The sequence below is a fragment of the Caulobacter sp. P1_D6 genome (genome assembly GCF_056406095.1).
This window is the reverse complement of the sequence record NZ_JBFUAW010000033.1, coordinates 1-56,152: the sequence shown is the minus strand read 5'-3', so window position 1 is coordinate 56,152 and position 56,152 is coordinate 1. Positions and strand designations below refer to the sequence as shown.

Genomic DNA, 56,152 nt, shown 5'->3' with positions numbered 1-56,152 from the left:
CTTGGCGTGCTCGGCGCGAGCGCGATCGGGCCGATGGCCGCCTTCGCCCAATCCAAGCTGGGGATCTCCGATCCCATCGCCGATCTGCTCCAGCGACAGTCGGAGCTGCCCGAGGGCATGGCCGACGACGCGCTTCCGGCCGTCGCCGCCGCCCCGATAGCAACGCCGGTCGCGGCGACCCGTTCCGCCTCGCACGCTCCCCGCTGGCTGAAGCTGCACAACATCCACACCCAGGAAAAACTGGAAGCGGTCTATTTCGACAAGGGCGAGTACGTGCCCGACGCCGTCCAGGCCCTGGACAAGGTGCTGCGCGACTACCGCACGGGCGACGTCTATTCGATGCATCCGGAGCTGTTCGACACCCTTTCGACCCTGTCCCAGAAGACCGGCTCCAAGTCGCACTTCCAGGTGATCTCCGGCTACCGCTCGCCCAAGACCAACGCCATGTTGCACGAACGCAGCGGTCAGGTCGCCAAACGCAGCCTGCACATGGACGGCAAGGCTATGGATGTCTATCTGGAGGATGTCGCTCTGGATCGATTGAGGGCCGCGGCCCTGGATCTCAAGCGCGGCGGCGTGGGTTATTACCCCGTCAGCAATTTCGTCCACCTCGACGTCGGACCCGTCCGGCGTTGGGTCGGCTCCTAAGAGGGCCGCAGATCAGAGGAAAGCCCGGATGGCCAAGGCCGAACGCAAGAGCAACCCGTTCGGATGGATCCTCCTGGGGGCTCTGGTTGGAGCCATCGCCACCGCCGGCGTGCTGCTGATGGCGTCCTCCATGAACTTCGACGGCGGCTACGAAGAAGGTCCGGCCGAGATCCGCACCGCCGCCGACGACGCGGCCGCCGTGGCGGCCAGGCCCACGCCCGTGGCCACCGCGCCCAAGCCCGAAACGCCGCCGCCGGTCGCCACCGTCCGGGCTCCCGCCGCCGCCCAGCCGGCCGTCGACGCCCAGATGGCCGATGACGCCGCCGCCGCCGGCATGACCTCGCGGGCGCCGTCCGAACAGCCGACGAACTGAGGACACCAAAATACTCCGCTCATCCCGACGAAAGTCGGGACCCAAGCGGGGTATCAGGAAGCGCCTTGACTGATCGATCCTCAACGGACGCATCCCCAAGCTCAGCTTGGGTCCCGACTTTCGTCGGGATGAGCGGATGTTGGGGGCGAATGAAAAACGGCCCCGGATCGCTCCGGGGCCGTTTCCATGTGCTCTGGCCGAAAGCCTTACGACTTCGGCGCGGCCATCGGCGTCAGCTTGCCGGCGGCGGCCTTCATGGACTCGTGCTGGGCCGGGGGCAGGGGGATCAGGCCGCGGCCCTGCAGGTAGCCGCCCCGGCCGGTGGCCGCGTCGGACACGAACTCGGCGACGAATTCCTTCAGGCCCGGGGTCACCCCGACTTGGTCCTTCTTGACGTAGATGTAGAGCGAGCGCGACAGCGGGTACTGGCCGCTGGCGATCGACTGGGCGTTGGGCTTCACGCCGTTGACGCTGGCGCCCTTGATGCGGTTGCCGTTCTCTTCGAGGAAGCTGTAGCCGAACACGCCCAGGGCGCCCGGGGTCTTCTCGATGGTGCCGATAATGGCGTTGTCGTTCTCGCCGGCGTCGACCCAGCCGCCGTCGGTGCGCAGCGGATCGACCTTGGCCTTGAAGGCCTTCTCGTCGCTTTCCGACAGCGACTTGGCGGTCGGGAACTTCTTGGCGCCGCCCTCGATGGCCAGCTCGACGAAGGCGTCGCGGGTGCCCGAGGTGGGCGGCGGGCCGTAGACCAGGATGCGGTTGGCCGGCAGGCCGGCGCCGACGTCCTTCCAGGTCTTGTACGGGTTGGCCACGAACTGGCCGCCGCGCAGCACGGTCTGGCCCAGGCCCAGGAACAGGTGCTCGACCTTGAAATTGTAGTCGGGCGCGGACTTGTCCATGGCCACGACGATGCCGTCGAAGCCGATCTTCAGCTCGACGATGTTGTTGACGCCCTTGGCCTTGCAGGCCTCGAACTCGGACTTCTTCATCGGGCGCGAGGCGTTGGCGATGTCGGGGAACTTCTCGCCCATGCCGCCGCAGAACATCTTGATGCCGCCGCCGGTGCCCAGGCTCTCGACCTTGGGGGCCTTCTTGCCGGTCTTCTTGGCGAAGTTCTCGGCGGTGCGGGTGGAGAAGGGGAACACGGTCGACGAACCGGCGGCCCAGACATAGTCGCGGGCGGCGTGGGCGCTGGACGCGCCGGCCAGCAGGCCGAGCGCGGCGGTGGCTCCGAGCAGGGTCTTCATGAGGAACATTCCTACTTTCGAGGGGGCGAGAAGGAGGGAACGAACAAACTGTACGTCCTATGCCGCCGTCATTTGTCACAGTTTGGCGACAGATTTGCGACAGCGTCCGTTCACGGACGATCCCTTGACCCCTGAAACCCTAGCCGCGCGGGCGGACGACCTCGCCGTCTTCCTTGGTGAAGCTTTCCGGAACCACCTCCAGCAGGTCGAATACCCGCTCCGAGGGCCGGCACAGCCGCACGCCCTTGGGGCTGACCACGATCGGGCGCTCGACCAGGATCGGCTCGGCGACCATGGCGTCCAGGATCGCGTCGTCCGAGGCATCGGGCGCGGTCAGGCCCAGCGCCTGCGCCGGCGTGCCCTTCACCCGCAGCCATTCGTGCGGCCGCGCGCCGCCCTGGGCCATCAGCTCGGCCAGTTGCTGCCGGTACCAGGGGGTTTTCAGATACTCGACCACCGAGGGCTCGTATCCGGCCGCCCGGATCATGGCCAGGACGTTGCGCGAGGTGCCGCACTTGGGATTGTGGAAGATGGTGATGGGAAAGTCGGTCATGGCGCGGGTGAACCAGTCGCCGCGGGGGATGTAAAGGGCGGGCGCGTCAGACGGTCGCGCCCGATCCGGGGGCAAGTCAACCAAGCCGCAACGCATGATCGGGCATCAGGGCGGCGAGAGGCGTTTGTTCCATGTCCGCTTTTCCAATGTCCGCGCCGCCACGCTTCGCGGCCTCGCTTCCGTCCGTCATCGGCTGCGGCCTGATCACCGCCGCCTGGAGCAGCGCCCGGACCGCGTCCTGGCTCCACGACCAGGATCGCGGCGACGTCGTCTGGATCGACACCAACCGCCGCTGATCCGCGAGCGTCCGGCCGATACGCTGGGTCAAGCCGCAACGCTTTTGGCGGCTCCTTGTGCGCGGTGGATCAAGTTTCTTGACCTTCGCCGTGCGAAACGGCCCCTCGACTGAGCAAGAAGCGAGCGGCGACGACATTTCGTTCAAAATGTCAGATGTCGATCCCACCGACCGGCGGCGGCTGGGTGATGCTGGTTCTCAAGAGGCGTCGTCCTGGGGATAATCACCGCGGGTGATGGGCGCGACGGCCTCGAACGAGGACGTCATGTCGAACCAACGGCTTTTGATGGCGGGATCTTCCGTCGCTGTTCTGCTCGCTCTGTCCGTCGCCGCGTCGCCTGGTCACGCCTTCGCCGCCGATGCGCCGGCAGCCGATCCGGCCGACGCTTCGACCGCCGTCGACGAGATCGTGGTCAAGGCGCGCGACAAGGCGGGTCTGATCGAGACCCGGCCAAACAACACGGTGTTCGGCATCGACAAGCCGCTGCTGGAGACGCCGCGCTCGGCCAGCTTCGTCAGCGACACCACCCTGCAGCGCTACGGCATCGAGACGATCGACGGCCTGACCGCCGTCTCGCCCGGCACCTACACCGCCAGCTTCTACGGCGTGCCCGGCGCGCTGAACATTCGCGGCACCCTGGCCGAGAATTATTTCCGGGGCTTCAAGCGCATCGAGAACCGCGGCACCTATTCCACCCCGATCGGCGCGGCCGACCAGATCCAGATCGTGCGCGGTCCGCCGACCCCGATCTACGGCTCGGGCAAGGTGGGCGGCATGCTCAACTTCATTCCGAAGTCGGGCAAGAACGAGGGCGGCTATCTCAGCGAGCCGACCGGCGAGGTCACCGCCACCTACGGCTCCTACAACCGCAAGAACGCCACCGCCCAGCTCGGCCTGCCGGTGAACATCGGTCCGGTGACCGGCGGCGTCTATGCCTACGGCGAGGTCGAGGACAGCCACAGCTTCTACAAGGGCATCTATCCGCGTCGCCAGACCGGCGAGATCTCGGCCGACTTCGACCTGGGCAACGGCTGGACCACCGCGATCGGCGGCATGAAGTACCACTCGGACGGCGACGTACAGACGCCCGGCTGGAACCGCCTGACCCAGAGCCTGATCGACAACGGGACCTACACCACCGGCCGCGACACCACCCTGATCGACAGCGACGGCAACGGCCGCATGACGCTGAACGAGATCAGCGGCAACAACGCCAACCCGTACTACTACGACCCGGCGTTCAACCCGCTCTACATCCCGTACTACGGCTTCTACAACACCAACGCCGCCCACATCCTGGACGCCGGCGTCGGCACGACCAAGCTGTCGCCGCGCACGGTCTATATCAGCCCGGCCGACTTCTCGGAGACCGACACCAACACCTTCTATTTCGACCTGGCCAAGGCCCTGTCGTCCGACAGCAACATCAAGGCGCAGTTCTTCTACGACGACCAGGAGAACAAACGATTCGTCTCGTACGGCTATCCGGCCTGGTTCGACAGCTCGGTCTGGGAAGGACGCGTCACCTACGACTTCGCCAACACGTTCGCCGACGGCGCGGTCACGGCCAAGTCGTTCATCGGCGCCTCGTACCGCGACTTCTCGGGCCGCCGGCGCGAGAGCTACAACAGCGGCGTGATCGCCCTGGACCGCCGCGACATCAGCTTCGGCGCCACGCCCACCGACATCATCGACAGCCCGTTCTCGACCGAGACGGGCGCTGGGGTGCTCGGGCTCGCTTGGGAAAACGACAACAAGTCCGACTGGCGGCAGAAGGGCGTGTTCTTCATGACCGACGTCATGATCGCCGAGAAGCTGAACCTGATGCTGGGCGGCCGCTGGGACGACTACGACGTCAAGTCGCACGACACCGGCGTGCTCAGCTACCAGGTCGCGGGCGAGCAGAAGGCGGGCAAGGACAAGTTCACCTACACCGCCAGCGCCACCTACAAGGTTCCGGGCGGGCTGATGCCCTACATCACCTACGCCAAGGCCTCGGCGCTTGAAATGAGCCAGGCCGGCGACGTGGCCGCCAGTCTGGTGGCCGACGCCAGCGACGCCTGGCTGTCGGACAGCGACCTGGCCGAGGCCGGGGTGAAGTTCCAGTGGCTGAAGGGCACGCTGGTCGGCTCGCTGGCCGGCTACCGCCAGAACCGCACCCAGCTGACCGGCATCACCGGCACCCCGACGGGCACCCGCGCCAAGGGCGTGGAGCTGGAAGTCCGCTGGCTGGCCAGCGAGAACTTCAGCTTCACCTTCTCGGGCAACAGCCAGCACACCACGGTCAAGGGCCCGGACACCTCGTTCCAGTACATCCCGGCCTACACCGCCGGCGTCCCGGGTTCGCAGGCGTTCGGCGGCACCTATGTGGTCTGGGCGTTCAACAGCCTGCCGGGCCGCGCGGGCGACTACGACTACACCTTGATCCCGAAATCGGTGGTCAGCCTGTACGGCGCCTACACCAGCGACGACTACACCTGGGGCAAGGTCGGCGGCACGGTGGGCGTCACCCACGTGACCAAGACCGCGGGCACCGTGCAGAACGCGGTGACCTACCCGGCCTACTACGTCGCCAACGCCTCGGCCTACTACGAGTATGGGCCGTACACGGTGACCGCCAACATCGATAACCTGTTCGACAAGCTCTACTTCACGCCCGACGCCGACAGCTACGCCAACCTCGGCGCGCTGCCCAGCAAGGGTCGCGAGTGGCGCGTGACCCTGTCGCGCAAGTTCTAGTTCCCACCGTCCCGTGCCCCGGGAACGGAGCGCGGGACTTCGCTTAAACATGGAGGCCCCCATGTCGTCGACGATCCCGTGGAGATCCTGGCTGCTGCTCGGCGCGCTGAGCCTGCTGCTGTTCCTGATTACCGCTTCGACCTTCTCGTCGCTGGGGATCGTCCTGCCGGCGATGATCAAGGAGCTGGGCTGGGGCTTCGGTCCCGCGTTCCTGGGCTTCACCCTGCTGGGCGCGTTCTGCGGCGGCTCGTCGTGGCTGCCGGCCATCCTGATCCGCAGGCTGGGCGTGCGGCTGACGATCGTCGCCGGCTCGGCGGTGATGGTGGCGGGCTTTTCCTGCCTGACCGTCGCCCGGGGCCTGCCGGTCTATCTGGTGGGCACGGCCCTGCTGGGCGTGGGCTACCAGATGATGGCCCTGATCCCCGGCACCCACGTGCTGTCGATGCTGTTCAAGAAGCGGGCCCTGCCGTTCGGGATCTATTTCACGATCGGCTCGCTGGGCGGGGTCGCCGGACCCTGGATCGCCCTGGCCGGCATGCAGATGGCGGGCGGCGCCTGGCGGCCCTACTGGGCGGCCCAGGCCGTCGCTTCGGTCGTGGTCGGCGCCCTGTGCGCGGCCCTGGTCGGTGGTCGCGCCTGGCTGGCCGCCGCGGCCGTCGAGACCGACAAGGCCGTGGCCGAAGAGGCCCAGACCGCGCCGGTCAACGCCAAGGTCTACCGCACCACCACCGACTGGACCGTGAAGGAGGCCGTGGCCACCCCGCAGTTCTGGGTGATCCTGGCGGCCTATTTCGCCCACCTGCTGGGCGGCGTCACCGCGGTCAGCCTGGCCCCGACCCACTTCAGCGAACTGGGCGTGGTCTCGGCCGTGGCGGTCAGCGTCATCAGCTTCGAAAGCCTGATGCAGGTGGTGGCCCGGATGGGCGGCGGGCTGGTGGGCGACCGGATCGACCCGCGCTGGCTGCTGGCCGGCGCCCAGGGGATGATGGCCGTCGGCCTGCTGGCCCTGACCCACGCCACGACCTGGCCGTTGATGATGCTGTTTTCCATCGGCGTCGGCGTCGGGTTCGGCATGACGGTGCTGGCGATCAGCATCCTTCTGCTCAACTACTATGGCCGCAAGAACAACCTGGAGATCTTCTCGCTGGTCTGCCTGGTGGGCGCGGTCTCGGCGCTCGGCCCGGTGATCGGCGGCGTGATGCGCGACCGCCTCGGCGGCTTCGCCCCGACTTTCCAGGTGTTCGCGGTGGTGATCGGCGTAATCTTCATCGCGGCGCTGTTCATGCGGCCGCCGCGCAAGGCCATCCACGTCGAGCCGGTCGCCGAACCGGTCCCCAGTATGCTTCAAGACGCCGCGTAGAGGAGGAGCCGCCATGTTCCACAGCCCATCCAAGCACAAGGACTTCGGGGTGTTCCTGCCCGTCGCCAACGGCGGCTGGATCATCTCCAAGACCACCCCCGTCCTCGACGGCCTCTACCAGCAGAACAAGGCCGCGGCGGTCACCGCCGATCAGGTCGGCATGGACTTCGTGATGTCCATGGGCAAGTTCCGCGGCTTCGGCGGCGAGACCGACCACTGGGGCACCGCCCTGGAGTCCGTCACGATGATGGCCGGCATCGCCGAGGCCACCAAGAACGTCCGCATCTGGGCCACCATCCATCCGCTGCTGCAGAACCCGGCCGTGGCCGCCAAGCTAATTTCCACTTTGGACCACATCAGCGGCGGCCGGGCGGGGCTGAACATCGTGGCCGGCGCCTACAAGGGCGAGTTCGACCAGATGGGCGCCTGGGACGACAGCCTGTCCCACGACGACCGCTACGCCCTGACCGAGGAATGGACGACGATCGTCAAGCGCCTGTGGGCCGAGGACAGCGTCGATTTCGACGGCAAGTTCTTCACGATGAAGGACTGCCAGTCCAAGCCCAAGCCGCTGGCCAAGCCGCGTCCCGAGATCGTCTGCGCCGGCATGTCCGACCGCGGCTTCCAGTTCTCGGTGCGCGAGGCCGACGTCTGCTTCATCGGTGGGCGCACGCCCGACGAGCGTCGCGACGCCTCGCTGCGGGCCAAGAAGGTGGCCGAGAGCATGGGCAAGTCGATCAAGACCTACGCCATGTGCACGGTCGTCCACGGCGGCACCGACGCCAAGGCCGCGGCCATGGTCGAGCACTACAAGGACGGCGCCGACATGGGCGCGATCCTGGCCATGCTGGCCAGCTGGGGCGTGCCGGCCGAGAAGCTGGACACCGTCGCCAAGCAGCAGGGCGCGTTCATGACCCACACCGTCGTCGGCTCGCCGTCCACCTGCGCCGAGCAGATCGAGGAGTTCGTCACCTACTGCGAGCTGGACGGGCTGATGCTGATCTTCCCCGACTACGTCGAGGGCCTGACCATGTTCGGCGCCGACATCCTGCCGGGCCTGCGGGCGGTCTATTCGTGAGCCTGGTCGACTGGATCAAGCCGGAGCGGACGGCGGTGCTGGTGATCGACATGCAGGTCGACTTCGCCTCGCCGGACGGGGCGCTGGGCGCGTTCATCGACATGAGCGTGGTCGAGCCCGCCCTGGCCGCCGCTGAAAAGCTGGTCGCCGACGCCCGCGCGGCCGGCGTGCCGGTGGTGTTCGTCGGCCTGGCGACCACGCCCGAGACCGACTCCGCCGCCTGGAACGAGCGCATGCGCCGGCGCGGCGGCGACCCCGACGTCGACGCGGCCCTGTGCCGGGCCGGGCAGGTGGGTTCGGAGTTCTACGGTCCCAAGCCGCTGTCGGGCGAGTTGGTGGTGCCCAAGACCCGTTACAGCGGGTTCGTCGGCACCGATCTCGACATCCAGCTGACCAGGATGGGCGTCGACACCCTGGTGGTGGCCGGACTGACGACCGAGTGCTGCGTCGACAGCACCGTCCGCGACGCCTTCGACCTGGACTACCACGTGTTCGTCGCCGCCGACGCCTGCGCCGCCTACGAGGCGGACGTCCATGCCGCGTCGCTGAAGGTGATGGAGCTGAACAGCGCGATCCTGACCGATACGGCCGCGATCGCCGACGCCTGGAAAGGGGCTGCTTGAGTATGGCCGACGGATTTCCCCCGATGGGAGCCTCGGCTCCCTACACGGTCACCGACGAGGATCGCGCCGCGATCGCCGCCGCCATCAGCCAGGACGAGATCGTCGAGCTGGCCCTGACCCTGGGCAACATTCCCGCGCCGTCGGGCAAGGAGCTGGAGGTCGCCAACTACGTCTACGACTGGATGGCGCGCGAGGGCTTCTCGCCGCGCAAGGTCGGGGCGACGCCCGAGCGTCCGAACATCATCGGCACCCACGGCGGCAAGGGTGTCGGCAAGAACCTGCTGTTCACCGCCCACCTCGACACCGAGGCGCCGACCTGGAACCCTGACCTGGACGCCTACAAGTACGGCCCCGAGACCATGGCCAATCCCGAATGGGAGAAGTGCTGGCTGGAGGACGGCAAGCTGTACGGCTACCCGATCGCCAACGATCGGGGCCCGATGAGCTGCTTCATGATCGCCGCCAAGGCGCTGAAGAAGGCCGGCTACGAGTTGGCCGGCAAGATGTACCTGACCGCCTGTCCCGGCGAGATCGGCCCGGAGCCGATCGAGGAGCACCGCGGGGTCGCCTACATGGGCAAGGACATCGGAGCCCACTACCTGTTCCACCACGGCGGGGTCGCGCCCGACTACGCCATCGCCGCCGAGGGCTGCGACTTCGGCCTGACCTGGGTGGGCTGCGGCTATGCGGTGTTCCGCTTCCAGGTGTGGGGGGAGGGGGTGTTCACCCCGCTGCTGGAGCATCCGGAGACGGCGTCCAAGCACCCCAATCCGATCTACAAGATCGGCAAGCTGACCGACGCCATCCACGCCTGGAGCGGTGAATACGAGAAGGCCAATCGCTACGAGAGCGTCGGCGGCGTGGCCCAGCCCAAGTCGCAGATCGGCTCGATCCGCGGTGGCATCCCGTTCGCCTTCGGCGCGGGCACCGAGCTGGTGAACCTCTATCTCGAGGTGGGACTGACCCCGAAGCAGAAGGTGGCCGAGGTCCAGCATTCGCTGGAGGCCATGGTCCGCGAGAACGGCCTGGGCCGGATCGACATCGAGCCGGTGGTGGTGCGCCACGGCTTCGAGGCCGACGCCCGCGAGGTGGCCCCGCTGGTCGCCGCCGTCGACGACGCCACCAAGCTGAGCCTGGGTCATCCCGTGGCCTTGGCCAACCCGGTCTATTCCAGCATGTGGCGCGACCAGAACGTGTTCAACATGCACCGCATCCCGGCCATCACCACCGGCTTCCGCCGCTGGCGGCCGACCCCGCAGGACCTGGTCGACAGCGCCCTGGTCTACGCCCTGACCGCCCTGGCGGTCTGCGGCCGGGCCAGCCCTGACGAGAGCGCCAAGCGCCCGGCCTCGGCGGTCTATCCCGACAACCCGTTCGGGAACGAGTGAGATGGCGGCAGCTGTAAGGGAGCTCGCGCCCGAGCCGCACGACTTCCGCAAGGCCATGGGCAGCTTCGCGGCGGGGGTGACCGTGGTCACCGTCTGCCACGACGGCCGGCTGGTCGGCACCACGGTCAGCGCCTTCAGCTCGGTGTCGATGGACCCGCCGCTGGTCATGGTCTGCCTCAAGCGCGACAGCCGCACCCTGGCGGCGCTGGGTCAGGCCAAGAGCTTCTGCGTCAACATCCTGGCCGGCGACCAGGGCGACCTGGCCTATCGCTTCGCCAAGAGCGGGGCCGACGACCGCTTCGCCCTGACCGCGGTGGAGTCCGGCGTCTGCGGCCATCCGCTGCTGGCCGGCGCCGTCGCCTCGGTGGAATGCGACCTGCACGCCGCCCATGACGGCGGCGATCACGAAATCCTGGTCGGCCGCGTCCTGCGCGTCGTGGTCGACGAAACCAAGAGCCCGCTCGTCTACGTGCGCGGCGGCTTTCTCAACGCTTAGGGGGAGCGGTTTCACATGACCTACGACGTCCTCGACGTGAAGCCGATGACCCGCCGGATCGGCGCGGAGATCTTCGGCGTCGACCTGGGCAAGCCTTTGACGAACCGTCAGTTCGAGGAGGTGCACCAGGCCCTGACCCAGTACCAGGTGATCTTCTTCCGCGACCAGGAGATGACCCACGACGCCCACAAGGAGTTCGGCCGCAAGTTCGGGAACCTGGCCATCCACTCGGGCGTGCCGGGCCTGCCCGAGCACCCGGAGATCGTGGCCATCCACGCCGACGCCGACTCCAAGTTCGTGGCCGGCGAGAACTGGCACTCGGACCTGACCTGCGATCCCGAGCCGCCCCTGGGCAGCATCCTCTACATGAAGGTCCTGCCCGACGACGGCGGCGACACCTGCTTCGCCAGCATGTACGCGGCCTACGAGACCCTGTCGGACAGGATGAAGGCCTATCTGGAAGGGCTGTCGGCCGAGCACGACGCCAATCCGGTCTACAAGGCGATCTTCCCGGACATCGACCGCAAATACAATTGCTCGGTCCACCCGATCGTCCGCACCCATCCGGTCAGCGGCAGGAAGAGCCTGTTCGTCAATCCGTCCTACACCACGCGGATCATGGGCGTGTCGAAGGCCGAGAGCACGGCGATCCTGGGCTTCCTCTATCAGCACGCCCAGAACCCGGACTTCCAGGTGCGCTTCCGCTGGAAGAAGAACTCGGTGGCCTTCTGGGACAACCGCTGCACCTGGCACCAGGCGATCTGGGACTATTTCCCGGACACCCGCACGGGCTACCGGGTGACGGTGGCGGGCGACAAGCCGGTTTGAACACCACTCAAATTGTCATCCCGGACAAGCCCGGCGAAGCCGGGCGTCGATCCGGGACCGCCGGAAGCGCCGAGCTCACGCGTCGGTCCCGGATCTTCGCGCTGCGCGCTCGTCCGGGATGACAGCATACGGAGGGGGAGATGAAGCTAGGCGACCATCGCATCCTCCTGCTCGGCGCGGCCGGCGGCATCGGCTCGGCGATCCGCCAGGGCTTGGCCGGCTGCTACGGCCTGATGCGACTGGCCGACATCGCGTCGATGGCGCCGGCGGGGCCGGGCGAGGAGATCGCCCACGCCGACCTGCTCGACACCCCATCCCTGGTCGCCGCCATGGCCGGGATCGACACTGTCGTCCAAATGGCCGGCGTGCCGGTCGAGCCGGAGGCCAACGCATGGGAGCAGGTGCTGCCGGCCAACATCGTCGGGGTCCACAACCTGTTCGAAGCGGCCCGGCTGGCGGGGGTGAGGCGCGTGCTGTTCGCCTCGTCGCACCACGCGGCAGGCTTCCATCGCCGCGACACGCCGACGGCGGAGACGATGGTCCCGCGCCCCGACAGCTACTACGGCGTCAGCAAGGTGTTCGGCGAGGCCATGGGCCGGATGTACGCCGACAAGTTCGGCCTGCAGGTGCTGTCCTTGCGGATCGGCGCCTATCGCGACCGGCCGTCGGACGTTCGGCAGCTGGCGGTCTGGATCAGCCCGCGCGACATGGTCGAGCTGGTGCGCTGCGGGATCGAGGCCCCCGATTTCGGCTATGCGACCGTGTACGGAGTCTCGGCCAACACGCGGAGTTTCTGGGATAATTCGGACGTGGCGTTCCTGGGCTACGCGCCGAAGGATAACGCCGAGGATTGGGCCGGGGAGGTGCTGGCGGGGCCGCCGGAGGATCCGGTCGCGGCGCCGTTCCAGGGCGGCTGGTATTGCGCCAAGGGGTTCGTGGGGGCGCTAGCGCCCTAAGGCCCTCCCCCTGTGGGGGAGGCGGCCGAAGGCCGGTGGGGGGATAGGGCGGAGGACGCCCGATCACTCCCCCCTCCGTCGGCTACGCCGACACCTCCCCCACAGGGGGAGGGCCTAACAAGTCGATGAAACCCTACTCCCGCGTGAAGCTCGCCGGAACTTCCGGGTTCTGACCGGCCTTGCCCCACAGCACTATCTCGTTCCCCCACGGATCGCGGAAGGCGTGGTTGTAGCCGTTGAACTCGGCCCAGTAGTGGTCGCGCCACAGCAGCTCGGCGCCCAGCTTCGCCGCCGTGCCCAGGATGCGGTCGGCGCTGTCGTCGTCGCTGATCAGCACCCAGATGCGCGGCTTGCGGCCTTGTGTCGACAAGCCGCGCGGTTCGACGCCGGCTGGCTCGGGGTGGGGGCGGGCGTTGGCGGCCTTGAAGATCCCCAGGTGCAGGTTGCCGATCTCGCTGTCGGTCCCGTCGCTCTTCTTGAAGAAGCCGCCGGGCACCATGCGGTGGTACTCGCCCCTGGGCCGGGCGTCGTTCTCCCAGCCGAACACCTCGGCGTAGAAGTTGCCGGCGGCGTCCGGGTCTTCCGAGGCCAGGTCGACGAAGATCAGGGTGTTGGTCATGAGGAGTCCTTGGCGGCGTCTGTTGGGGCGCCCTCGTCCTTCGACAGGCTCAGGATTCCTTCGACAGGCTCAGGATGAGGGCGAATGCGAAGGCTGTTTCAGTTGAAATCCTCATCCTGAGCTTGTCGAAGGACGAGGATTTCACGGCTCATTTGAAGCCGATCGACAGGGTGATGTCTTTCCAGACGTCGATGTCGGCCGCCAGGCCGGCCGCGGCGTAGCCGGCGTATTTCAGCGCGTCCTCGCCCAGCAGCAGGTGCAGGGGCGGGGCGTCGGCGTCGGCCATGGTCAGGATGGCCTGGGCGGCCTTGACCGGGTCGCCCGGCTCGTGGCCGGCGTGGTCGGCCATGATCCGTTCGGCGTCGCGGGCCAGGCCGTCATAGTCGGCGATCTTGGAGGCGACGATGGCCTTGGAGCCGGTGGAGAAGCTGGTGCGCAGGCCGCCCGGGGCGACGTTGGTCACCTTGATCCCCAGTTCGGCGACCTCGGCGGCCAGGGTCTGGGTCAGGCCCTCCAGCGCCCACTTGCTGGCGCAGTAGACGCCGGTGCCGGCCCAGACCGCCAGGCCCGAGACCGAGGTGACGTTGATGATCCGCCCGGCGCGGCGGGCGCGCATGGCCGGCAGCACGGCCTTCAGCATGGCCAGCGGGCCGATGACATTGGTCTCGAACTGGGCGCGGACCTCGTCGAGCGAGGCTTCCTCCACCGCCCCGACCAGGCCGTAACCGGCGTTGTTGACCAGGATGTCGATCCGGCCGGCCACCGCCTCGGCCTGGAACACGCCTTCCTTCACGGCCGCCTCGTCGGTGACGTCCAGCACCAGGGCGTGGCCGCCCAGCAGCTCGAAGGCGTCGGCGTCAGCTGTCTTGCGCACCGTGCCGAACACGAGGTCGCCGCGCGCCAGGGCCGCCAGGGCGATCTCGCGCCCGAGCCCGCCGGACACGCCGGTGATCAGCCAGGTCTTGGTCATGTGTCGTTCCAACTCGTCACTAACTTTGTCATCCCGGACAAGCGAAGCGCAGATCCGGGACCGCCGGAAGCTCGGCGCTCAGGCGTCGGTCCCGGATCTTCGCGCTGCGCGCTCGTCCGGGATGACAATCCTTGTGAACTAGTAAGGCTTGTCGCCCTTCACCCACAGCCGGTGCATGGTCCGGAAGTACTTGGTGTCGTCGTACAGCGTGCCGGTGTGCAGGGTGCAGCGATTGTCCCACATCAGCAGGTCGCCCTTGGCCCACTTGTGGCGATAGACGAACGGCTCGCTGGTCATGAACTCGACCAGCTCGTCGATCAGGGCCAGGCCCTCGGGGCCGGGTTTGCCGATCACCTCGGTCACCGTGCCGGTCGAGGGCCACAGCGCCTTGCGGCCGTCGGCTGGATGAGTGCGGATCAGCGGGTGCTCGACGTCGGGATTGGCGGCCTCCAGCTCGGGCGACAGGTTCTGCTGCTGGCCGAACTGACGGGTGGCCATGAAGTGCTTGTAGCTGTGGTGCAGGCTCAGCGGCAGCAGCTCGGCCTGCTTTTCCGGCGACAGGGCGTTCCAGGCGGCGCAGCCGTCGGCCAGCAGGGTGTCGGAGCCCTCGTCGGGCACTTCCACCGCATAGAGCATGGTCAGCATCACCGGCTCGGGCTTGTAGCTGTAGTCGGTGTGCCAGCCGACGCCATCGTTGTGGGCGCCGATCGGCTTGCCGTCCACGACCCGGTTGCTGAGGATGAAGATCTTCGGATAACCGGGCAGGGTGAAGCGGGTCTGGGTGTGATCCTCGGGATCGCCGAACCGGCCGATGAAACGCATCAGGTTGTCCGGCGTCATGTCCTGGCCCGGCACGACGATCGCGCCGTGGCGATGGAAGGCGGACACCACCTTGTCGATCTCCGCGTCCGAGGCGGACGGCAGGTCGATGTCGTGGATCCGCGCCCCGAAGCCGGGCTTCAGTTCCGAGATCGTCAGGTCGTCGGCGAGCGTCATGTCCACGGGCGCGGTCCTTTGGAAGCTGTCTGGAACTGAACCTAAGCCCGCTCTTAAGGCGCGTCTTGCCTGTACGCGCCCGACCGCTTTGCGTGCGCGTCCTGCAAAGTCGCCCGGCGCCGCAAGCTTGCGCGTCTTTTGCTCATTTCCGCCCGAGAACCCGGCGACACCGCCCGCGCATCGGGCGACGGCCAAGTTATCGTGCGCGCTGGTGCAAGACCGGTGGGCGCGCCGCGCCTAGCCTTCGTATCGATCTCTCGAAGGAGCGCATGCGCCATGGGCCTCACGCCCGCATCCCATCTGCCAAGCTCTCACCTGAATGACGCCTTCTTCGACGGCCTGTCGCGCTCGATGCTCGACGTCGACGCGGCCGAGACCCTGCCGCCCGCCTGCTACACCGACGCGGCCTTCTACGACTTCGAGAAGGAGGCGCTGTTCAATCACGAATGGCTGTGCGTGGGCCGCACCGACTGGGTGAAGGAGCAGGGCGACTACTTCACCACCACGATCATTGGCGAGCCGATCATCGTCACCAGGAACCGCTCCGACGAGATCAAGGCGATGTCGGCCGTGTGCCAGCACCGCGCCATGCTGGTGGCCGAGGGGCGGGGCAACACCCGCGGCTTCGTCTGCCCCTATCACCACTGGGTCTATTCGCTGAACGGCGACCTGGTGAACGCCCCGGCCATGGAGCGCACCTGTGACTTCAACAAGAAGGCCATCAAGCTGCCGGCCTTCAAGGTCGAGGTCTGGCTGGGCTTCATCTTCATCAATTTCGACGCCGACGCGCCGCCCCTGGCCCCGCGCCTGACGGCCGTCGAGGACGCCATCGCCAACTACGACCTGTCGAACGCCGAGGGCCTGACCCCGCCGATGACCGGCCAGTTCGCCTGGAACTGGAAGGTGATGTTCGAGAACAACAACGACGGCTACCACGCCAACAAGCTGCATCGCGGCCCGCTGCACGACTTCATCCCCAGCGAGCTGTGCAGCTTCCCGGAGGCGGCCGAGGGCGACGCCGGCTTCCTGCGCTACAACGGCACGACCCATGCCGACGCCAGCTTCAATCCCACCCAGAAGGCGGTCCTGCCGATCTTCCCCAAGCTGACCGACGTGGACCGCAACCGCGCCACCTTCGCCAACATTCCGCCCACGCTGTCGCTGGTGATGACCAGCGACATGGTCATCTACCTGATCCTGAGGCCCACGGGGCCCGAAACCATGGAGCAGGACACCGGCATCCTTGTGGCCCCCGGCGCCACCGAGACCCCCGGCTTCGACGAGCGGCTGGAGATGATCATGACCTCGGCGGGCAAGATCATCGCCCAGGACATGCATGTTGACGAACTGGTCCAAGTGGGCCTGCGCTCGCGGTTCGCGGTGCGCGGCCGCTACTCCTGGCAGGAGGGGGCGCAGGTGCAGTTCAACCGCTGGCTCACCCCCCGCTACCAGAAGGCCTGGGCGGCCATGAGCAAAGGAGCTGCCGCATGAGCCGGATGCCCGTCGTCTTCTTCGGTCACGGCAGCCCGATGATCGCGCTGGAGACCAACGACACCACCAAGACCTGGAAGGCGATGGGCGAGGCGTTCGGCAAGCCCAAGGCCATCCTCTGCGTCTCGGCCCACTGGCTGACGCAAGGGGTAGGCGTCACCGCCATGACCACCCCGCGCACCATCCACGACTTCGGGGCCTCGTTCCCGCAGGCGCTGTTCGACGTGCAGTATCCGGCCCCTGGTTCGCCCGAGCTGGCGGCGCGGGTGAAGGAGCTCCTGGCGCCCCAGCCGGTGACGCTGGACCAGCAGGCCTGGGGCCTGGACCACGGGACCTGGTCGGTGCTGAGCAAGGCCTACCCGGACGCCGACGTGCCGGTGGTGCAGCTGTCGATGGACGCCACCAAGCCGCCGGAATGGCACTTCGAGCTGGCCAAGCGTCTGGCCCCTCTTCGCGACGAGGGCGTGCTGATCGTGGGCACCGGCAACATCGTCCACAACCTGCCGGCCATGAACTGGGGCGAGCGCCACTGCGCGCCCTACGACTGGTCCCAGCGGTTCAACGACTACATCAAGCAGGCCGTCGTCGACGACGCGCCCGAGCGGGCGGTGAACTTCGCCTCGCAGGGCCAGGACGCCGCCAAGTCGGTGCCGACCCCCGACCACTACTGGCCGCTGCTCTATGTGCTGGGCGCGCGCCTGCCGGGCGACGTGGCCAGCTTCGCCCCCGACCATATCGAGCACGGCTCGCTGAGCATGACCTCGTTCACGCTCGCCGCCGCCTGAGGATCGAAGACCGATGCCCTTCATCTGCGAACCCGGCCAGACCCGTCCCGACGTGATGCCCGGCGCCCTGCACACGCTGCTCGCCACGCCCAAGACCGTGCACTGGGGCTACTTCGATCCGTCCATCAGACCGGCCCTGCGCATCAAGAGCGGCGACCTCGTCAGCGCCGAGGCGATCACCCACCACGCCGGCGACGCCCCGGACCTGATGATGGACGAGGCGGTCACCCGCATCTTCACCGAGGTCCCCGAGGACGACCGCAATCCCGGCGTCCACATCATGACCGGCCCGATCTACGTGGAGGACGCCAAGCCCGGCGACGTGCTGGAGGTGCGCTACCTGCGCATGGTCCCGCGCAACAACTACGGCTCCAACCTCGCGGCCAACTGGGGCTATCTCTACAAGGAGTTCGGCGAGAAGGAGCGGGTGACGATCTACGAGCTGGATCAGAACACCAACACCGCCAGCGCCCTGTACGCCTACGATTTCGAAGGCAAGTACCTGATCCCCGGGACGATCACGAACTGTCCGGAGTGCGACCGCCAGCCGGCCCTGGGCGGGGTGCGCGTCGCGGCCCGTCCGCACCTGGGCACCGCCGGGGTGGCGCCCGCCGTCGACGGCCGGGTCAGCACCATTCCGCCCGGCGCCCACGGCGGCAATATCGACAACTGGCGGATCGGGGCGGGGGCGACGATGTACTACCCCGTGCAGGTCGAGGGCGGGCTGTTCTCGATCGGCGATCCGCACGTCAGCCAGGGCGACGGCGAGATCTCGGGCACGGCCATCGAGAGTTCGCTGAATGTCCTGATGCAGATCGTGCTGCGCAAGGACTTCGTCTCGCCCGGACCGCTGCTGGAGACCCCCAAGTGGTGGATCGTCCACGGCTTCGACGAGGACCTGAACGTCGCCATGCGGGACGCCTCGCTGAACATGCTGACCCTGCTCAGCGATCACGTCGGCCTGTCCAAGAACGACGCCTATTCGCTGATGAGCGTGGCCTCGGACTTCGGGGTCACCCAGGTGGTCGACGGCAAGCAGGGCTGCCACGTGCGCATCCCGCGCGACATCTTCCCCAAGATGAAGGGATAGGAGCCCTGCGATGAAAGCCTGGTCGTTCAGCACCGACAGCCACCCCCGCGCCGAACGGGCCGAGGCCTGGCGCGAGGCGATGAGCCGGCTGGGCCTGCCGATCGAGGGGCTGTCGGACGCCGAACCGGCCTCGGCCTCGGTGGTCTGCCTGACCTCTCCCTTGGGCATCGAGTTCGCCCTGGTCGAGGCCGGGGCCCAGGCGATCTCCGGCCGGCTGTCGGGCCAGCCGGCGGCGGTGTGGCTGGCGGTGCTGCTGAGCGGCGAAGCGACCCTGGTCACCGACGAGCTGGCCGACGAGCTGACGCCCGGCGACATCGCCTACGGCCCCACCGGCCAGGCCGCCGCCCTGCGGCTGGAGACCCGCTGCCGGCTGATGTTCGTCCGCGCCCCGCGCGTGGCCCTGGACCACCGGCTGATCACGCCGGTCAGCCTGCGGGTCGGGCGGCTGCAGGCGTCGACGGGCGTGGCCCACATCCTGTCCGGCCTGCTGCGGGCCACGGCCGAGGGGCTGGAGGACCTGACCGTCGACCAGCTCCGGCCCGTCGAGCTAGCCCTGACCGAGTTCCTGGCCATCTGCCTGGTCGAGGGCGGGGCGGCGACCGACGTGCTGGGGGCGGGGGCCGGCGCGCCCACCGCCCACCTCCAGCGCCTGTGCCAGACCATCGAGACCCTGCTGCCCGATCCGGACCTGTCGCTGCGCCGGGTGGCCGACGAGGAGGGGGTCTCGCCCCGCTACGTCCAGAAGCTGTTCGCCAGCGCCGACGAGACCTTCAGCCACTACCTGCGCACCCGTCGGTTGGAGCGCTGCCGCACCGACCTGGCCAGCCCGCAGCACGCGCGACTGTCGATCTCCGAGATCTGCTTCCGCTGGGGCTTCAACGGCTCGGCCCACTTCAGCCGGGCGTTCCGCGACCAGTACGGCGTCTCGCCCCGGGAGTTCCGGCAAGGGGCCGCGGCCTAGGTCCTTTCAGCCCGGGACGAACATCTCGCTGGTGTCCATGCGCACGTCGCGGATGGCGCGGCAGGCGTCCTCGTCGGCCCGATTGCGCTCCGGCATGAAGCTCACCAGCAGCGACCGTCGCCGCGCGCCGGAGCGGTTGAGGGTCGCCCCGTGCAGCAGGTCGGCGTCGAACACCAGGATGTCGCCCGCCTCGCCGGCCAGGATCAGGGACAGGGCCTCGTCCGGTTCGTCGTCCGAATCCCCCGGATCGAGAGGACGCGGCACCACGCGCGTGGCGCCGTTGTCCGGCCCGTAGGGGTCGAGGAAGATCAGGGCGGCGACGGCGTTCAGGCCCACGCCGTCGCGATGCAGGGGCTGATGCCCGCCGTCCGGCAGCGGTTCGCGGCCCTCGACCTTGCAGAGGAAGAAGGGACCGCCCTGCATCCGCGCCGCCCCCGCCAACAGGGTCGGCAGGCGGCAGGTCCGCTGCACCGTGGAATCCAGGTCGACCAGGGCGTGGCGCCAGCCGGGGCCCCGGGGCGCGGACCATTGGTCCCCGGTCCCCACGCCGGCGTCGAAGGCGGCGCGCAGGGCCTCGCGCCAAGCCTCGGGCACCGCGCCGCGCAGCAGGAGATAGCCGTCGCGGTCCAGGGCGGCGGCTTGCGCCGCCTCCAGCGGGGCGACCTTGGTGGGCGTCACGAGATCGCTCATGGCGCGAGCCTAGCAACCCCGGGTCTCTTTTGAAGCGGAAATCGCGCCCCCTTTTCATCCGCTCATCCCGGCGAATGCCGGGATGAGCGGATTATTTGGAGACCCCGAACCGGAACTCCGTCGTCTGGCTGAACGCCTCCCCGGGCCGCAGAACGGTCGAGGGGAAGTTGGGGTGGTTGGGGCTGTCGGCGAAGTGCTGGGTCTCGATGGCCAGGCCCGCGCCCTTCTCCAGGCCGCGCCCGTCGGGCGTCTTCAGGGTTCCGTTGAAGCTGTTGGCGGTGAACAGCTGGACCCCCGGCTGGGTGGTGGCGACCTCCAGGGTGCGGCCGCTGGCGGGGTCGGCCACGCGGACAGCCGGAACCAGCTTGCCGCGCCCGCCGCCGTCGATGACGAAGTTGTGGTCGAAGCCGTTGGCGAACTTGATCTGCGGATCGTCGGCCGTGACCCGGTCGCCCAGGCGGGCCGGCTTGCGCAGGTCCAGGGCGGTGCCGGCCACGGGCGCGATCTCGCCGGTCGCCAGCTTGCGGGCGTTGATCGGGGTGTAGCTCCGGGCCAGCACCTGGGCGGTCTGGTCGTAGACGTTCCCGCCGCCCGCCAGGTTGAAATAGACGTGGTGGCTGAGGTTGATCACCGTCGGCTTGTCGGTGGCGGCGCGATAGTCGATGCGCAGGACGTTCTTCCTGGTGACCGTGTAGGTCACCGCGACCTTCAGGGTGCCCGGATAGCCGCCTTCGCCGTCGACCGCGGTGTAGGCCAGGGTCACGCCCGCCTCGCCGTGGCGCTGGAACGGCGTTCCGGTCCACAGCCGGGTGGAAAAGCCCGTGGGGCCGCCGTGCGAGGAGACGCCCTCGGCGCCGCTGGGCAGGTCGTATCGGACGCCGTCGATCGAGAAGCCGCCGTTCGAGATCCGGTTGGCGTAGCGGCCCAGCAGCGAGCTGAAATTGGCCCGGGCCTCGTAGGTCTTCAGGTCGGCCAGCTCCAAGGCGACGTTCTTGATCTCGCCCTTGCGGTCGGGAACGTCGACCTGGGTGATCACGCCGCCGTAGGACAGCACCTTCACGGTCATGCCGTGGTCGTTCTTCAGCGTGAAGACCTCGACCGCCGCGCCGCCCGCGGTGACGCCGTAGGGCGCGCGGGTCGCGGTGGCGGCGAGGGCGGGGCTGGCGGACAGCAGGCCGGCGGCCAGGAGCAGGGCGACGGTCGTGTTCGCTGTGACAGCCATGGCTTCCATCCCAAGATCGCCCTTCCCAAGATCACTTGGCCGAGCCGTTATGGAAACCGGTGTCAGCCAAACGGCGGACGAGATCAAGAGGCCGCTTCCGACGGATCGGAAACGGCCTCCCGATTTCAGCCCTGGAGCGTCGTCGGCCTAGAACTGCCAGTCGAAGCCCAGGCGCACCGAACGCGGCGCCTGGTAGGCGCGGACCATGCCGTAGGTGGCGCTGGGCAAGCCGCCGCCCGTCTCGCCGAACTCGTCATAGTCGGTGCCGCCCGACAGGTTGAACAGGTTGAAGATGTCGGCCCGCAGCACCAGGCCGCTGTCGCCCTTGCTGCCCACGACCGGCATGACCGGCACGTACTTGGCAGGGACGGTGTAGCGCATCGAGACGTCGAACCGGGTGATCCAGTCGCTGTCGAACGAGGCGCCGCGGTTGACCAGCTTGCCGCCGCAGAAGCGGGCGTTGGCGCCGCTGGCGTTGGCGTCCGAGGCGTCCGGCGTCGCGCCGGCGGGAGCCAGCCCGATACAGCCGTACTTGCGGGGCGACAGCACCGATAGGTTGCCGCCGATCAGCAGGTCCTCGAGCACGGCGTAGGATCCGAACAGCTTGATCTGATGGCCCCGGTGATTGGGCAGCAGTCCATAGGTTCCGGGGATGTAGGCCATGCGGTCGAAGTCGACGGTGATGCCGGCGTCGGTCTGGCCGTTGTCCGACCGCGCCGCGCCCTCGAAGTTGCCCTTGGATTCCGACAGCACGTACGATCCGCGCAGGCCCCACTTGCCGTCGAACTCGCGATCGAAGTTGAACTCCACGCCCAGATATTCCCGCTTGGCCTTGGGGAACCCCATCTGCGCGGCGGTGATGGTGATCGTCCGGGCGGTGGTCTCGCCTGGTAGGGCGCGAGCCAGCTTGACCTTCACGTCGCTGCCCGGGTTGATGATCAGGAACTGGAAGCTGCCGCTCCAGACGTCCGTGCAGCCGGTCTTGGCGGCGTTGGTCTGGGCGTAGCCGTTGGCCGAGCACCAGACGCGAACGGCGTAGTCCATGACGGTGTCTTCGCTGACCCGCCCGAGATTGCGATAGGTCACGTTCACCCCGGCCTTCCACAGGGCGTTGAAGCGGTGCTCGTAGCCGACGATGTACTCGTCCTGATAGGTGGACTTCAGGTTCAGGGCCGAGACCTCGTCGGCCTGCGGCGAGATGCCGTCGTCGCGGATGAAGCAGGCGATGGTTCCCGGAGCCGCGATGCTCTTCAGCGCCGGGGTGCAGGGGTCGAGGTTGGTGTCCGTATTGGGCCAGGTGACCTGGGCGCCCAGGCCGCCGATCGGCTTTCCGGTCAGCGGATCGTAGGTGAAGGTCGCGCCCGCCCCGCCGACCGGCAGGAAGAACTCGGACACGTCGATCGCCGCCGAGGCCGCGCGGAACGCGGTGTTGGAGGCCACCGGCAGGTAGGTCCGGCCATAGGAGCCGTACAGCTTGTCGGTGCGCGCGCCGAACAGGTCGTAGGCGAAGCCCAGGCGCAGGGCGATCTCGTCGTCGAACGACGAGAACACCACGCCGCTCGGGTTGGAGACCGAGAACTGGTCCTTGCGGACGCCCAGGTTCAGGGTCAGGCGATCCGACACGTCCCAGGCGTCCTGGATGTAGAAGGCCCGGTTCTTGCCGTTATAGCCGCCGCCCGTCTCGAAGCGCCGCACCTCCACATATTCCTGGTTCGGCGCGATGGCGCCGCCCTGCGCTCCGGTGCTCCCGGCCTTGCGATAGATCCAGTTGCGCTCGCCGTTGCGCACGGTGAACTGGGTCAGCAGGGTCTTTTCCTCGTCGAAGCCGCCTCGGATGTGGTGGTCGCCGAAGAGCTTGAAATAAAGGTCGGCGTCGGCGCGATAGAACTCGCGGGTGGCCAGGGACGGTACGGTCATGGACGAGGCGGTCTGGCGGCTGACGATGGTGGCCGTCCCGGTGCGGGCGTCCTGGACCAGCGACTCGTTGGGCAGGTCGCCGACCGCCTTGTTGTCGGTCTCGCTGCGACCGTAGGCGGCCGAGAGGGTGAGCCAGTCGGTGAAGGTGCCGGTGTAGCGGGCCACGTAGTTCTCGCCGCCCTGGTAGAGGCTTTCGGCGCTGGCCCGCGCGGGCAGGATCTCGTCGTTGGCCAACAGGTACTGGTAGCTGTCGCGCTTACGCTTGCGGCTGGTGTCGAAGTAGGTGAACTCCAGGTGCTGGCTGTCGGTGATGTAGCCGTCCAGCTTGAAGGCGTAGAACGGGTCGGCCGTGCGATCCCGGGTCACCGCGCTGCGCGTGGCGGTGGGCGAGGTGTTGTTGGTCGCCGCCTGCACCTCCAGGTTCTGGAGCGTGGCCAAGCCGTAGAAGAACAGCCGGTCCGGAATGATCGGGCCGCCGGCCTCGATGGAGAAGCTGTTGTCCGTGCGCTTGGCCAGCGAGTTGCGGGCGGTGGTGGTGTTGGGCATTTTCTCGCGCAGGCTGTTCGGCTCGTAGTTGCCGTGGACCGCGAAGGTGAAGTCGTTGGAGCCCGACTTGGTCACGGCGTTGATCATCGCGCCCGTGCCGCGGCCGAATTCGGCGGGGTAGCCGCCGGTCTTCACCTCGACCGACTTGTAGAATTCGAACGGCACGACCGCCGCGCCGATGCCGTTGACGAAGTTGGTGATGTTCAAGCCGTTGATATAGAAGACGTTCTCGCCGACCGAGGCGCCGCCGACCGCCGGCTGCGACTGGCCCTGGACGACGAAGTTGTTGCTGGAGTCGCCGGGGATCGCCGACGGGGCCAGCAGCACCAGCGAGGTGACGTTGCGGGCGATCGGCACCTGCTTGCTCAGGGTCTCGACATCGACCACCAGGCCCGTCGTGGCGCCGGAGAAGTCCAGCTGCGGATTGGCCGTGCCGGTGACGACCACCTCCGAGACCGACGCGCCTTCCTCGTTGATCGTGAAGCCGAAGTTGGCGGTCGAGCCGACCGTGACGCGGACGTCGGGATCGTTGACCGTCTGGTAGCCGGGCTTGCTGATCGAGACCGAGTAGCCGCCGGACGGGATCAGGGCGATGCGGAACCGGCCGTCGGCGTCGGTCGTCAGGTCGCGCTCGAAGCCCTGGGCCAGCGACTTGACCTTGACCGCCGCGCCGGCCACCGGCGTCCCGCCGGCGTCGGCCACCGTGCCCGCCAGGGCGCCGGAGCTGTAGTCCTGGGCCAGGGCCCGGTGCGGCGCCAGGCCGACCAGGATCGCCAGCCCCGTGGGCGCGGCGACCGAGGCGAGGCCCGCCGCCATGGTCGTGGCCAGCAGCCGCAGGCGTCGGGACGCGGGCCGGGACTGGGTCCCGGACTGGGATCCTCGAGTGGATGAGCTGGAATTGGCGGACATGTAACCCCCTGTTCGTGTGGACGGCGAAGAGCTTTCGCGGCGCCTCCAGACAGCGAATTGCGGGGTGTTCGGTCAATAGAACTCGCGTCGATTATTGAAATACCGAAATGTTGTCACGGTATCGACACGGTGAAATTAGAATACTGACTGGTAAGTACATTCGATATTATTGATAACTTGGTGGTTATTTACTGAATAAAGCGCGTGAAAGCTCTCGCCGACGGGGCTGCGAGAGCTGGAGCGGCGGGTGAGCGGTGCGATTCAGGCGATGGGTTGAGGCGCGGATGTCGAGCCGGGGAGGCGGGGCGCGAACACCGCGCGGGCCGCGAACAGGGCGATCGGCAGGCCGACGCCGAACATGTGGATGGCCACGCCGCCGACCAGCACCACGAGCGGCGGAAGCGGCTTGGGACCGAACCGCAGCAGCAGCACGACGTAGTTCATGACCAGATAGCAGCCGATCCCGTACAGCGGTCCCCACAGCCAGGGCCGCCTGTTGAGCGGGGGAAGCACACGGCTGGCCGCGACATAGACCGCGGCCATCACCACGGCGATGCCGACATGGAGCAGCGCGCCCAGCGCCGCCGCCCCGGCCCCGCCCTGATAGGCCGCCTTGCCCAGCACCCCGCTGGCGATCGACTGCAGGATTCTGACCGGACTGACGCCGCGCAGGCCGAAGGCGATGAAGGCGTAGACGATGTCCAGCAAGGCGGCGGTCAGGCCGCCGCCCAGGATGGCCGCCAGCGGGCCGATTCCGGCTTTTCCGGGGGATATCTGCATGGGACCTCTCAATGCGAGCGCGTGGCGTGGATAGGGGCGGCGTCATCCGTGGGCGAGCCGGCGGGCAGGACGATCGGCGTCTGGGCGGCGATCAGCTGCTCGATGCGCTCGACCAGCGCCTGGCCGCGCGGCGACAGCCGCAGCAGCCGCTCGCGCGGATCGACGGCGCCGACCACGCAGTCCAGCAGGTCCAGGGACGGCGGCAGCGGCCGATCGATCGCCGGCCCCGCCAGGGCCCGCGCCACGCGCGAGGCGCCGGCGTCGGTCAGGCCGCAGGCCAGGGCCAGCTCGGTGACGTTGATGCCGGGGTTCTCGGCGACATAGAGGAAGGCCCGCACGCTGGTCAGGCTGATGGCGGGATGGATCCGCCGGAAGCTCTCCAACGCGGCCAGCACGGCGTCGCGGCGGCGGATGCGGACCACTTCAGCTGTCATGATAGACCGCCAGCACGCGGGGGCGGGTCTTGTAGCGGCGCGGCGGCGAGGCGGCTTCGCCGGCCTTGGCCTCGCCCGCCAGCCTGGGCCTCAGGTGGTGGAAGGTGAAGCCGGCGGTGGCGTACTCGGCGCGGACCACCGCGAGCAGGGCCTCGGCCCGCCGCTGGTGCTCGGCCGCCTCGACATAGTCCAGCGCCGAGACCTCGATGGTGATCTGCGCCCGCAGGGTCAGCATCGGAATGTCCTTGGAGCGGGCGGTCATCTGGGCTCCCTCCGTGAGCATCGAGTCTTGCCGATCGATCTTGTCAGCCGCCGCCGGCTTGTCAGGCGCCGGGATACCAACGGTCGGCGTCCTGCTGCGAGCGGCGGGACCGTCTGCCAACGGCGCCGCTCCGTCTGCGAACGGCGCTTTGCGAGCCGCCCGCCAGCGGCGACAATGGTTCATGACGTTGACGCCGGCCGCCCAGCAGCAGACCCGGACGATCCTGATCGCCACGGCGGGGGTCTGGCTGCTGGCCTATGCCGCCCTGACCCTGGGCTGGGTGAACGCCAGGGCGCCGCATTTCTGGGACGGCGCGTTCCGGCGCGCGGTGGTCTGCCTGATCGGCGCCCTGATGTGCCAGGCCATGGGGCCGCTGCTGCTGCGATCGACCCCGTGGCCGATCGCCTGGCGGCTGGCCCTGGCGGGCGGACTGTCCCTGGTCGGCTCGCTGATGTTCGGGGTGGTCGACTACACGGTCTATGTCGCCATCCTGCCGCGCTGGCCGGAGTCGACCTTCTGGGGCGTGATGCTGATCGCCCGCACGGTGTTCTGGTTCTTCGCGGCCTGGGCGGCGATCTTCATGGCCGTGCACGCCGACCTGGCCGCGCGGGAGGCCCGGTTCAAGCTGGAGGCGGCGCGGGTGCTGGCCACCGAGACCCAGAACCGCATGCTGCGCTACCAGATCAGCCCGCACTTCCTGTTCAACACCCTCAACGCCCTGGCGACCCTGGTGATGGAGCGCCAGAACGAACGGGCCGAGCAGATGATCCTGGGCCTGTCGGGCTTCCTGCGCCGCTCGCTGGAGCGCGACGTGCGCGAGATGGTCACCCTTTCCGAGGAACTGGACGGCGAGCGGCAGTACGTGGCCATCGAGCAGATCCGGTTCGGCGAGCGCCTGCGCTATGTCGAGCGTGTTCCTCCGGAATTGCTGGACGCCCTGGCGCCCAACCTGATCCTGCAGCCGATCATCGAGAACGCCGTCAAGCATGGCCTGGCCCGCACCAGCGAGCCGATCGTCATCGAGGTGGTGGCCGTCCACCAGGACGGCAGGATGTCGATCACCGTCACCGACGACGGGGCCGGGGCGGTCGGCGGTCCGCCTGGGCTGGGCGTGGGGCTGGAGAACGTCCGTCGGCGGCTGGAGACCCGCTATGGCGACCAGGCGACCCTGACCTGCGGCTCGCGCGAGCCTCGGGGCTTCCAGGTCCGCCTGGACCTGCCGTTGGAGCGGGCATGAGCGAGGCGCTGACCGTCCTGCTGGCCGACGACGAGCCGCTGGCCCTGCGCCGCCTGCGCCGCCTGACGGCAGAGGTCGAGGACGTGCGGATCGTCGGCGCCGCCGCCGACGGCGACCAGGCCCTGGCCCTGGCGCGCGAGACCGCCGCCCAGGTGGTGATCATCGACATCAAGATGCCCGGCCGCGACGGGGTCAGCGTGGCCCGCGCCCTGGCCGGGCCGGACGGTCCCGTAGTGATCTTCGCCACCGCCTTCGACCGCTACGCCATCCAGGCCTTCGACCTGGCGGCCGTGGACTATCTGCTCAAGCCGTTCGACGGCGCGCGGGTGGCCGAGGCCCTGGCCCGGGCCCGAGCCCAGATCCGGGCGCGCGACGCCGAGCAGCGGATCGGCGAGCTGCGGGCCATCGTCCAGGATCTGCGGGCTGAAGGGCGAGGCCAGGAGCCTTCGGGCGTCACGAGCTTCGAGACCGAACTCTGGATCGAAGGCCGGGGCGGGGCCCAGCGGGTGCTGGTGCGCGATCTCGACTGGATCGAGGCCGAGCGCGACTATGTCCGCCTGCACGTCGGGGCGCGCAGCTATCTGATCCGGGACTCGATCCGCGGCCTGGTCGAACGGCTGGACCCCGAGGCCTTCGTGCGCATCCACCGCTCGGCGGTGGTGCAGCGCGACCGGGTGATCCAGCTGGCCCCGCGTCCCGGCGGCGGGCTGACGGCGGTGCTGTCGACCGGCGCCCGGCCGGCGGTGGGCCGCAGCCATGCGGCCGCCGTGCGGAAACTGTTTCGCCGCGCGTCGGGACGGGCGCGAGCCTCCGAGCCGCTGTAGGGCCGGCGAACAGTTCTGAATTGTCTGGGAGGGGAGCGGACGCCGAAGGCTGTCCGTCAAGATAGGTCGGCCGCGTCGGTCGAGCCGGCGGGCGAGGGCGCTTCAGGCTTTCGCGCTGGAAGGCCGGATGAGCGGCCGGTGGTTAGACCGGCCGCTCGCCGAGGGATTAGCCGTTGACGGCGTCCTTCAGTTGCTTGGCCGGCGTGAAGGCGACCTTCTTGCTGGCCGCGATCTGGATGGCGGCGCCCGTCGAGGGGTTGCGGCCGGTGCGGGCCGGCTTGGCCTGGACCTTGAACTTGCCGAAGCCCGGGATCGAGACTTCTTCGCCCTTCACGGCGGCGTCGGTCAGCGACTTGAAGACGCCGTCGATGATGGCCTTGGCTTGAGTCTTGGTCAGCTTGTCGTCGGCGGCCACGGCGGCGTCGACCAGATCCGAAACGTTCATAAATCAGCTCATCTGCTGGAATCAAAAGAGAGCCAACCCTGCCGGGCGAAACGCGCTTTGTCACCTCATCATGAGAACGAGGGTTAACGCGCCGATCCGACGAGGGCGGGCGGGCGTCAGGTTGCGGAAAATCCTCGCTATATCAACCCATTAAAGAAACATGCTTAAGGCTCGCGCCCAGCCATGGCCGAGCGTCGGCGCGGACGCGAGGCGATTGTGCGTCTGCGAAGAAAGCAGGTGAGTCCCTAGAATCGGCCCGAAAGGCCGCTTTGGAGAGAATCGCTCAGGGCTCGGCGGTGCGGATCGCGGCCGGGCCGGCGGGCATGGAAAGGGTCGCTTCGTGACGCAGTTCGCGACCGTCGAAGGCGAAGGCCTCGACCGTCCGGCCGACCATGCACTGCACCAGCAGGCGACGGGAGTCGCGCGACCAGACGATGCCCTGGCCCCAGCCGGCGACCGGCGCCTGCGTCACCCTGACCAGACGCTGGCCGTCGATCCGCCACACCTGCACCAGGCCCTGGAGGTGGTAGCCCGGCGCCTTGGTCGACAGGTTCGAGCCCTCGTTGACGTTGACCGCCACGTAACGGCCGTCGGGCGACATCTTCAGCCCCTCGGGGGTCAGGCCGACCGAGACGGTGTCGACGACGCGCGGGACGGCCGGGGTCAGGTCGATCAGGCTGACGGTGTCGACGTCGCGGCCGCCGCCGCCGATATTGCCCGACACGGCGAACCGGCGCGGTCCGTCGGTGTCGATCTGGTAGGGCCGCAGCCCCGCCGCCAGGCTGACCGGCGTCAGGGTCACCCTCGCGCCCTCGAGGCTCAGTTGGACGATCTTGTGGTCATGGTCGCGCGACACCAGGGCCCGGCGGTCGCCGTCGAAGAAGACGACCATGGCCGGCGAGGAGTCCGGGTCGCCGACCTTGACCTTGCCGGCCGGGGTGGCGACGCCGCCCGCCAGGGTGAAGACGCTGACCGTGCCCTCCGAGCGGTTGGCGACCAGGGCCAGGGTTCCGGCGCGGTTGATCGACACGCCCGAGGCTCCTGCGCCGGCATGCAGGGTGGCGGTGACCTTCAGGGTCTTCAGGTCGATCACGCTGACCACGTCGTCGGGGATAATGGCGGCCGGGTTGGCGGGATCGATCTTGCGGGCCGAGGTGACCAGGGCGAACGACCCGTCCGGCGCCACCGCGACGCTGGACGGCGGGCCGATGACGCTGGTCGGGGCGGCCACCTCGCCGACGATCCTGGGCGGCGAGGCCGACAGGTCGATCAGCGACACGGAATCCGGAAGCGGATTGGCCGGCACCACCTGGGCGCCGTCGTCCAGCACCTGCTTGCCGTCATTGGCCGACACCGCGATCTGGGCGTGGCCGACATCGGCGAGAACCAGGGCGAAGACGGCGGCGAGCAAAGGGCGGGCGATCATGCGGGGATCCTGACCGTGCGGCGCGCGGCGCGCCAGGGGTATGGTGCGGACGCAAAAAGCGCGCGAACGCCGGGAGGGTGACGTTCGCGCGCCTCTGCTGTCGATGTACGACGGGGACAAATCCGCCGCGCATCGCTTCGATCCAGGCACCCGGCCTGCGAAAGCAGGCCGGGCTTCAGATACTTGGAGCGTGACAAGCGCCGAAACCGGCATCCACTTTCGGCTGTCACGCTCTAGTAGGTGTAGCGAACGCCCAGAATGAACTCGCGACCCGTGTGGTGGTAGAACGAGGACCGGTCGGCGACGGAGTCGTTGAACTGGTCCTGGTATTCGTCGGTCAGGTTCACCCCCTCGAGGGTGATCTTGAAGTTGTCGTTGATCGTGTACTGCAGCGAGGCGTCGACGTTCAGCGTCTCGGTGGTGCCGTCGGCGTTGGTGCCGGCTTCCGAACCGGGGATCCGGGTCAGGTAGCTGTCACGATACGAGGCCGAGGCCCGGGCGCTCCACTTGCTGTCCTCGTAGTAGATCGTGGCGTTGTACGAGGTGGGCGACAGGCCCGTCAGATTGCCCGTGGCCACGATCGCGCCGGCGCCGTTCAGGTAGTTGATCGACGATTTGACGTGCGTGTAGTTCAGCAGCACGCCGGTGTGGGTCAGGAAGCCCGGCAGGAAGGTCAGGGGCTGCTGGTAGTTCAGCTCGTAGCCTTCCAGGTCGCCGCCCGGCGTGTTGCTGGGCACGGTGAACTGCCACTGGGCGCTGGGGCTGCAGCCGTTGGTCGTGCCGCAGGCGGCGATGGCCACGCTGTCGGGCAGGCCGAACGTGTTGCCGGTGAAGGTCGAGTTGGTCTGCAGCGTCTGGACGAAGCTGCCGATCTGCTTCTTGAACAGCGCTAGCGACAGCAGGCCCGACTGCTGGAAGTACCATTCGAACGACAGGTCGTAGGCCTTGGCCCGGAACGGGTCGAGGTTGGGGTTGCCGGCGCTGACGCTGCGGCCCGCGCCCGAGACGCTGATCGTCGCGCCGGGGGTCAGGCTGCCCAGGTCGGGCCGCGACATCACCTTGGCCGCGCCGAAGCGGATCAGGAAGTTGTCGATCGGCTCGTAGACCACGTTCATCGACGGCAGGGTGTCGCTGTATTCGCGCGACGCCTCGACCGCCACCGGCGCGCCGCTGACATAGGTGTAGCCGTTCGATTCCTGCTTGGTCTTGACGTAGCGGACGCCGAAGTTGCCGCGCAGCGGACGGCCCGCGACCTCGGTGTTGAAGTCGGCCTGCACGTAGCCGCCCAGGTCCTTCTCGTTGACGCCGCGGTTGTTGCCCAGGGCCGGTTCCTTGCCCAGCTTGAACGTGCCGCCATAGGCGGTCTGGTCGTAGAGGCTGAGCACGTCGGCGGCCGTCTTGACGTCCGGGATCAGCACGTCGACGCCGGCGAAAGTGGCGATCTTGCCGTAGGTCGCGCGATCGATGGCCGCCATGGCGGTCGGAATGGTCGGCTCGATGTTGGTGCTGGTGCCGTTCGAGCGCCGCAGCTCGGTGGTGGTGAATTCGTATTCCTTGTAGGCCCCGCCGGCGCTCAGCTTGAAGATCCCCAGGTTGTCCCAGGAGCCGTCGATCTGGGCGACGTCATAGGTGTTGATCGCGGTCTGCGGGCGTTCGCGGATCTGGGTCAGCACCCACTTGCTGGGGTCGGTCAGGGCCGCGCTGCCGTAGTTGATCACCGGCAGGTTGCCGTTGCTGTAGTCGTAGGAATAGCCCTGGACGTTGAACTGGTCGAACTGGACCGTGGTCTGGATCGGGTTCTGGTGATCGGACTTCGAATGGCCGATCAAACCGACGATCTTGATGTCGTCGGTGATCTGCTGCTCCAGGTTCAGGCCGAACTGGGTGAACTTGGTGTCCAGTTCGTCGAAGCGGTTCTCGACGCGTAGGTCGACGTTGTCGAACTTGCCGGCGATCATCGTGTTCTTGTCGTCGATCGTCGACGAGACCACGTGGGTCTGGGCGATGCCGCACGAGGTGGCGACGTTGGCGGCCGTACAGGCGCCGCCGACGCTGAACGACGGCGCTTCCAGGTACTGCTCCTCGCGGGTGCCCTTGAAGTCGGCGTAGAGGGCGTCGAAGCTCAGCAGGGTCTTGTCGCTCGGCTTCCACTGCAACGACAGGGTGCCGCCCAGGCGCTCCTGGTCGTCGATATAGTTGTCGTAGCGCGGGAAGCGCGGGTGGAAGGCGGCGTTGTTGGCGGCGGCGGCCGGATTGACCGTGGTCGGCAGGCCCGCGCCGTTGGGCAGGGCGTCGAAGCCCGGCGAGAAGGCGTTGCCGGTGGCCCAGCGCACGGTCGAGGAGCCTTCGTCATCCAGCTTGCGCTTGGTGTAGGCCACCGACAGCAGGGCGCCGAACGTGTCGTCCTTCCAGGTGTTGGAGACCATGAAGGCGCCGCGCGGATTGGTCGACTTGGCCAGGTCGTTGTAGCTGGCCTGGGCCGAACCGGCCATCTTGAAGCCGTGATAGTCGAAGGGGCGGGCGGTGCGCAGGTCGACGGTCGCTCCTAGCGAGCCTTCTTCCGTGGCCGCCTCGGCGGTCTTGCGCACGGTGATCGAGCTGAAGAGGTCCGAGGCGAAGACGTTGAAGTCGAACGAGCGGCCGCGGTTGATGCCGCCGCCGGCGTCGGAGCCGCCGCCGGTGGTCAGGGCTTCCATGCCGTTGATCCGCACGCGGGTGAACTGGGGACCCAGGCCGCGAACCGAGATCTGGCGACCCTCGCCGCCGTCACGCGCCAGGGCCACGCCGGGGATGCGCTGGATGGATTCAGAGAGGTTGAGGTCGGGGAACTTGCCGATGTCCTCGGCCAGGATGGAGTCGACGGCGGCCGACTCCTGGCGCTTGACGTTCAGCGCCTTGGCCAGGCTGGAGCGGAAGCCCGTGACGACCACTTCCGACACCGCGTCCTGGTTGTCGGCGGCGGGCGCGGCGGCCTGAGTCGAAGAGGGGGCGTCCTGCCGCGCGGCGGCGGGGGTTGCGGCGAGGCCGAAGCAGACGGCGGCCATGGACGCGCTCGCCAACCATACGCGGCGTTGAACTGTAGGCATTGGATTTTCCCTCCCGACGGGACTTTGTCTCGACCGTGCTCGGTCTTGTTCTCGGGAGGGGGCGGCGCTGTCCGGTCATCGGATCGGCGGTGGAACCTCATCCCACCAGGAGACTAGGAGCCGTCGGCGGCGCGCCGCCAATGCCGTTCTGGAACGTCGTGATGCCGGTCCGGCATCAAGCCGCGTGGGACAGCAACCTTTCGTAGCGCTGCAGGATGCGCTCGAGCGTCGAGCGCTTGATCGGCTTGCCGTCGCGCAGCTTGGTCCAGGTGGTTTCGCTGATCGCGTAGCAATCGAACAGGTGCTCGCGCGTCACGGCGGGCAGCCGGGCGCGCAGGCGCTGCACGAGGTCGCGGGGTACGGTGAGGGTTTCGGCCATGGGCTAAGCAACGCCCCCGGAGCGCGTCCGCTCCGGGGTCTCCAAGCTAAATCAAGGGGCTGTGACGATATTGTTGAGTTGGGTGATCTCCGGCGCGCCGGCCAGGGTGAGGATGCGGACCCGGTAACCGGCCTTCCAGCCGGCTTTCAGGGCGACCTGCGCGGTCTTGGGTTTCAGGTCCAGCGGCGCGGGCAGGACGGGCGTGGTCGCCCGCGCCAGTTCCTTCCCCGAGGCGTCCTCGACCACCACCACCGAGGCCGGGGCCGGCTTGGCGCCCAGGCTGTGGACGGTGACGGTCAGGCCCGACTTGCCGGCCTTGACGTCGTCGCGGCCGATCCCGAGGTCGGGACGTTCGGTCACGGGCGTGGCGGCGGCGGTCTGCAGGGTGAACTCCCAGGTGGTGGTCTTGCCGGGCGCGAAGGTCACGTCCAGGCCGGTGGTGCGTTCGAACGCCACTGAAGCCGCCGGCTCGGCGGCCCCGTCGACCGCGCGGGTCACCGACCATTGGCCGGCCGCGACGTCCCACCCGGTCATCACCGCGTGAATCGACTGACCGGTCAGATTGTAGCCGGTTACCTTGAAGCTTTTCTGTCCGCCGGTGACCAGGATGCCGACGTCCTCGGCGGCGGTCGGGGTGTCGAACCGCCAGCTGACCAGGTGGCCGGGGAACATCTGGTTGCGGGCCAGGGCCATGCCGCCGAGGCGGGAGCGCTGCAGGATCTCGCTGAACAGCTCGACGCGGTCCGACCACCAGTGGGCCTCGGTGACCATCCACATCCGCTGTTCGGCGGTGGTGATCTCGTCGCTGTAGACCTTTTCCAGATAGGCGGTGTCGCCGGTCGAGCGCCAGGCTTCGTACAGCAGGAACGGGTCGTCCGAGCCCTTGGCCATCGCCGACTTGAGCCCGGGCGTCTGAGCGTCGCGCAGGCCCAGCATGTCGATGACGTCGCTGTTGAGCTCGTCGACGCCCTTCAGGCCGGTCCGGGCCATCTGGCCCTGCAGCGGGCGCAGGTACTTCTCGTCGCCGGTCCAGCGGTAGGCCGCCCAGAACAGCTGCATGGCCGAGACGTTGCCGCGGCCCTTGCCGACCAGTTCGCCGCGCGACTGGCCGGTGGCGGCGTTGATGTCTTCGGGATAGCGCCAGGTCCCGTCCGGGTCCTGCTTGCCGTGGGCCAGGTGGCCGTCGGCGAGGTCGGTGATCAGTTTGCGCAGGGTGGGATCGCCGTTGAAGTCGGCGATCAGCATGCCCGGGTGCAGGATCAGGTAGGAATAGGGGTGCGACCAGCCCCACGGCCCGTCGCGCGACACGTCGGTGGCCGAGAAGTAGCGGCTGAGCGGATGGACGTGACCGTCCTCGCCCTTGTTCATCACGATCGGATAGGCCCGGGCCGTCTCCATCATCCGCTCGACGATCTTGGGATCGCCGTAGCTGGTGTACATCGCCTCGGCCTTGAGGTTGATCGCCTCCTCGTACGAGTGCAGCTCGTCGGTCTTGATCTTCGACAGGCCGTTCGGGATCATGTCGTTCTTGTAGGCCGCGTCGAGCAGGGCGTTCAGCGAGGCGGTGGTCTTGTCGGGGATGTCGCCCATCAGGGCCAGGGGCGGCCACTGCTGGGTCAGGTCGTTGTCGTCCGAGATGCCGCCGCCGAAGTCGCCGTACGGGACCTGGCGCTTGTCGATCCACCACTCGATGAACTTGCGGACGCGCTTGAGATCCTCGACCTGCAGGAACGCCCACTTGGGCACGCCGGCCGGGGCGACCGGCAGGGTGACCGGCACGCCGGGCTGCTCGGGGTTCAGCTCGGCCCACATCTCGCGGCCGTGCTGGTTGGTCGGGTCGACGCGCAGCAGGTCCGACAGCTCAAGATCCAGCCGCGCGTAGCGGGCCAGGCGCTTGGAGACGTCGTGCTCCTCGACCAGGAAGGCCAGGTTGTCGCGCGCCTGGGCCAGGCGGTCGGCGACGTGCTCGGCCTTGGCGTCGGCCGAGGGCTTGAACTTCAGGCGCACGGCCATGCCGTCCAGTTGCCTGGCGTCGAAGTCGGCGCCGGCCCCGGCGATGCTCAGGTACAGGCTCTTGCCTTCCGGCAGCAGGCGGTCGCGGGTGTCGAGATAGACCGTGCGGGCCTCGCCCGGCTTGACCGAGACGTTGACGTCGATCAGGTCGCGGCCCGGCCACAGCGGGTCCTTGACCTTGATGTTCAGCGGGAACAGCTCGCCGTGGGTGGCCTTGACCTTCAGGGCGGGGATGTCGATCGCCACGCCGTCCAGGCCGACGTCGGCGCCCTGCCAGCCGTACTGGAACTTGCCCACCGGACCGCCGGGGCGGTTCTGACGGAAGTCGGCGGGGATCAGCACGTGGACGATCGGCTGGCCCGGAGCGGCGGCCGCGTCGGCGCGGGGCTTGTTCGGGGCCGAGGCGGGCAGGGCGGTGACGATGGTCCGCTCGCCGGCCGCGTACCGACCCTTCACGAAGGTCGACAACTCGTCCAGCGAGGGATAGGTCGCCGGATCGGCGCCGGGGCGCACGACGTAGCTGAGGGTGAACTCGTCCGGCTCGGCGGCGGCGGTGACGTTGTAGGCCGCCAGCTCCTGGATCGGGGTTTCCTGCACCACGTTGTCGAAGCGCAGCTTGCCGCCCTTCAGGGCCGCGAACTGGTTGAACGTGCGCAGCTCGCCCTTGGCGCGCTTGGCCAGCGGGGCTTCCTTGCCGGCCGCGTCGATGGCGGTCAGCGACCCATAGGCCGCGCCCTGGAACTCCAGGCGGTTATAGGGCTCGTCGGGCAGGGTGAAGGTGATCGCCTTGCCGCCCTCGACATAGACGTTCCAGTCGGGCAGCTCGAAATAGTCGTGGCGGCCGGGCAGTTTCGAGCGGTTGTAGACGCCGGGCCAGGTGGTCTCGGCGATGCCGTCCGAGCCCAGGCTCATGCGCTCCTTCAGATCGTACTGGTCGGTGAATTCGACCTTGCGGATCGCGGTCTTGGCGTCGGCCAGATAGGGCGGCGGATCGGCTGGGCGGTTCCAGCCGTAGCGGTAGAGCCAGGTCTTGGCGTCGGTGGTCGCGGGGGCGGAAGCGGGCGCCTTGCCGGCGGCCAGGCCGGCCACGGCGGCGTCGTCCAGGGCGCGGTCGTAGACGCGGATGTCGTCGACGTCGCCGCCGCGGATGAACTGGTAGGCGCTCTGCACCTGGTGGGGCGAGATCACCCGGCTGTGCGGCCCGAACTGGTCCAGACCGGCGTCGAGGGCGGCCGTCTGGGCCTTGGAGGCCACCGGCTTGCCGTCGATATAGAGGGCGATCCCCTTGGCCTCGTCCCAGGTGAAGGTCACCAGGATCCACTGGTCGGGCTTGGGCGCCGCGGCCGTGGTGCTGACCCGCACGCGCGAGAGGTTGTCGTCGGTGACGAAGGCGTCGAAGCCCTTGCCGTTCCAGTCGATGCGCAGCCAGGCCATGTCCCAGCTGGTGTGGTCGGCGTAGCCGACGCGGAACAGCGGGAAGGGCGTGGTCCCGACCGGATCGCGGGCCTTCCAGTAGAAGCTGAGCGTGCCGCGCTGGGCGTAGATGTTGCCCGGGGCCATCCAGCTGAGCGTCTCGTCGCCGGCCGCCTCGATATAGGCACCGTGGACGGGGTCCTTCTGGATCTTGACCTTGTCGGCGAAGTTGGGGGCGGCCACGCCGCCGGCGACGTCGGCGGTCATGCCCTTGTCGCCGGTCAGGTGGAACAGCAGGCCGCTGTCATCAGCGGCGAGGGCGAGAGCGGGAACGACGATCAGCGCGGCCGACAGCAGCAGCGCGGCCTTGAGGGTGTGTTGTACGCGGGCCATTCGCCCCTCCCTGAAATTCGCTCGTTTCGAGTCTTTTATGGAAACCGGTGTCATTCAAAGCCACGCTAAGATCAAGACGTTGCAGGTTTGTTTCGGCTCGCCAGAGTCTCGCGGGCCTTGTCCATGTCCAGCGCGCCGTCCCACTTGGCGATGGCCACGGTGGCGACGCTGTTGCCGATCAGGTTGGTCACGGCGCGGGCCTCGTTGAGGAAGCGATCGACGCCCAGCAGCAGGACCAGGCCGCTGACCGGCACGGCGTGCAGGGTCGACAGGGTGGCCGCCAGGGTGATGAAGCCCGCGCCCGCGACACCGGCCGAACCCTTCGAGGTCAGCAGCAGCACCGCCAGGATCACCAACTGGTCGGCCAGGCCCAGGTGGGTGTTGGTGGCCTGGGCGACGAACACGGTGGCCAGGGTCAGGTAGATGCAGGTGCCGTCTGCGTTGAAGGTGTAGCCGGTCGGCAGCACCAGCCCGACCACCGGCTTGGCGCAGCCCATGTCCTCCAACTTCTGCATCAGGCGGGGCAGGACAGCCTCGGTCGAGCAGGTGCCCAGCACCACGAAGATCTCCTCGCGGATGAAGCGCAGGAAGGACCAGAACGGCAGGCCGACCGATCGCATCACCCCGCCCAGCACCACGACCACGAAGAACAGGCTGGTGACGTAGAGGGCGATCAGCAGGTGGGCCAGTGACCACAGCGTGCCGATCCCGTACTTGCCGATCGTGAAGGCCACGCCCGCGCCGGCGCCGAGCGGGGCCAGGCGCATGACCATGCCGACGACCTTGAAGATCGCCTCCAGGAACAGGTCCATCATCTCGACCAGCGGCTTGGCCCGCGCGCCCATCTGGCTGATCCCGGCGCCGATCAGCACCGACAGCAGGATGACCTGCAGCATCGCGCCCTTGGCGAAGGCGTCGACCAGGGTGGTGGGGATGATGTCCATCAGGAACGGCACGACGCCCTGTTCCTTGGCGGCCTCGGTGAAGCCGGCCAGGGCGTGGCCGTCCAGGTTGCCGGCGTCGATGTTCATGCCCTCGCCGGGCTTGAGCACGTTGACCACCACCAGCCCGACCACCAGGGCGATCGTCGACAGCACCTCGAAATAGACCAGCGCCTTGACGCCGATCCGGCCCACCTCCTTGAGGTCGCCCATCTTGGCCATGCCGACCACCACGGTGCCGAAGATGATCGGCGCCAGCAGCATCTTGATCAGCTTGATGAAGCCGTCGGCCAGGGGTTTCAACGCCGTCCCGACGTGGGGGAACCACAGACCGACCAGGGCGCCGATCACGATGGCGATCAGCACCTGGACGTAGATCTGGGAGAGCAGTCTCTTGAGCGTCGAAATGGTCGTTTCCCCTTGATGGATCGTCCGGCGTTGGGCCGCCGGATCGTCGTGTCGCCAGATCTTCGTGTCGATTGTCTAGGCCGCCTTGATGCTGGCCAGGGTGACGTCTTCGGTCAGGGTGCGCATCAGGGCGATCAGGTTCGACTTGGCCTCGAAGCCCACGCCGGGAACGTCGGGCAGACCGACCAGGCCGTTCTCGACCGAGATGCCGTCGGCGAAGCCGCCGAACGGCTTGAAGACGTCGGGGTACGACTCGTTGCCGCCCAAGTGCAGGCCGGCGGCGATGTTCAGCGACATCTGGTGCCCCCCGTGCGGCACGATCCGGCGCGTCGACCAGCCGTTCTGGTCGAGGACCTCGAGCGTTCGCAGATATTCGACAAGGCCGTATGACAGCGCGCAGTCGAACTGCAGGTAGTCCCGATCGGGGCGCATGCCGCCGTGGCGCAGCAGGTTGCGGGCGTCCTGGTGCGAGAACAGGTTCTCGCCGGTGGCCATGGGCAGCTCGTAGTGCTTGGAAAGCTCGGCCTGCAGGGCGTAGTCCAGCGGGTCGCCGACTTCCTCGTACCAGAACAGTTTGTAGGGCTTCAGGGCCTCGGCGTAGGCGATGCCGGTTTCCAGGTCGAAGCGGCCGTTGGCGTCGACCGCCAGGTTCTGGCCGTCGCCGACGATCTCCAGCACCGACTCGATGCGACGCAGGTCGACGTCCAGCGACGCGCCGCCGATCTTCATCTTGACCAGCTTGTAGCCGCGGTCGCGATAGCTGCGCATCTCGGCCTGCAGCTGGGCGTCGTCCTTGCCGGGATAGTAGTAGCCGCCGGCCGCGTAGACCCAGACCTTGTCGTCGGCCGCGCCGCCGCGATAGCGGTCGGCCAGCAGGCGGTAGAGCGGCTTCTCGGCGATCTTGGCCACGGCGTCCCAGACGGCCATGTCCAGGGTGCCGACGGCGACCGAGCGCTCGCCGTGCCCGCCGGGCTTCTCGTTCGTCATCAGGGTCTTCCAGATGGCGAACGGGTCCAGGTTGTCGGCGTCGTGATCGACCAGGCTGTCGGGGGCGGCTTCGGCCAGGCGCGGCAGGAAGCGCTCGCGCATCAGGGCGCCTTGGCCATACCGACCATTGGAATTGAAGCCGTAGCCGATCACCGGCTTGCCATCGCGCACCACATCGGTGATGACGGCGACGACCGAGCAAGTCATCTTCGAGAAGTCGATATAGGCATTGGCGATCGGCGAGGCGATTGAGACGGTCTTCTCGCGGATGTCGAGGATACGCACGGTGTTCTCCAGTTGGCGACTGGACCCTAGGCACGCGGGAAATCGCGAGCCAATGCCGTTCTCGGCGATCGCTATGCGCAACAGGCATGATCTATGGAATTGATCTGGCTCGAAGATTTCGTCGCCTTGGCCGAGACGGGCAACTTCTCGCGGGCAGCTGAAAACCGGCACGTGACCCAACCCGCGTTCAGCCGCCGCGTGCGGGCGCTGGAGGACTGGGTGGGGACGCCGCTGTTCGACCGAGCCACTCCGGGCGTCACCCTGACGGCCGCCGGCCAGCAGTTCCGCACCGGCGCCGACGAGCTGATCCGCCGGATCATCCAGCTGCGCCGCGAGAGCCGCGAGGCCGGCGGGCAGGAGGCGGCCACCCTGCGTTTCGCCGCCACCCACGCCCTGTCCTTCACCTTTTTCCCGCAGTGGATGCGCGACCTGGAGGCCGGGACGAACATGGGTCCGATCCGGCTGATCTCCGACAGCATGCAGGCCTGCGAGGAGCTGATGATGCACGGCGAGGCGCAGTTCCTGCTGTGCCATCACCATGCCGCCGCCCCCAGCCGCTTCGGGGCCCAGTTCCGCTCGGCGGTGGTCGGCCAGGACGGCCTAGCCCCGTTCACCGCGCCGGACGCCGACGGCGCGCCGCGCTGGAGCCTGACCGACAGCGCGCAGGACGTGCCGTACCTGGCCTATAGCGACGAGTCGGGCCTTGGGCGGATCGTCGAGGCCCAGCGCTTCGCCGACCGCATCCAGGGGCTGCGCACGGTGTTTTCGGCGCGGCTGGCGGCCAGCCTGATGACCATGGCGCGCGAGGGCAGGGGCGTGGCCTGGCTGCCGGTCAGTCTGGTCGAGAGCGAGGTGGCGCTGGGGCGGCTGGTGCGGGCCGGCGGCGCGGACCTGGAGATCCCGGTCGACATCCGGGTGTTCCGCCCGACCGCCCGCCAGAGCCTGGCGGCCGAGGCGTTCTGGAGCGAGCTTTCCGCGCGCTAGATTGGCAGCCCGCTAGGTCGGTCGCGCGTCAGGCGTCCGAAAAAAAGAAGGGCGCCGACGGGGGGATGTCGGCGCCCTGGTGCTTCAGTGGAGGTCATGGCCGCCACGGTTGGCAAAGCCCGCAGAGAATAGGGCGGCTAAGAGGTCTGCGGCCAATGCCGATAAGGCCTACCGCCATGCATGATCGGCATCACTCCTCTGATCCGCTCATCCCGGCGAATGCCGGGACCCAGATGGAATGGCTTTGAAGCTGACGCCAAGAGCGCCGAGCCGCTCCAATCATCGACACCGCTATAGGATCTGGGTCCCGGCATTCGCCGGGATGAGCGGGTTTTTGAACTATTTCACCGATCCGCCCGCCTCGATCTTGAACGGCGCGCCGTCCGCCGAGGCCACGGTCGTCTTGGCCGTCGTCACCGCCGCGTTGCGGACCAGCAGGCCGCGCTTGGCCTGGATGCTGACGTTGCGCAGGGTGAAGCCGGCGATCGGCCGTTCGGGCAGGCCCACGACGATGCCGGCCCAGTCGGCGCCGGTGGCGGTCAGGCCGTCGACCACGATCCCGTCCATGTCCGGCGTCTTGTCGGCGACCACGGGCTGGGCCGCGTCGTCGGGACCGGGCCAGATCTGGTTGCCCAGCAGGAAGCCGCCCGGCTTCAGCTGAGCGCTCGCCGCCTTGATGTCCAGCGGCCGGTACTCGTAGTAGCTGGTGAAGACCAGCGGGGTCTCCACCTCCTTCATGCGGTTGTTCTTGAACACCACGTCGCGAACCTTGCCGCCCTTGCCGCGCATGCTCTTGATCCGCAGGCCGTACATCGAGCCCTCGAAGCTGTTGTTCTCGACCCGCACCCGGGCGACGCCGCCGCTGGTCCCGCTGCCGATGCAGATGCCGCGACCGGCCAGGATGGTGTTGCCCGAGATCAGGATGTCGGACGACACCGCGTCCGGATAGCGCGCGTCCGGCCCATTGGACTTGATGGCCACGATGTCGTCGCCGACGCTGATGACGTTGTTGGTGATCGCCACGTGGCGGCTGTTGATCGGGTCGATGGCGTCGGTGTTCGGGGCGCTGGACGGGGCGGTGATCCGTACACGGTCGATCGTCACGTGGTCGGTGTCGTTGAGCACCAGGTGGAACGACGGCGAGTTCTCGATCCGCACGCCCTCGAAGCGGACATTGGTGCTGTGCGACACCAGGATCAGGCGCGGACGGTCGTCCTTCTGCTGCTGGCGGGCCTGGCCGTCGGTGGCGAAGTTGGGGTTGGCGCGCCAGATCGCCCGGATCCGCTCCCACCAGACCGCGCCCTGGCCGTCGATCAGGCCCTCGCCGACCACGGCGACGTTGTCGACGTCCTTGACGTTGATCAGGCCGGCCCGTTCACCCTGCGGGAACAGGGCCGGGTCGGTGGCGGCCAGCACCTCGGCGCCCTTCTGGATTTCCAGGCGGATGTTGGACTTCAGCCAGATCGGGCCAATCAGATATTCGCCCCGCACCACCCGCACCGTGCCGCCGCCGGCCGCCGCGCAGGCGTCGATGGCGGCCTGGAAGGCCTCGGTGTCGAACCAGATCCGCGTGCCGCCGGCCCCGTGGTCGCGCACGTCGCAGACCTTGTCGGGGAAGCGGTTGACCGACTGGGCGTGGGCGGAGGTGGCCCCCATCAGGGCGGCGAGCCCGGCGGTGGCGATCATCAGGCGGCGCGCGGTCGAGCTCTTCATCGGTCGGTCTTCCCCAAGGTTCGTCGCGACGGCTGCGCGTCGCTGGCGGCGGCGCAGTCTAGGGCGGGAGGCGGCCGGACGCCCATGCCGATGCCGGCCAAGGTCATGCCGAACGGGCATGGCCCGACTTGGGCCCGACCTGGGCTCAATCCAGCTTCCGCGCGTCCAGCCAGGTCTCGATCAGCGCCGCGGCCTGGGCGCTGTGCTTCTCCAGCATCAGCATGTGGCCGTCGCCGTGCAGGCCATGGTCGGCCATCCGCACCAGGTCGGTCTTGACCCCCGCCTGGGTCAGGTAGCGCGCGGTGCAGTGGTCGTAGCCGGCGTGGTACGAGGCTTCGGACATCAGGATCATGACCGGGAAGCGCGACAGGTTCACAAGCTTGCGGGCCGGCTCGGCCTGGAGCCAGCAGCGCACCAGGTCGGGGCGTTCCGGCGCGGCCTCCTGGACCTTGGCCAGGTCGGCGGGATCGGTCAGCGGCGGGGCGTAGGCCAGGGGCGTGGTCGTCAGGCCCCAGGGCCGCGACAGCTTGTCCGGGTCGCTGTCGCCCCACGGCGGCGGGGCGCCAAAGAAGGCCGGACCGCTGGGCTCGACCGCGACGATCGCCTTGACCAGGTCCGGCCGCGCCTCGCCGATCGCCCAGCCGAACGCGCCCGATTGCGAATGGGTGATCACCACGGCGGGGCCGATCTTGTCCAGCAGCGCCGCGCCCGCCTCGGCCACCAGCTTGGCCGAGACCCCGCCGGCCGCGCTGGAGACCTGCGAGGCGTAGAACTGGTCGAAGATCGGGTCGCCCGGCTTGCCGCTTCCCGGGCCGGTTCCGGGCCACTGATTGTGCAGCTTGGCCTGGGGCCAGCCCTGGGGTTGGCCGTCCTGCGGGGCGAAGTCCTGCGGGGCGGTGAAGCGCTTGGCGACGAAGTCCGGCGGCTGGCGATTGGCGGGGCCGTAGGCGGCCTGGTTGTAGCCCGAGGCGCCGCGTCCGGGCTGGTCCATCAGATAGACCGCCCAGCCCTTGTCGACGAACTGTCTGGCCCAGCCCGGGCGACCGTCCGGCGCCGACAGGAAGTTGGTGATCGTCTGGCCCGCGCCGGGAATGAACACCAACGCCGTCTTGTGCAGGCGTTTGGCGGGCGTCAGGTAGAGGATGTGGGCCTGGCCGGTCATGACCTTGCCGTCGGCCGCGTAGCGCCCGCCGACGAAGAAGGTCCCGACGTCGGCGATGGCCGGGGGCGGAGAGGCGGCGTGGGCCTGGCCCGCGAGCGTCGCCATCGCCAGCGCGGCGGCGGTCGCGACACGGCGCCAGCCCCGGGATTTCTCCATCGTCCAATCTCCCCGTCCGATCGCCTTGGCGCGATCTTGAGCGGGGAGGGTGCGCCCGAGAGCGGGTTCGGGCCAATGCCGAACCGATCTCGCGCCATGTCCGTTCGGCATGGCGCGAGACCCGATCAGCGCGTGAACAGGTCCAGCGGCACCGCGTCGGCCATGGCCTTGTAGCCGGCCAGCGACGGGTGCAGGCCATCGCCGGAGTCGTAGGCGGGCGACAGCTTGTTGGGATTGGCCGGGTCGGCCATCAGCTTGTCGAAGTCGATCACCGCGTCGAAGCGGCCGGGCGTCCGGATCCAGGCGTTGATCGCCTGGCGGTCCTGCTCGTTGACGGCGTCGGGGTGGTAATAGCCCGACCCGCCGTAGGGCATGACGGTGGCGCCGTAGATCTTGATGCCGCGCTCGCGGGCGCGGCGGATCATCTGGTCGTAGGAGGTGGTCATCCGGACCACCAGGGCGGCGTGGGCGTCGGGGCTGGCCGGCTGCTCGCGGGTCAGGGTGCCCAGGTCGTTCACCCCCTCCAGCAGGATCACGTACTTGACGCCGGCCTGGTTCAGCACGTCGCGGTCGAAGCGGGCCATGGCGTTGGGGCCCAGGCCGTCCAGCACCAGCCGGTTGCCGCCGATGCCGGCGTTCAGCACGCCCACGCCCTTGGTGCGCGGATCGGCCTGCAGGCGGGCGGCCAGGATGTCGGGCCAGCGGTTGTTGCCGTTGGTGGTGACGCCGTAGCCGTCGGTGATCGAGTCGCCGAACGTCACCAGGCTGGCGCCGGCGGCGCGTTGCACGTCGACGCCCGAGATCACGAACCAGCGGTCGATCGACTTGCCGCCGGTCAGCTCGGCGGCCGCCAACTGGTCGCCGGCCCCGAACCACGAGGTGGTGCGCGAGCCCGGATGGCTGGTCTGCTGGGCGGGCGGCGCGCCGTCGAAGCGCAGGGTGATCGCCAGGTTCGCCAGGGGCGCGGCCGGGAAGTCGATCGGATCGGACAGGTATTCGGCTCCGGCCGGAATGGTCACCTCCGGGCGGCCGGAGAAGGTCAGGCCCCGGTCGCTGGCCGGCTCGATGCGGGCCGAGCCGGGCGCGGCGGCCAGGGCGACATGGGCGCCCGACAGCTTCAGCGGCTCGGTCCCGAAGGCGTTGGACAGCCGCACGCGGATCTTGCCGCCGCCGGTGCTGAGCCGCAGGCTCTGGCGCAGGGTCCCATCGGTGACATCGGCGGCGGGCAGGGCGTCCTTGGCCGCCGGGATCATCTGGGACGTGGCCCAGCTGGCCACCCAGCGCTCGGCCTTTTCCGCCTTGGCGGGCGCGGCCTGAGCCGTCGAGATGGGGGCGGCGCCGATCGACAGCGCGATCGCCAGCCCGACCAGGGCGCGTTTTCCGATATCCAAGGTTTCCTCCAGCCCGTCCGACGATGGGTCTTACCGTTCGCCCAATCCTAGGCGAGGAAATGAGACCGGTACCATAAAAAACTTGAGTGGTCAGACCTCACCTTCCATACTGTCGTCCAACGTCGGCGAGCAACGCCGCCACCGTCCGTTCGACGGTCCGTTCCATCGTGGGGAAGCGAAAGAAATCATGAGCCAGACCGTCACCCGCCGCACGCTCGGCGTCAGCCTGGCCGCCTTGGCCACCGCGACCTCGACCATCGCCCGCGCCGCCGCTCCGGCTGCCCAAGGGTCTGGCAAGGCGCTCTACAAGGATCCGACCCAGCCGGTCGAACTGCGCGTCCGCGACCTGCTCTCGCGCATGACGCTGGAAGAAAAGGCCGCCCAGCTGGTCGGCATCTGGCTGACCAAGGCCAAAATCCAGACCCCCGAGGGCGACTTCTCGCCCGCCGAGGCCAGCAAGAACTTCCCCAACGGCCTGGGCCAGATCTCGCGCCCGACCGACCGCCGGGGCCTGAAGCCCGCCACGGTCGTGGGCGCCGCCGCCGGCGCCGAGGACGGTTCGATCGGCCGCAACGCCAAGGAAACCGCCCGCTACATCAACGCCGCCCAGAAGTGGGCGATGGAAAAGAACCGCCTGGGCATCCCGATGCTGATGCACGACGAGGCCCTGCACGGCTACGTCGCCCGCGACGCCACCAGCTTCCCGCAGGCCATCGCCCTGGCCTCGACCTTCGACACCGACCTGACCGAGAAGATCTTCGCGGTCGCCGCCCGCGAGATGCGCGCCCGGGGTTCGAACATCGCCCTGGCCCCCGTGGTCGACGTGGCCCGCGACCCGCGCTGGGGCCGCATCGAGGAGACCTACGGCGAAGACCCGCACCTGTGCGCCGAGATCGGCCTGGCGGCGATCCGCGGCTTCCAGGGCAAGACCCTGCCGCTGGCCCCCGACAAGGTGTTCGTCACCCTCAAGCACATGACCGGCCACGGCCAGCCCGAGAACGGCACCAATGTCGGTCCGGCCCAGATCGCCGAACGGACGCTGCGCGAGAACTTCTTCCCGCCCTTCGAACGGGCGGTGAAGGAGCTGCCGGTCCGCTCGGTCATGCCGTCGTACAACGAGATCGACGGGGTGCCCTCGCATGCCAACCGCTGGCTGCTGACCGACATCCTGCGCAAGGAGTGGGGCTACAAGGGCTCGGTGCAGAGCGACTATTTCGCGATCAAGGAACTGAGCGCCCGCCACAAGCTGACCGACGACCTGGGCGACACGGCGGTGATGGCCATGAACGCCGGCGTCGACGTCGAGCTGCCGGACGGCGAAGCCTATGCGCTGATCCCGGAACTGGTGAAGGCGGGGCGGATTCCGCAGGCCGCCGTCGACCAGGCCGTCGAGCGCGTCCTGGCGATGAAGTTCGAGGGCGGCCTGTTCGAGAACCCCTACGCCGACGAGAAGACCGCCGACGCCAAGACCGCCACGCCGGAAGCCGTCGCCCTGGCGCGTGAAGCTGCGCGCAAGGCCGTGGTGCTGCTGAAGAACGACAAGGGCGTGCTGCCGCTCGACCCCGGCAAGTTCAAGCGCCTGGCCCTGCTGGGCACCCACGCCAAGGACACCCCGATCGGCGGCTACAGCGACGTGCCGCGCCACGTGGTGTCGATCTACGAGGGCCTGCAGGCAGAGGCCAAGAAGAGCGGCTTCACGCTGGACTACGCCGAGGCCGTGCGGATCACCGAAGCCCGCATCTGGGCCCAGGACGAGGTCAAGCTGGTCGACCCGGCCGTCAACGCCAAGCTGATCGCCGAGGCCGTCGAGGTGGCCAAGCAAGCCGACGTCATCGTCATGGTGCTGGGCGACAACGAGCAGACCAGCCGCGAGGCTTGGGCCGACAACCACCTGGGCGACCGCGACAGCCTGGACCTGATCGGGCAGCAGAACGACCTGGCCAAGGCGATCTTCGACCTGGGCAAGCCCACGGTGGTGTTCCTGCTGAACGGCCGGCCGCTGTCGATCAACCTGCTGGCCGAACGCGCCGACGCCATCGTCGAGGGCTGGTACCTGGGCCAGGAGACCGGCAACGCCGCCGCCGACATCCTGTTCGGCCGGGCCAACCCGGGCGGCAAGCTGCCGGTCAGCATCGCCCGCGACGTGGGCCAGCTGCCGATCTACTACAACCGCAAGCCCACGGCCCGTCGCGGCTACCTGTTCGACGAGACGACGCCGCTCTATCCGTTCGGTTTCGGCCTCTCGTACACCACCTTCGACATCTCGGCCCCGCGTCCGGTCAAGACCAGCATCGGGACCAACGAGAGCGTCAAGGTCGAGGTCGACGTGACCAACACCGGCAAGGTCGCCGGCGACGAGGTGGTCCAACTCTACATCCACGACGAGGCCGCCTCGGTGACCCGTCCGCTGCTGGAGCTGAAGCACTTCAAGCGCGTGACTCTGGCGCCCGGCGCCAAGACCACGGTCACCTTCGAGGTGTCGCCGCTGGACCTGTCGCTGTGGAACCTGGAGATGAAGCGCGTCGTCGAGCCAGGCAAGTTCACCCTGCTGTCGGGCCCGAACTCGGCGCAACTGAAGCCGGCGACGCTGACGGTCGTCTAGGCGGCGAAGCCCCCTCGGTCGCTTCGCGACAGCTCCCCCGGAAGGAGAGCATCCGCGGCGTAAATCCTCCCCCTCTGGGGGAGGTGGCCCGGAGGCCCGGAGGAGGTTAGTCTCAGCGAAACGAGGAGGCCGATGATGCGTCCTTCAAGATCGTTCTCGATCCTGGCCGCCGCCGGGCTTTTCGCGTCCCTGGCCGGCGTCGCCCAGGCCCAGTCCGCGCCCGATCGCCAGAGCTGGGGCAAGCCCGGAATCCCGTTCCTGCAGTACCGCACCGACGTGGTCGAATGCGCCTATATCGCCGGCAACACCGCGCCGGTTTCCGTGGCCACGGTCGACCAGGTTTTCGCCTTCGACGGCGGGGACGTCTTCGAGGTGATGGAAAGCTCCAAGCGCAACCAGTACCGCATCTGGAACAACGTCGCCGACCAGTTGGAGCCCGTGCTGGAGTCCTGCCTGCGCGGTCGCGGCTATCGGCCGTTCAAGCTGACCGACGAGCAGAACGCCCAGTTGAAGGCGCTGAAGCGCGGCTCGGCCTCGCGCCATCACTATCTCTACGGCCTGGCGGTCGATCCCGACGTGCTGAAGGGGCAGGGGCTGTAGAGGCGGCCGCCCCCAGTTTTCCTCCAGTCGCCGCAAGAAAAGCCTCTATCGACTGATATCGTTGGTCTTTTCTGCGTCAGTTTAAAGTCGATCATCGGGCTCTTGAGGAGTGCTCGTTATCATCGCCGGCGCGCCGCGTCCTAGCTTCAGGCTTCAAACGCGAGGCCTTGACCATGACTCAGCAACCCATCCGGCAACTCAAACTCGGCGCGATCCTGGGCGGGGTGGGCATGGATCACGCCAGCTGGCGCGACCCCGACCTGGCCGGCGACGCCAGCATCGACATCAACTGGTACATCGACAACGCCAGGCTGGCCGAGGCCGCCAAGTTCGACCTGGTGTTCATCGTCGACAGTCCGTTCATCACCCCCGACACGGCGCCGCACTTCCTCAACCGGCTGGAGCCGCTGACCTTGCTGTCGGCCCTGGCGGTCTCGACCTCGAAGATCGGCCTGGTCGGCACCCTGACCACGTCCTACTGGGAGCCCTACAACGTGGCCCGCCAGTTCGGCTCGCTGGACCACATCAGCAAGGGGCGCGCCGGCTGGAACGTGGTGACGACGGGCCTGGAAGGCGCCTCGAAGAACTACGGCCGCGAAGAGCACTTCGAGCATGGCGAGCGCTACGAGCGTGCGGGCGAGTTCGTCGATGTCGTCCAGGGGCTGTGGGACAGCTACGAGGACGACGCCTTCCCGCGCGACAAGGCCGCCGGCGTCTTCCTCGACAAGACCAAGCAGCACGCCCTGAACCACAGGGGCAGGTTCTTCTCCGTCGCCGGGCCGCTGGCGCTGAGCCGTTCGCCGCAAGGCCAGCCCGTGATCTTCCAGGCCGGCGTCAGCGGCGCGGGCCGGGACCTCGGCGCGCAGATCGCCGAGGGCGTGTTCGCCGGCGTCGAGACGTTCGAGGAGGCCGTCGAATACTATGCCGACCTGAAGGCCCGCGCCGCCGCGCTGGGTCGCGACCCGGACCACATCAGCGTCCTGCCGGGCCTGGCCCCGATCATCGCCGACACCGACGAGGAGGCCCAGGCCCTGGCCGAGGCGCTCGCGGGCGGCCGCGAGATAGACAAGTCGCTGGTCGAACTGGGTCGGGCGTTCAATTACCACGACTTCCGCAAGTACCCGATCGACGGGCCTTTCCCGGACGTCAGCAACCTCAGCCTCAACAGCTACAAGGGACGCGCCGAGCGGATCGTCCGGATCGCCCAGGAAGAAAAGCTGACGCTGCGCCAGACCGCCGAACGGTTCGGGCGCTGGCGTTCGGATTTCGTCGGCTCGCCCCAGACCATCGCCGACGAGATCGAGCGCTGGTTCGTCGGCAAGGCGGTGGACGGTTTCATCCTGCGCGTCGACAGGCCGGGCGTCTTCGCCAAGTTCCGCGAGACGGTGGTGCCGCTGCTGCAGGCCAAGGGCCTGTTCCGCACCGAGTACGAGCAAGACACGCTGCGCGGCCACCTTGGGCTGCCCGTGCCGGAGCATCGGTGGAGCGCTCAGCGGATCGCCGCGGAGTGATCGAGGGGGCTTTGGACGAGCCCTGGAGAGGCTCGTCTACAGGCAGGCGTCGCGGACGATCGTGGCGTCGAAGGTGTCGGGCTGGGGCGCGGTCCAGGCCGCTTCGGTGAAGCCCAGGGCCTGGGCCGAGCCTTCCAGGTTGTTGTCGCTGTGGCGGTAGGTCTTGAGCCTGCGGAACAGCTGCCTGGCGCAGTCGACTTCCTCGACCAGCTTTTCCGAACGATAGGGCGCCAGCGCGACTCCGTCGGCGGCGTCGGTCTGCACGGCGCTGTACTCGTTGCGGATCCAGACCTGCGGATAGGTCGATCCGGCCGGCGTGGCGGCGGTCTTGGCGAACACCAGGATCGAGCGGTCCTCGACGCCGCCGATGAACGGCCAGTCCTTGGGCTGGATCTTCTCGGCCCACAGCGGCATCCGCTGGGTCGCCTGTTTCTCGGGGGAGACCGTCACCGAGTCGACGGGGGAGGACGCGTCCTGGATCGGGGCCGTCTGCAGCATCAGGATCAAACCGAACATGACCGCCTCCAGATGAGCCGCGATGGCGTTGTCAGATGGCGACGCGCTTGGCGATGGCGCTGCGTCTCGCGCCGGTTTCCTGCTTGGCCCGCTCCACGGCCTCGGTCTCGGTGGCGTGCAGCAGATGGTCGATGACCCGTTCCAGGTGGTCGCGCATCGCTTGCCGCGCGGCGGCGGGGTCGTGGGCCTTCAGGGCCTCGAACACCCGGCGGTGCTCGACGATACGGGGCTCCAGCCCCATGCCGCGGGCGCGGGTCAGGATGTTGCGGGCCAAGGCCGAGCGGTTGCGCCAGTCCCACAGGTTCTCGATGGTGGCGATGATCGCGCCGTTCCCGGAGGCGCGGGCGATGACCATGTGGAACTCGCGGTCGGCGTCCTCGCCCTGGATCTCCTCCTCGCGGGCCATGCGCTCCATCAGCGCCTCGAGTTCCTGGATCTGGTCGTCGGTGATGGCGGTGGCGGCCAGGGCGGCGGCCTCGCCCTCGAACAGGCGGCGGGCCTCGATCAGCTCGAACGCCCCGATCTCGAACGCGGGCTCGGCGCTGGCCGGGGTGACCGGACGGACGTCGCCGGTGACATAGATGCCCAGGCCGTGACGGGCCTCGATCATGCCCAGCATTTCCAGGGCGATCATCGCCTCGCGCAGGGTGGGGCGGCTGACGCCGAACTGCTCGGCCAGCTCGCGTTCCGTGGGCAGGCGGTCGCCAAGCTTGTACTGGCCGCCCTCGATGGCCTCGGCGATCGAGTCGGCGATGCGGCGGTAGAGCTTGACGTTCTCGGCCATGTGCTTTCGTCAGTTTTCCGGCGGCGGGGCCGCCCTCAGGACTCGCGATAGCATAGCCGACTTGGCTGGTGGGGCCAATTTTGCCTCCAAGAGGTCAAACCTTTCGATTTGACCTCCCGCGACGGATCACCAGTCGTGCATCGAGCCGTCCTCGCGGCGGGCGATGGGCAGGTAGGCGCGCTTGTAGGGGTGCTTGGCGGCTTCAGCCTCGTCGATATCGACACCCAGGCCGATCGTCTCGCCCGGGTGGAGCATGCCGTCGTTGAACGTGTAGGCGTGCGGGAAGACCGCGTCGGTCGCCTCGGTGTGGCGCATGTATTCCTGGATGCCGAAATTGGGGATCGACATGTCGAAGTGCAGGGCCGCGGCCATGCAGATCGGCGACAGGTCGGTCGCGCCGTGGCAGCCGGTGCGCACGTGGTGCAGGTCGGCGAAGCTGGCGATCTTGCGCAGGTGGGTGAGGCCGCCGGCATGCACCACGGTGGCGCGGATATAGTCGATCAGCTGTTCCTCGATCAACTGCTTGCAGTCCCAGATCGAGTTGAAGATCTCACCCACGGCCAGCGGCGTGGTGGTGTGCTGGCGGATGATGCGGAAGCTGGCCTGGTTCTCGGCGGGGACGGCGTCCTCCATCCAGAACGGACGATAGGGCTCCAAATCCTTGCCCAGGCGGCCCGCCTCGATGGGCGTCAGGCGATGGTGCACGTCGTGCAGCAGGTGCAGGTCCCAGCCCAGCTTGTCGCGGGCGCCTTCGAACAGGCCCGGCGCGCTGCGCAGGTACTTCTCGGTCGACCACAGGCTTTCGGTCGGCAGGTCGCCGTCGGCGGGTTCGTAGAAGAACTTGTCCTTGGAGACGCCGTAGACGCCCTTCAGCCCGGGCACGCCCGACTGCAGGCGGATGGCCTTGTAGCCCTTCTCGGCATAGGCCTGGGCGTTGTCGAGGGTCTCCTCGATCGTTGCGCCGTTGGCGTGGCCGTAGACCATCACGCCGGTGCGGCAGGCGCCGCCCAGCAGTTGGTACAACGGCAGGCCGGCGATCTTGGCCTTGATGTCCCACAGGGCCATGTCGACGGCGGCGATGGCGGCCATGGTCACGGGACCGCGACGCCAGTAGGCGCCCTTGTACAGGTACTGCCAGATGTCCTCGATCTGATGGGCGTCGCGCCCGATCAGGCAGGGGATGACGTGATCGGTCAGATAGCTGGCGACGGCCAGCTCGCGGCCGTTCAGCGTGGCGTCGCCGACGCCGTGGACGCCGTCGCTGGTCTCGATCTTCAGGGTGACGAAGTTACGCCCTGGGCACGTGACGATGACTCTGGCGGCGGTGATCTTTGGCATGTGACGCTTTCGTTGACCCGATCGGCAAAAATCGGATGGTAGCGGTATCGGTCTAAATCAGGCGGCGCGGTTGTCAACCTATTGGTCTGACCACTGGTGTCACAGTGTCTCGACCTTTGCCCAAGGTAGCGGTATCACAGGATCAAGACCGTCGCGCCCCCTCGCGTCGCACGGCATGCTGTCGCCAGGGAGAAAACATGCGTCTTGTGTCCTTCGTACGTGGGGTCTGCCTAGCGGCGGGCTTGTTCTCGGCGTCCCTGGGCGCTTCAGTGGCTCATGCCGAAGACGGCTATGACCTGTGGCTGCGCTATCGGCCGTTGCCGGCGGCCCAGCGTCCCGCGGTCCGGGCGATCGCGCCCAGCGCCGACACTCCCACGCTGAAGATCGCGCGCGCCGAATTGCAGCGCGGGTTGGACGGCCTGGTCGGCGGCGCGCCGTCCTCGGACGGCCCCTCGATTCTGCTCGGCACCCCCACCGGCTCGCCCGCCGTCGCGGCCCTGAACCTGCCGCTGAAGGGCGCGGGCGAGGAAGGCTATCTCATTCGCACCCTCCAAGACTCAAAGGGGGGCAAGACCACGGTGATCGCCGCCAACAGCGACGTCGGCGTGCTGTACGGCGTGTTCGCCTATCTGCGCCTGGTCCAGACGGGGCAGGGCGTCGACAAACTGGACGTCCTGTCGACCCCCAAGGTCAATCACCGCCTGCTGAACCACTGGGACAACCTGGATGGCCATGTCGAGCGCGGCTACGCCGGCGCCTCGCTGTGGGACTGGTGGAAGCTGCCGGACTACAAGGATCCCCGCTACGTCGACTACGCCCGCGCCAACGCCTCGATCGGCATCAACGGCACGGTGCTGAACAACGTCAACGCCAAGGCCGACAGCCTGACCGCGCCCTATATCGCCAAGGCCGGCGCCCTGGCCGACGTGTTCCGCCCCTACGGCATCAAGGTCTATCTGTCGGCCCGGTTCTCGGCCCCGATCGAGATCGGCGGCCTGAAGACCGCCGATCCGCTGGACCCGGGCGTGCGCGCCTTCTGGAAGGCCAAGGCCGACGAGATCTACAAGGTCATTCCCGACTTCGGCGGCTTCCTGGTGAAGGCCAATTCGGAAGGCCAGCCCGGCCCGCAGGACTACGGCCGCACCCATGTCGACGGGGCCAACATGCTGGCCGACGCTGTTGGGCCGCACGGCGGCATCGTGATGTGGCGGGCCTTCGTCTATTCGCACGAACAGCCGGACGACCGCGCCAAGCAAGGCTACAGCGAGTTCAAGCCGTTCGACGGCCAGTTCCGCGACAACGTCATCGTCCAGGTCAAGAACGGGGCGATCGACTTCCAGCCGCGCGAGCCGTTCCACCCGCTGTTCGGCGCCATGCCCAAGACCAACCTCGGCATGGAGTTCCAGATCACCAAGGAATACCTCGGCTTCGCCACCCACCTGGTCTATCTGGGCCCGCTCTTCGAGGAGACCCTGAAGTCGGACACCTACGCCCACGGCGCGGGCTCCACCGTGGCCAAGGTGGTGGACGGCGGGCTGGACAATCGTCCCCTGACCCTGATGGCCGGGGTTTCGAACATCGGCCGCGACAGAAGTTGGTCGGGCTCGCAGTTCGACCAGGCCAACTGGTACGTCTTCGGCCGCCTGGCCTGGGATCCCGAAGCCTCGACCAAGGACATCGCCGCCGACTGGGCGAAGATGACCTTCTCGACCGATCCGCGCTTCGTCGCGCCGACCGTGGACATGATGATGGGTTCGCGCGAGGCGGCGGTCGACTACATGACCCCGCTGGGCCTGCACCACCAGATGGGCCGCAGTCACCACTACGGTCCGGGTCCCTGGGTGACGGGCGGGCCGCGCGCTGACTGGACCAGCGTCTACTACGCCAAGGCCGGCAAGGACGGGATCGGCTTCGACCGCACCGCCACGGGCAGCAACGCCACCGCTCAGTACGCCCCGGTCGTCGCCAAGCGCTTCTCGGACCTGAAGACCGTCGACGAGAAGGAACTGCTGTGGTTCCACCACCTGCCGTGGACCTACAAGCTGAAGTCCGGCCAGACCCTGTGGGACGGCATGGTCACCCACTATTCGCGCGGCGTGGCCACGGTGGACGGCATGGGCAAGACCTGGGCGGGCCTGGCCCCCTATGTCGACCCCGAGCGCCATGCCCAGGTCGCCGACTTCCTGGCCATCCAGCGCAACGAGGCCCAGTGGTGGCGTGACGCCTCTATCGCCTACTTCCAGACCTTCTCGGGCCTGCCGCTGCCGGCCGGCGAGGCGGCTCCGGCCCATTCGCTGGACTATTACGAAGGCCAGAGCTTCCCCTACGCGCCTGGCGGCGGCTAACGCGTCAGGACCAGATCACCGGGCACGCCGGGGTGGGGGGAATGGTCCCCATCACCGGCGGGTCGGGGAAGTACTGGGTCTGAACCTGGACGTACTCGGCCGCCGCCTGGCCGAACAGCATCATGATCAGCTGCAGGGACTCGTCGAGCCCTGACGAGATGCCGCCGCCGGTCAGCCGGTTGCCCGACACCACGAAGCTCGGATTGCTGGTGTCGACGTCGATTTCGCAAAAGCTCTGCAGGCAGGCGATGAACGCCCAGTGCGTCGTGGCCTTATACCCGTCCAGCAGGCCCGCCTGGGCCAGCAACAGCGCGCCCTCGCACACCGAGCATACCCATGTCGCGTCCTCGGCCACCTGGCGCAGATAGGCCAGGTAGGGCGAGCAGGGATCGCTCATGATCTGGCCCAGCACCTTGGGATCGCCGCCGGGCGCCCACAGCACGTCCAGGGCCGGAACCTCCGCGAAGCTGGCGTGGGCCTCGAAGCGGATGCCGTTCATCGCCGTCACCGGACCGCCGTCCTCGGAAAGGATCAGGGTCTCGAGCGGCTGGTTCTTGCCGGCCCAGTAGAACATCTCGGCCGGACCGGTGGCGTCCAGCAGGTCGACCCCCTCGTAGACGGGTATGCCCAGCCTCATCTCGCCCCTCCCTTGCTCTTCGATCGACAGGCAACCTTGACGCGTCTTGTTGTTGTTGGTCAATCCAAGATGGTGGTCAGGTGGCGGGCATAAAAAAACGGCGTGTCCGAAGACACGCCGTTGGGGAAACGCGAAGGAAGGTGGTTTCGCGTCAGGTCTTAGAACTGGCCGCGGATGCCGATCAGATAGGTGGCGCCCGGGTCGTAGAGGGTGAAGGCGGCGTTGTCGTACTGGAAGGTCTGACGCTGCTTTTCCTTGGTGATGTTGATCCGCATGATCTTGAGCGCGGAGCGCCGACGGGAGCGGACGGCGTTTGCGC

47 protein-coding genes and 1 pseudogene (1 of these 48 cut by a window edge) are annotated in these 56,152 nt (G+C 68.2%); 23 read left to right on the top strand and 25 right to left on the bottom strand.

Features of this window, described 5'->3' with window-relative positions; genetic code table 11:
- Both mepK and AC1DYP_RS18540 read left to right on the top strand, forming a co-directional pair.
- On the top strand, nt 1–648 hold the 3' portion of the coding sequence (mepK, locus tag AC1DYP_RS18545; RefSeq protein ID WP_477035743.1) for a peptidoglycan L,D-endopeptidase MepK. Its footprint begins 33 nt before the window's first position; the window shows 648 of its 681 coding nt (coding positions 34–681); its start codon lies off the left edge, out of view; its stop codon occupies nt 646–648.
- A gap of 28 nt (nt 649–676) precedes the next feature.
- Nucleotides 677–1,021, top strand: coding sequence for a hypothetical protein (locus AC1DYP_RS18540; RefSeq protein WP_477047570.1), 345 nt, complete (start codon nt 677–679; stop codon nt 1,019–1,021).
- 206 nt (nt 1,022–1,227) lie between these two features.
- Here the strand turns inward: AC1DYP_RS18540 and AC1DYP_RS18535 are convergent, their stop codons facing one another.
- Nucleotides 1,228–2,268: a substrate-binding domain-containing protein gene (locus tag AC1DYP_RS18535; protein ID WP_477047569.1), complete on the bottom strand. Its 1,041-nt coding sequence runs from the start codon at nt 2,266–2,268 to the stop codon at nt 1,228–1,230.
- 139 nt (nt 2,269–2,407) lie between these two features.
- Nucleotides 2,408–2,821: an arsenate reductase (glutaredoxin) gene (gene arsC, locus AC1DYP_RS18530; protein WP_477047568.1), complete on the bottom strand. Its 414-nt coding sequence runs from the start codon at nt 2,819–2,821 to the stop codon at nt 2,408–2,410.
- A 131-nt stretch (nt 2,822–2,952) separates the two neighbouring features.
- Between arsC and AC1DYP_RS18525 the strand changes: the two genes are divergently transcribed.
- The 9 genes from AC1DYP_RS18525 to AC1DYP_RS18485 all read left to right on the top strand — a co-directional run bounded on the left by AC1DYP_RS18525 (nt 2,953) and on the right by AC1DYP_RS18485 (nt 12,585).
- Nucleotides 2,953–3,117, top strand: coding sequence for a hypothetical protein (locus AC1DYP_RS18525; protein WP_477047567.1), 165 nt, complete (start codon nt 2,953–2,955; stop codon nt 3,115–3,117).
- A 264-nt stretch (nt 3,118–3,381) separates the two neighbouring features.
- Nucleotides 3,382–5,856: a TonB-dependent siderophore receptor gene (locus AC1DYP_RS18520; protein ID WP_477047566.1), complete on the top strand. Its 2,475-nt coding sequence runs from the start codon at nt 3,382–3,384 to the stop codon at nt 5,854–5,856.
- A 61-nt stretch (nt 5,857–5,917) separates the two neighbouring features.
- The gene (locus tag AC1DYP_RS18515) at nt 5,918–7,216 is read left to right on the top strand and encodes an MFS transporter (RefSeq protein ID WP_477047565.1); all 1,299 of its coding nucleotides are present in this window, start codon (nt 5,918–5,920) and stop codon (nt 7,214–7,216) included.
- Nucleotides 7,217–7,229: 13 nt separating this feature from the next.
- Entirely contained in the window at nt 7,230–8,294 is a 1,065-nt protein-coding gene (locus AC1DYP_RS18510) for an LLM class flavin-dependent oxidoreductase (protein ID WP_477047564.1), read from the top strand.
- Nucleotides 8,291–8,917 carry a cysteine hydrolase family protein gene (locus AC1DYP_RS18505; protein WP_477047563.1) on the top strand — a complete coding sequence of 209 codons (627 nt, stop codon included), beginning with the start codon at nt 8,291–8,293 and terminating at the stop codon, nt 8,915–8,917. The genes AC1DYP_RS18510 and AC1DYP_RS18505 overlap by 4 nt, the downstream gene beginning before the upstream one ends.
- Before the next feature lie 23 nt (nt 8,918–8,940).
- Complete coding sequence (locus tag AC1DYP_RS18500) at nt 8,941–10,305, top strand: zinc-binding metallopeptidase family protein (protein ID WP_477047562.1); 1,365 nt, start codon at nt 8,941–8,943, stop codon at nt 10,303–10,305.
- A gap of 1 nt (nt 10,306) precedes the next feature.
- Nucleotides 10,307–10,801 carry a flavin reductase family protein gene (locus tag AC1DYP_RS18495; protein WP_477035754.1) on the top strand — a complete coding sequence of 165 codons (495 nt, stop codon included), beginning with the start codon at nt 10,307–10,309 and terminating at the stop codon, nt 10,799–10,801.
- 15 nt (nt 10,802–10,816) lie between these two features.
- Nucleotides 10,817–11,629, top strand: coding sequence for a TauD/TfdA dioxygenase family protein (locus AC1DYP_RS18490; protein WP_477047561.1), 813 nt, complete (start codon nt 10,817–10,819; stop codon nt 11,627–11,629).
- A gap of 140 nt (nt 11,630–11,769) precedes the next feature.
- Nucleotides 11,770–12,585 (top strand): NAD-dependent epimerase/dehydratase family protein, encoded by an 816-nt coding sequence (locus AC1DYP_RS18485; protein ID WP_477047560.1) that lies wholly within the window; start codon nt 11,770–11,772, stop codon nt 12,583–12,585.
- Between the two features lie 133 nt (nt 12,586–12,718).
- Here AC1DYP_RS18485 and AC1DYP_RS18480 read toward each other — a convergent pair whose 3' ends face one another.
- Nucleotides 12,719–13,204 (bottom strand): VOC family protein, encoded by a 486-nt coding sequence (locus tag AC1DYP_RS18480; RefSeq protein ID WP_477047559.1) that lies wholly within the window; start codon nt 13,202–13,204, stop codon nt 12,719–12,721.
- A 32-nt stretch (nt 13,205–13,236) separates the two neighbouring features.
- Between AC1DYP_RS18480 and AC1DYP_RS18475 the strand changes: the two are divergent.
- Nucleotides 13,237–13,343, top strand: a pseudogene (locus AC1DYP_RS18475) (hypothetical protein); the annotation flags it as partial.
- A gap of 9 nt (nt 13,344–13,352) precedes the next feature.
- Here AC1DYP_RS18475 and AC1DYP_RS18470 read toward each other — a convergent pair.
- The gene (locus tag AC1DYP_RS18470) at nt 13,353–14,174 is read right to left on the bottom strand and encodes an oxidoreductase (RefSeq protein WP_477047558.1); all 822 of its coding nucleotides are present in this window, start codon (nt 14,172–14,174) and stop codon (nt 13,353–13,355) included.
- Nucleotides 14,175–14,312: 138 nt separating this feature from the next.
- On the bottom strand, nt 14,313–15,170 hold the full coding sequence (locus AC1DYP_RS18465; protein WP_477035790.1) for a TauD/TfdA dioxygenase family protein: 858 nt from the start codon (nt 15,168–15,170) through the stop codon (nt 14,313–14,315).
- Between the two features lie 276 nt (nt 15,171–15,446).
- Between AC1DYP_RS18465 and AC1DYP_RS18460 the strand changes: the two genes are divergently transcribed.
- From AC1DYP_RS18460 to AC1DYP_RS18445, 4 genes are read left to right on the top strand one after another with little or no spacing between them, the layout of a single operon-like run.
- Nucleotides 15,447–16,661 (top strand): aromatic ring-hydroxylating oxygenase subunit alpha, encoded by a 1,215-nt coding sequence (locus AC1DYP_RS18460; protein WP_477047557.1) that lies wholly within the window; start codon nt 15,447–15,449, stop codon nt 16,659–16,661.
- Nucleotides 16,658–17,446 (top strand): 4,5-DOPA-extradiol-dioxygenase, encoded by a 789-nt coding sequence (gene ygiD, locus AC1DYP_RS18455; protein WP_477047556.1) that lies wholly within the window; start codon nt 16,658–16,660, stop codon nt 17,444–17,446. The genes AC1DYP_RS18460 and ygiD overlap by 4 nt, the downstream gene beginning before the upstream one ends.
- 13 nt (nt 17,447–17,459) lie before the next feature.
- On the top strand, nt 17,460–18,536 hold the full coding sequence (locus AC1DYP_RS18450; protein WP_477047555.1) for an acetamidase/formamidase family protein: 1,077 nt from the start codon (nt 17,460–17,462) through the stop codon (nt 18,534–18,536).
- A gap of 10 nt (nt 18,537–18,546) precedes the next feature.
- Nucleotides 18,547–19,497, top strand: a complete 951-nt coding sequence (locus AC1DYP_RS18445; RefSeq protein ID WP_477035762.1) for a helix-turn-helix domain-containing protein — start codon at nt 18,547–18,549, stop codon at nt 19,495–19,497.
- A 6-nt stretch (nt 19,498–19,503) separates the two neighbouring features.
- On the opposite strand, the gene AC1DYP_RS18440 is transcribed toward AC1DYP_RS18445, so the two are convergent.
- The 6 genes from AC1DYP_RS18440 to AC1DYP_RS18415 form a co-directional block, all read right to left on the bottom strand.
- Nucleotides 19,504–20,187: a phytanoyl-CoA dioxygenase family protein gene (locus AC1DYP_RS18440; protein WP_477047554.1), complete on the bottom strand. Its 684-nt coding sequence runs from the start codon at nt 20,185–20,187 to the stop codon at nt 19,504–19,506.
- A gap of 91 nt (nt 20,188–20,278) precedes the next feature.
- Nucleotides 20,279–21,409, bottom strand: coding sequence for an aldose epimerase family protein (locus AC1DYP_RS18435; protein ID WP_477047553.1), 1,131 nt, complete (start codon nt 21,407–21,409; stop codon nt 20,279–20,281).
- Nucleotides 21,410–21,556: 147 nt separating this feature from the next.
- A complete protein-coding gene (locus tag AC1DYP_RS18430) occupies nt 21,557–24,781 on the bottom strand; it encodes a TonB-dependent receptor (RefSeq protein ID WP_477047552.1) in 3,225 nt (1,074 codons plus the stop codon).
- A 261-nt stretch (nt 24,782–25,042) separates the two neighbouring features.
- A complete protein-coding gene (locus AC1DYP_RS18425) occupies nt 25,043–25,561 on the bottom strand; it encodes a hypothetical protein (RefSeq protein ID WP_477047551.1) in 519 nt (172 codons plus the stop codon).
- 8 nt (nt 25,562–25,569) lie between these two features.
- Nucleotides 25,570–25,995, bottom strand: coding sequence for a MarR family transcriptional regulator (locus tag AC1DYP_RS18420; protein WP_477047550.1), 426 nt, complete (start codon nt 25,993–25,995; stop codon nt 25,570–25,572).
- Nucleotides 25,985–26,257 carry a hypothetical protein gene (locus AC1DYP_RS18415; RefSeq protein ID WP_477047549.1) on the bottom strand — a complete coding sequence of 91 codons (273 nt, stop codon included), beginning with the start codon at nt 26,255–26,257 and terminating at the stop codon, nt 25,985–25,987. Before AC1DYP_RS18415 ends, AC1DYP_RS18420 begins: the two co-directional genes overlap by 11 nt.
- A gap of 181 nt (nt 26,258–26,438) precedes the next feature.
- Here AC1DYP_RS18415 and AC1DYP_RS18410 point away from each other — a divergent pair, with 181 nt between their 5' ends.
- Nucleotides 26,439–27,494, top strand: coding sequence for a sensor histidine kinase (locus AC1DYP_RS18410; protein ID WP_477047548.1), 1,056 nt, complete (start codon nt 26,439–26,441; stop codon nt 27,492–27,494).
- Nucleotides 27,491–28,318, top strand: a complete 828-nt coding sequence (locus AC1DYP_RS18405) for a LytR/AlgR family response regulator transcription factor (protein ID WP_477047547.1) — start codon at nt 27,491–27,493, stop codon at nt 28,316–28,318. Before AC1DYP_RS18410 ends, AC1DYP_RS18405 begins: the two co-directional genes overlap by 4 nt.
- Before the next feature lie 166 nt (nt 28,319–28,484).
- On the opposite strand, the gene AC1DYP_RS18400 is transcribed toward AC1DYP_RS18405, so the two are convergent.
- The 7 genes from AC1DYP_RS18400 to AC1DYP_RS18370 all read right to left on the bottom strand — a co-directional run bounded on the left by AC1DYP_RS18400 (nt 28,485) and on the right by AC1DYP_RS18370 (nt 40,094).
- Nucleotides 28,485–28,763 (bottom strand): HU family DNA-binding protein, encoded by a 279-nt coding sequence (locus AC1DYP_RS18400; RefSeq protein ID WP_056447131.1) that lies wholly within the window; start codon nt 28,761–28,763, stop codon nt 28,485–28,487.
- Nucleotides 28,764–29,046: 283 nt separating this feature from the next.
- Nucleotides 29,047–30,189: a YncE family protein gene (locus AC1DYP_RS18395; RefSeq protein ID WP_477047546.1), complete on the bottom strand. Its 1,143-nt coding sequence runs from the start codon at nt 30,187–30,189 to the stop codon at nt 29,047–29,049.
- Between the two features lie 233 nt (nt 30,190–30,422).
- Nucleotides 30,423–33,233: a TonB-dependent receptor gene (locus AC1DYP_RS18390; RefSeq protein ID WP_477047545.1), complete on the bottom strand. Its 2,811-nt coding sequence runs from the start codon at nt 33,231–33,233 to the stop codon at nt 30,423–30,425.
- A 217-nt stretch (nt 33,234–33,450) separates the two neighbouring features.
- Nucleotides 33,451–33,654, bottom strand: coding sequence for a hypothetical protein (locus AC1DYP_RS18385; RefSeq protein WP_477035773.1), 204 nt, complete (start codon nt 33,652–33,654; stop codon nt 33,451–33,453).
- A gap of 51 nt (nt 33,655–33,705) precedes the next feature.
- Entirely contained in the window at nt 33,706–37,473 is a 3,768-nt protein-coding gene (locus AC1DYP_RS18380) for a LamG-like jellyroll fold domain-containing protein (protein WP_477047544.1), read from the bottom strand.
- Between the two features lie 71 nt (nt 37,474–37,544).
- Nucleotides 37,545–38,822, bottom strand: a complete 1,278-nt coding sequence (dctA, locus tag AC1DYP_RS18375; protein WP_477047594.1) for a C4-dicarboxylate transporter DctA — start codon at nt 38,820–38,822, stop codon at nt 37,545–37,547.
- Nucleotides 38,823–38,897: 75 nt separating this feature from the next.
- Nucleotides 38,898–40,094: a mandelate racemase/muconate lactonizing enzyme family protein gene (locus tag AC1DYP_RS18370; protein ID WP_477047543.1), complete on the bottom strand. Its 1,197-nt coding sequence runs from the start codon at nt 40,092–40,094 to the stop codon at nt 38,898–38,900.
- Nucleotides 40,095–40,187: 93 nt separating this feature from the next.
- Between AC1DYP_RS18370 and AC1DYP_RS18365 the strand changes: the two genes are divergently transcribed.
- Entirely contained in the window at nt 40,188–41,078 is an 891-nt protein-coding gene (locus tag AC1DYP_RS18365; RefSeq protein ID WP_477047542.1) for a LysR family transcriptional regulator, read from the top strand.
- Between the two features lie 339 nt (nt 41,079–41,417).
- Here AC1DYP_RS18365 and AC1DYP_RS18360 read toward each other — a convergent pair whose 3' ends face one another.
- The 3 genes from AC1DYP_RS18360 to AC1DYP_RS18350 all read right to left on the bottom strand — a co-directional run bounded on the left by AC1DYP_RS18360 (nt 41,418) and on the right by AC1DYP_RS18350 (nt 45,500).
- On the bottom strand, nt 41,418–42,791 hold the full coding sequence (locus AC1DYP_RS18360) for a glycoside hydrolase family 28 protein (protein WP_477047541.1): 1,374 nt from the start codon (nt 42,789–42,791) through the stop codon (nt 41,418–41,420).
- 145 nt (nt 42,792–42,936) lie between these two features.
- Complete coding sequence (locus AC1DYP_RS18355; RefSeq protein ID WP_477047540.1) at nt 42,937–44,109, bottom strand: alpha/beta hydrolase; 1,173 nt, start codon at nt 44,107–44,109, stop codon at nt 42,937–42,939.
- Nucleotides 44,110–44,234: 125 nt separating this feature from the next.
- Nucleotides 44,235–45,500 carry an SGNH/GDSL hydrolase family protein gene (locus AC1DYP_RS18350; protein WP_477047539.1) on the bottom strand — a complete coding sequence of 422 codons (1,266 nt, stop codon included), beginning with the start codon at nt 45,498–45,500 and terminating at the stop codon, nt 44,235–44,237.
- Between the two features lie 187 nt (nt 45,501–45,687).
- Between AC1DYP_RS18350 and AC1DYP_RS18345 the strand changes: the two genes are divergently transcribed.
- From AC1DYP_RS18345 to AC1DYP_RS18335, 3 genes are all read left to right on the top strand, one after another.
- On the top strand, nt 45,688–48,102 hold the full coding sequence (locus AC1DYP_RS18345; RefSeq protein ID WP_477047538.1) for a glycoside hydrolase family 3 N-terminal domain-containing protein: 2,415 nt from the start codon (nt 45,688–45,690) through the stop codon (nt 48,100–48,102).
- A 135-nt stretch (nt 48,103–48,237) separates the two neighbouring features.
- Nucleotides 48,238–48,702: a hypothetical protein gene (locus AC1DYP_RS18340; protein WP_477047537.1), complete on the top strand. Its 465-nt coding sequence runs from the start codon at nt 48,238–48,240 to the stop codon at nt 48,700–48,702.
- A gap of 173 nt (nt 48,703–48,875) precedes the next feature.
- Nucleotides 48,876–50,213, top strand: a complete 1,338-nt coding sequence (locus AC1DYP_RS18335; RefSeq protein ID WP_477047536.1) for an LLM class flavin-dependent oxidoreductase — start codon at nt 48,876–48,878, stop codon at nt 50,211–50,213.
- A gap of 36 nt (nt 50,214–50,249) precedes the next feature.
- Here AC1DYP_RS18335 and AC1DYP_RS18330 read toward each other — a convergent pair whose 3' ends face one another.
- From AC1DYP_RS18330 to manD, 3 genes are all read right to left on the bottom strand, one after another.
- Complete coding sequence (locus tag AC1DYP_RS18330; RefSeq protein ID WP_477047535.1) at nt 50,250–50,729, bottom strand: surface-adhesin E family protein; 480 nt, start codon at nt 50,727–50,729, stop codon at nt 50,250–50,252.
- A gap of 31 nt (nt 50,730–50,760) precedes the next feature.
- Complete coding sequence (locus tag AC1DYP_RS18325; protein ID WP_477035784.1) at nt 50,761–51,513, bottom strand: FadR/GntR family transcriptional regulator; 753 nt, start codon at nt 51,511–51,513, stop codon at nt 50,761–50,763.
- Nucleotides 51,514–51,639: 126 nt separating this feature from the next.
- The gene (manD, locus tag AC1DYP_RS18320) at nt 51,640–52,851 is read right to left on the bottom strand and encodes a D-mannonate dehydratase ManD (protein WP_477047534.1); all 1,212 of its coding nucleotides are present in this window, start codon (nt 52,849–52,851) and stop codon (nt 51,640–51,642) included.
- A 197-nt stretch (nt 52,852–53,048) separates the two neighbouring features.
- Between manD and AC1DYP_RS18315 the strand changes: the two genes are divergently transcribed.
- Nucleotides 53,049–55,196: an alpha-glucuronidase family glycosyl hydrolase gene (locus tag AC1DYP_RS18315; protein WP_477047533.1), complete on the top strand. Its 2,148-nt coding sequence runs from the start codon at nt 53,049–53,051 to the stop codon at nt 55,194–55,196.
- Nucleotides 55,197–55,200: 4 nt separating this feature from the next.
- Here AC1DYP_RS18315 and AC1DYP_RS18310 read toward each other — a convergent pair whose 3' ends face one another.
- Nucleotides 55,201–55,833, bottom strand: a complete 633-nt coding sequence (locus tag AC1DYP_RS18310) for a DJ-1/PfpI family protein (protein WP_477047532.1) — start codon at nt 55,831–55,833, stop codon at nt 55,201–55,203.
- Nucleotides 55,834–56,152: the final 319 nt, after the last annotated feature.

What these genes read in the sequence shown, in the direction of transcription:
- AC1DYP_RS18540 (WP_477047570.1), top strand. Translation starts at nt 677, where the DNA reads ATGGCCAAGGCCGAACGCAAGAGCAACCCGTTCGGATGGATCCTCCTG.
- AC1DYP_RS18535 (WP_477047569.1), bottom strand. Translation starts at nt 2,268, where the DNA reads ATGAAGACCCTGCTCGGAGCCACCGCCGCGCTCGGCCTGCTGGCCGGC.
- arsC (WP_477047568.1), bottom strand. Translation starts at nt 2,821, where the DNA reads ATGACCGACTTTCCCATCACCATCTTCCACAATCCCAAGTGCGGCACC.
- AC1DYP_RS18525 (WP_477047567.1), top strand. Translation starts at nt 2,953, where the DNA reads ATGTCCGCTTTTCCAATGTCCGCGCCGCCACGCTTCGCGGCCTCGCTT.
- AC1DYP_RS18520 (WP_477047566.1), top strand. Translation starts at nt 3,382, where the DNA reads ATGTCGAACCAACGGCTTTTGATGGCGGGATCTTCCGTCGCTGTTCTG.
- AC1DYP_RS18515 (WP_477047565.1), top strand. Translation starts at nt 5,918, where the DNA reads ATGTCGTCGACGATCCCGTGGAGATCCTGGCTGCTGCTCGGCGCGCTG.
- AC1DYP_RS18510 (WP_477047564.1), top strand. Translation starts at nt 7,230, where the DNA reads ATGTTCCACAGCCCATCCAAGCACAAGGACTTCGGGGTGTTCCTGCCC.
- AC1DYP_RS18500 (WP_477047562.1), top strand. Translation starts at nt 8,941, where the DNA reads ATGGGAGCCTCGGCTCCCTACACGGTCACCGACGAGGATCGCGCCGCG.
- AC1DYP_RS18495 (WP_477035754.1), top strand. Translation starts at nt 10,307, where the DNA reads ATGGCGGCAGCTGTAAGGGAGCTCGCGCCCGAGCCGCACGACTTCCGC.
- AC1DYP_RS18490 (WP_477047561.1), top strand. Translation starts at nt 10,817, where the DNA reads ATGACCTACGACGTCCTCGACGTGAAGCCGATGACCCGCCGGATCGGC.
- AC1DYP_RS18485 (WP_477047560.1), top strand. Translation starts at nt 11,770, where the DNA reads ATGAAGCTAGGCGACCATCGCATCCTCCTGCTCGGCGCGGCCGGCGGC.
- AC1DYP_RS18480 (WP_477047559.1), bottom strand. Translation starts at nt 13,204, where the DNA reads ATGACCAACACCCTGATCTTCGTCGACCTGGCCTCGGAAGACCCGGAC.
- AC1DYP_RS18470 (WP_477047558.1), bottom strand. Translation starts at nt 14,174, where the DNA reads ATGACCAAGACCTGGCTGATCACCGGCGTGTCCGGCGGGCTCGGGCGC.
- AC1DYP_RS18465 (WP_477035790.1), bottom strand. Translation starts at nt 15,170, where the DNA reads ATGACGCTCGCCGACGACCTGACGATCTCGGAACTGAAGCCCGGCTTC.
- AC1DYP_RS18460 (WP_477047557.1), top strand. Translation starts at nt 15,447, where the DNA reads ATGGGCCTCACGCCCGCATCCCATCTGCCAAGCTCTCACCTGAATGAC.
- ygiD (WP_477047556.1), top strand. Translation starts at nt 16,658, where the DNA reads ATGAGCCGGATGCCCGTCGTCTTCTTCGGTCACGGCAGCCCGATGATC.
- AC1DYP_RS18450 (WP_477047555.1), top strand. Translation starts at nt 17,460, where the DNA reads ATGCCCTTCATCTGCGAACCCGGCCAGACCCGTCCCGACGTGATGCCC.
- AC1DYP_RS18445 (WP_477035762.1), top strand. Translation starts at nt 18,547, where the DNA reads ATGAAAGCCTGGTCGTTCAGCACCGACAGCCACCCCCGCGCCGAACGG.
- AC1DYP_RS18440 (WP_477047554.1), bottom strand. Translation starts at nt 20,187, where the DNA reads ATGAGCGATCTCGTGACGCCCACCAAGGTCGCCCCGCTGGAGGCGGCG.
- AC1DYP_RS18435 (WP_477047553.1), bottom strand. Translation starts at nt 21,409, where the DNA reads ATGGCTGTCACAGCGAACACGACCGTCGCCCTGCTCCTGGCCGCCGGC.
- AC1DYP_RS18430 (WP_477047552.1), bottom strand. Translation starts at nt 24,781, where the DNA reads ATGTCCGCCAATTCCAGCTCATCCACTCGAGGATCCCAGTCCGGGACC.
- AC1DYP_RS18425 (WP_477047551.1), bottom strand. Translation starts at nt 25,561, where the DNA reads ATGCAGATATCCCCCGGAAAAGCCGGAATCGGCCCGCTGGCGGCCATC.
- AC1DYP_RS18420 (WP_477047550.1), bottom strand. Translation starts at nt 25,995, where the DNA reads ATGACAGCTGAAGTGGTCCGCATCCGCCGCCGCGACGCCGTGCTGGCC.
- AC1DYP_RS18415 (WP_477047549.1), bottom strand. Translation starts at nt 26,257, where the DNA reads ATGACCGCCCGCTCCAAGGACATTCCGATGCTGACCCTGCGGGCGCAG.
- AC1DYP_RS18410 (WP_477047548.1), top strand. Translation starts at nt 26,439, where the DNA reads ATGACGTTGACGCCGGCCGCCCAGCAGCAGACCCGGACGATCCTGATC.
- AC1DYP_RS18405 (WP_477047547.1), top strand. Translation starts at nt 27,491, where the DNA reads ATGAGCGAGGCGCTGACCGTCCTGCTGGCCGACGACGAGCCGCTGGCC.
- AC1DYP_RS18400 (WP_056447131.1), bottom strand. Translation starts at nt 28,763, where the DNA reads ATGAACGTTTCGGATCTGGTCGACGCCGCCGTGGCCGCCGACGACAAG.
- AC1DYP_RS18395 (WP_477047546.1), bottom strand. Translation starts at nt 30,189, where the DNA reads ATGATCGCCCGCCCTTTGCTCGCCGCCGTCTTCGCCCTGGTTCTCGCC.
- AC1DYP_RS18390 (WP_477047545.1), bottom strand. Translation starts at nt 33,233, where the DNA reads ATGGCCGCCGTCTGCTTCGGCCTCGCCGCAACCCCCGCCGCCGCGCGG.
- AC1DYP_RS18385 (WP_477035773.1), bottom strand. Translation starts at nt 33,654, where the DNA reads ATGGCCGAAACCCTCACCGTACCCCGCGACCTCGTGCAGCGCCTGCGC.
- AC1DYP_RS18380 (WP_477047544.1), bottom strand. Translation starts at nt 37,473, where the DNA reads ATGGCCCGCGTACAACACACCCTCAAGGCCGCGCTGCTGCTGTCGGCC.
- AC1DYP_RS18365 (WP_477047542.1), top strand. Translation starts at nt 40,188, where the DNA reads ATGGAATTGATCTGGCTCGAAGATTTCGTCGCCTTGGCCGAGACGGGC.
- AC1DYP_RS18360 (WP_477047541.1), bottom strand. Translation starts at nt 42,791, where the DNA reads ATGAAGAGCTCGACCGCGCGCCGCCTGATGATCGCCACCGCCGGGCTC.
- AC1DYP_RS18355 (WP_477047540.1), bottom strand. Translation starts at nt 44,109, where the DNA reads ATGGAGAAATCCCGGGGCTGGCGCCGTGTCGCGACCGCCGCCGCGCTG.
- AC1DYP_RS18345 (WP_477047538.1), top strand. Translation starts at nt 45,688, where the DNA reads ATGAGCCAGACCGTCACCCGCCGCACGCTCGGCGTCAGCCTGGCCGCC.
- AC1DYP_RS18340 (WP_477047537.1), top strand. Translation starts at nt 48,238, where the DNA reads ATGCGTCCTTCAAGATCGTTCTCGATCCTGGCCGCCGCCGGGCTTTTC.
- AC1DYP_RS18335 (WP_477047536.1), top strand. Translation starts at nt 48,876, where the DNA reads ATGACTCAGCAACCCATCCGGCAACTCAAACTCGGCGCGATCCTGGGC.
- AC1DYP_RS18330 (WP_477047535.1), bottom strand. Translation starts at nt 50,729, where the DNA reads ATGTTCGGTTTGATCCTGATGCTGCAGACGGCCCCGATCCAGGACGCG.
- AC1DYP_RS18325 (WP_477035784.1), bottom strand. Translation starts at nt 51,513, where the DNA reads ATGGCCGAGAACGTCAAGCTCTACCGCCGCATCGCCGACTCGATCGCC.
- manD (WP_477047534.1), bottom strand. Translation starts at nt 52,851, where the DNA reads ATGCCAAAGATCACCGCCGCCAGAGTCATCGTCACGTGCCCAGGGCGT.
- AC1DYP_RS18315 (WP_477047533.1), top strand. Translation starts at nt 53,049, where the DNA reads ATGCGTCTTGTGTCCTTCGTACGTGGGGTCTGCCTAGCGGCGGGCTTG.
- AC1DYP_RS18310 (WP_477047532.1), bottom strand. Translation starts at nt 55,833, where the DNA reads ATGAGGCTGGGCATACCCGTCTACGAGGGGGTCGACCTGCTGGACGCC.